This window comes from Moraxella marmotae (assembly GCF_042219885.1).
Classification (GTDB): domain Bacteria; phylum Pseudomonadota; class Gammaproteobacteria; order Pseudomonadales; family Moraxellaceae; genus Moraxella; species Moraxella marmotae.
Genome location: NZ_JBHJHR010000002.1, coordinates 1845166 through 1900831 on the forward strand (window position 1 = coordinate 1845166; position 55666 = coordinate 1900831).

The 55666-nt window shown below is 44.9% G+C and carries 66 protein-coding genes and 1 pseudogene (2 of these 67 running past the window's edge); 51 read left to right on the top strand and 16 right to left on the bottom strand.

The genetic code is table 11. The features are described from left to right. The 18 genes from ACFBZI_RS08575 to ACFBZI_RS08660 all read left to right on the top strand — a co-directional run. On the top strand, positions 1 to 1299 hold the 3' portion of the coding sequence (locus tag ACFBZI_RS08575) for a minor capsid protein (protein ID WP_375715914.1). Its footprint begins 435 nt before the window's first position; 1299 of the gene's 1734 nt are visible here — the last part of the coding sequence; its start codon lies beyond the left edge, outside the window; the stop codon is at positions 1297 to 1299. Positions 1300 to 1542: 243 nt separating this feature from the next. Beyond that, positions 1543 to 1998, top strand: a complete 456-nt coding sequence (locus ACFBZI_RS08580) for a colicin D domain-containing protein (protein ID WP_375715915.1) — start codon at positions 1543 to 1545, stop codon at positions 1996 to 1998. Further along, the gene (locus ACFBZI_RS08585; RefSeq protein ID WP_375715916.1) at positions 1995 to 2264 is read left to right on the top strand and encodes a hypothetical protein; all 270 of its coding nucleotides are present in this window, start codon (positions 1995 to 1997) and stop codon (positions 2262 to 2264) included. The genes ACFBZI_RS08580 and ACFBZI_RS08585 overlap by 4 nt, the downstream gene beginning before the upstream one ends. 86 nt (positions 2265 to 2350) lie before the next feature. After that, positions 2351 to 3082, top strand: coding sequence for a DUF6651 domain-containing protein (locus ACFBZI_RS08590; protein ID WP_375715917.1), 732 nt, complete (start codon positions 2351 to 2353; stop codon positions 3080 to 3082). A 3-nt stretch (positions 3083 to 3085) separates the two neighbouring features. Further along, positions 3086 to 4036 carry a major capsid protein gene (locus ACFBZI_RS08595; protein WP_375715918.1) on the top strand — a complete coding sequence of 317 codons (951 nt, stop codon included), beginning with the start codon at positions 3086 to 3088 and terminating at the stop codon, positions 4034 to 4036. After that, the gene (locus tag ACFBZI_RS08600) at positions 4037 to 4264 is read left to right on the top strand and encodes a hypothetical protein (protein WP_375715919.1); all 228 of its coding nucleotides are present in this window, start codon (positions 4037 to 4039) and stop codon (positions 4262 to 4264) included. Continuing rightward, positions 4248 to 4589 carry a hypothetical protein gene (locus ACFBZI_RS08605; RefSeq protein WP_375715920.1) on the top strand — a complete coding sequence of 114 codons (342 nt, stop codon included), beginning with the start codon at positions 4248 to 4250 and terminating at the stop codon, positions 4587 to 4589. Before ACFBZI_RS08600 ends, ACFBZI_RS08605 begins: the two co-directional genes overlap by 17 nt. A gap of 114 nt (positions 4590 to 4703) precedes the next feature. Continuing rightward, positions 4704 to 4829 carry a hypothetical protein gene (locus ACFBZI_RS08610; protein ID WP_375715921.1) on the top strand — a complete coding sequence of 42 codons (126 nt, stop codon included), beginning with the start codon at positions 4704 to 4706 and terminating at the stop codon, positions 4827 to 4829. 68 nt (positions 4830 to 4897) lie between these two features. After that, a complete protein-coding gene (locus ACFBZI_RS08615; protein ID WP_375715922.1) occupies positions 4898 to 5047 on the top strand; it encodes a hypothetical protein in 150 nt (49 codons plus the stop codon). A 2-nt stretch (positions 5048 to 5049) separates the two neighbouring features. Further along, on the top strand, positions 5050 to 5418 hold the full coding sequence (locus tag ACFBZI_RS08620) for a glutamate 5-kinase (RefSeq protein WP_375715923.1): 369 nt from the start codon (positions 5050 to 5052) through the stop codon (positions 5416 to 5418). Beyond that, positions 5405 to 5743, top strand: a complete 339-nt coding sequence (locus ACFBZI_RS08625) for an HK97 gp10 family phage protein (protein WP_375715924.1) — start codon at positions 5405 to 5407, stop codon at positions 5741 to 5743. Before ACFBZI_RS08620 ends, ACFBZI_RS08625 begins: the two co-directional genes overlap by 14 nt. Next, positions 5740 to 6132, top strand: coding sequence for a phage tail terminator-like protein (locus ACFBZI_RS08630; RefSeq protein WP_375715925.1), 393 nt, complete (start codon positions 5740 to 5742; stop codon positions 6130 to 6132). The genes ACFBZI_RS08625 and ACFBZI_RS08630 overlap by 4 nt, the downstream gene beginning before the upstream one ends. After that, on the top strand, positions 6122 to 6307 hold the full coding sequence (locus tag ACFBZI_RS08635) for a crAss001_48 related protein (RefSeq protein ID WP_375715926.1): 186 nt from the start codon (positions 6122 to 6124) through the stop codon (positions 6305 to 6307). The genes ACFBZI_RS08630 and ACFBZI_RS08635 overlap by 11 nt, the downstream gene beginning before the upstream one ends. Next, the gene (locus tag ACFBZI_RS08640; protein ID WP_375715927.1) at positions 6300 to 7190 is read left to right on the top strand and encodes a phage tail tube protein; all 891 of its coding nucleotides are present in this window, start codon (positions 6300 to 6302) and stop codon (positions 7188 to 7190) included. Before ACFBZI_RS08635 ends, ACFBZI_RS08640 begins: the two co-directional genes overlap by 8 nt. A 301-nt stretch (positions 7191 to 7491) precedes the next feature. Continuing rightward, positions 7492 to 7947, top strand: a complete 456-nt coding sequence (locus ACFBZI_RS08645; protein WP_375715928.1) for a hypothetical protein — start codon at positions 7492 to 7494, stop codon at positions 7945 to 7947. A gap of 80 nt (positions 7948 to 8027) precedes the next feature. Continuing rightward, positions 8028 to 8216 carry a hypothetical protein gene (locus ACFBZI_RS08650; RefSeq protein ID WP_375715929.1) on the top strand — a complete coding sequence of 63 codons (189 nt, stop codon included), beginning with the start codon at positions 8028 to 8030 and terminating at the stop codon, positions 8214 to 8216. 4 nt (positions 8217 to 8220) lie between these two features. Beyond that, positions 8221 to 11868, top strand: a complete 3648-nt coding sequence (locus tag ACFBZI_RS08655) for a tape measure protein (RefSeq protein WP_375715930.1) — start codon at positions 8221 to 8223, stop codon at positions 11866 to 11868. Between the two features lie 72 nt (positions 11869 to 11940). After that, entirely contained in the window at positions 11941 to 12093 is a 153-nt protein-coding gene (locus ACFBZI_RS08660) for a hypothetical protein (RefSeq protein WP_375715931.1), read from the top strand. On the opposite strand, the gene ACFBZI_RS08665 is transcribed toward ACFBZI_RS08660, so the two are convergent. Further along, positions 12075 to 12281, bottom strand: coding sequence for a ribbon-helix-helix domain-containing protein (locus tag ACFBZI_RS08665; protein ID WP_375715932.1), 207 nt, complete (start codon positions 12279 to 12281; stop codon positions 12075 to 12077). The two genes, ACFBZI_RS08660 and ACFBZI_RS08665, sit on opposite strands and share 19 nt — an antisense overlap. 739 nt (positions 12282 to 13020) lie before the next feature. Here ACFBZI_RS08665 and ACFBZI_RS08670 point away from each other — a divergent pair. After that, positions 13021 to 13353 (top strand): phage tail protein, encoded by a 333-nt coding sequence (locus ACFBZI_RS08670; protein ID WP_375715933.1) that lies wholly within the window; start codon positions 13021 to 13023, stop codon positions 13351 to 13353. A 92-nt stretch (positions 13354 to 13445) separates the two neighbouring features. Here the strand turns inward: ACFBZI_RS08670 and ACFBZI_RS08675 are convergent, their stop codons facing one another. After that, positions 13446 to 13850 (bottom strand): type II toxin-antitoxin system HicB family antitoxin, encoded by a 405-nt coding sequence (locus tag ACFBZI_RS08675; RefSeq protein ID WP_375715934.1) that lies wholly within the window; start codon positions 13848 to 13850, stop codon positions 13446 to 13448. A 71-nt stretch (positions 13851 to 13921) separates the two neighbouring features. Continuing rightward, positions 13922 to 14113 carry a type II toxin-antitoxin system HicA family toxin gene (locus tag ACFBZI_RS08680; protein ID WP_375715935.1) on the bottom strand — a complete coding sequence of 64 codons (192 nt, stop codon included), beginning with the start codon at positions 14111 to 14113 and terminating at the stop codon, positions 13922 to 13924. A gap of 85 nt (positions 14114 to 14198) precedes the next feature. Here ACFBZI_RS08680 and ACFBZI_RS08685 point away from each other — a divergent pair, with 85 nt between their 5' ends. Genes ACFBZI_RS08685 through ACFBZI_RS08710 form a run of 6 tightly spaced genes read left to right on the top strand, consistent with a single transcriptional unit; the run spans position 14199 to position 18004 of the window. Further along, on the top strand, positions 14199 to 14960 hold the full coding sequence (locus ACFBZI_RS08685; RefSeq protein WP_375715936.1) for a hypothetical protein: 762 nt from the start codon (positions 14199 to 14201) through the stop codon (positions 14958 to 14960). Beyond that, positions 14957 to 15361, top strand: a complete 405-nt coding sequence (locus tag ACFBZI_RS08690; protein WP_375715937.1) for a hypothetical protein — start codon at positions 14957 to 14959, stop codon at positions 15359 to 15361. Before ACFBZI_RS08685 ends, ACFBZI_RS08690 begins: the two co-directional genes overlap by 4 nt. Further along, entirely contained in the window at positions 15358 to 16002 is a 645-nt protein-coding gene (locus ACFBZI_RS08695) for a phage minor tail protein L (protein ID WP_375715938.1), read from the top strand. The genes ACFBZI_RS08690 and ACFBZI_RS08695 overlap by 4 nt, the downstream gene beginning before the upstream one ends. 55 nt (positions 16003 to 16057) lie before the next feature. Next, on the top strand, positions 16058 to 16807 hold the full coding sequence (locus tag ACFBZI_RS08700) for a hypothetical protein (RefSeq protein ID WP_375715939.1): 750 nt from the start codon (positions 16058 to 16060) through the stop codon (positions 16805 to 16807). Further along, entirely contained in the window at positions 16807 to 17193 is a 387-nt protein-coding gene (locus tag ACFBZI_RS08705; protein WP_375715940.1) for a hypothetical protein, read from the top strand. The genes ACFBZI_RS08700 and ACFBZI_RS08705 overlap by 1 nt, the downstream gene beginning before the upstream one ends. A gap of 40 nt (positions 17194 to 17233) precedes the next feature. Continuing rightward, positions 17234 to 18004 (top strand): C40 family peptidase, encoded by a 771-nt coding sequence (locus ACFBZI_RS08710; protein WP_375715941.1) that lies wholly within the window; start codon positions 17234 to 17236, stop codon positions 18002 to 18004. On the opposite strand, the gene ACFBZI_RS08715 is transcribed toward ACFBZI_RS08710, so the two are convergent. Continuing rightward, on the bottom strand, positions 17964 to 18164 hold the full coding sequence (locus ACFBZI_RS08715) for a ribbon-helix-helix domain-containing protein (protein WP_375715076.1): 201 nt from the start codon (positions 18162 to 18164) through the stop codon (positions 17964 to 17966). The genes ACFBZI_RS08710 and ACFBZI_RS08715 overlap by 41 nt on opposite strands. Positions 18165 to 18545: 381 nt before the next feature. Between ACFBZI_RS08715 and ACFBZI_RS08720 the strand changes: the two genes are divergently transcribed. The 10 genes and pseudogenes from ACFBZI_RS08720 to ACFBZI_RS08765 all read left to right on the top strand — a co-directional run. Next, a complete protein-coding gene (locus tag ACFBZI_RS08720; protein ID WP_375715942.1) occupies positions 18546 to 19166 on the top strand; it encodes a tail assembly protein in 621 nt (206 codons plus the stop codon). After that, on the top strand, positions 19163 to 24031 hold the full coding sequence (locus ACFBZI_RS08725) for a TipJ family phage tail tip protein (RefSeq protein ID WP_375715943.1): 4869 nt from the start codon (positions 19163 to 19165) through the stop codon (positions 24029 to 24031). The genes ACFBZI_RS08720 and ACFBZI_RS08725 overlap by 4 nt, the downstream gene beginning before the upstream one ends. Next, positions 24028 to 24339 (top strand): hypothetical protein, encoded by a 312-nt coding sequence (locus ACFBZI_RS08730; protein ID WP_375715944.1) that lies wholly within the window; start codon positions 24028 to 24030, stop codon positions 24337 to 24339. Before ACFBZI_RS08725 ends, ACFBZI_RS08730 begins: the two co-directional genes overlap by 4 nt. Beyond that, positions 24336 to 25055, top strand: coding sequence for a hypothetical protein (locus ACFBZI_RS08735; RefSeq protein ID WP_375715945.1), 720 nt, complete (start codon positions 24336 to 24338; stop codon positions 25053 to 25055). Before ACFBZI_RS08730 ends, ACFBZI_RS08735 begins: the two co-directional genes overlap by 4 nt. A 396-nt stretch (positions 25056 to 25451) precedes the next feature. After that, the gene (locus ACFBZI_RS08740) at positions 25452 to 25889 is read left to right on the top strand and encodes an HIT domain-containing protein (RefSeq protein WP_375715946.1); all 438 of its coding nucleotides are present in this window, start codon (positions 25452 to 25454) and stop codon (positions 25887 to 25889) included. A gap of 432 nt (positions 25890 to 26321) precedes the next feature. Then, positions 26322 to 26630, top strand: a complete 309-nt coding sequence (locus tag ACFBZI_RS08745; RefSeq protein WP_375715947.1) for a hypothetical protein — start codon at positions 26322 to 26324, stop codon at positions 26628 to 26630. A 109-nt stretch (positions 26631 to 26739) separates the two neighbouring features. Beyond that, positions 26740 to 26985, top strand: coding sequence for a hypothetical protein (locus ACFBZI_RS08750; protein WP_375715948.1), 246 nt, complete (start codon positions 26740 to 26742; stop codon positions 26983 to 26985). A 66-nt stretch (positions 26986 to 27051) separates the two neighbouring features. Then, entirely contained in the window at positions 27052 to 27945 is an 894-nt protein-coding gene (locus ACFBZI_RS08755) for a phosphoribosyltransferase (RefSeq protein WP_375715949.1), read from the top strand. Between the two features lie 176 nt (positions 27946 to 28121). After that, positions 28122 to 28538: a hypothetical protein gene (locus ACFBZI_RS08760; RefSeq protein ID WP_375715950.1), complete on the top strand. Its 417-nt coding sequence runs from the start codon at positions 28122 to 28124 to the stop codon at positions 28536 to 28538. 364 nt (positions 28539 to 28902) lie between these two features. Further along, a pseudogene (locus ACFBZI_RS08765) lies at positions 28903 to 29157 on the top strand (phage virion morphogenesis family protein); the annotation flags it as partial. A gap of 42 nt (positions 29158 to 29199) precedes the next feature. Here the strand turns inward: ACFBZI_RS08765 and ACFBZI_RS08770 are convergent. Together ACFBZI_RS08770 and ACFBZI_RS08775 are read right to left on the bottom strand one after the other, a co-directional pair. Then, positions 29200 to 29454, bottom strand: coding sequence for a BrnA antitoxin family protein (locus ACFBZI_RS08770; protein ID WP_375715951.1), 255 nt, complete (start codon positions 29452 to 29454; stop codon positions 29200 to 29202). Then, positions 29414 to 29701: a BrnT family toxin gene (locus ACFBZI_RS08775; protein ID WP_375715952.1), complete on the bottom strand. Its 288-nt coding sequence runs from the start codon at positions 29699 to 29701 to the stop codon at positions 29414 to 29416. Before ACFBZI_RS08775 ends, ACFBZI_RS08770 begins: the two co-directional genes overlap by 41 nt. A 166-nt stretch (positions 29702 to 29867) precedes the next feature. Here ACFBZI_RS08775 and ACFBZI_RS08780 point away from each other — a divergent pair, with 166 nt between their 5' ends. Then, positions 29868 to 30128, top strand: coding sequence for a phage tail assembly protein (locus ACFBZI_RS08780; protein WP_375715953.1), 261 nt, complete (start codon positions 29868 to 29870; stop codon positions 30126 to 30128). Positions 30129 to 30139: 11 nt separating this feature from the next. Then, positions 30140 to 30277: a GpE family phage tail protein gene (locus ACFBZI_RS08785; RefSeq protein ID WP_375715954.1), complete on the top strand. Its 138-nt coding sequence runs from the start codon at positions 30140 to 30142 to the stop codon at positions 30275 to 30277. 13 nt (positions 30278 to 30290) lie between these two features. Here the strand turns inward: ACFBZI_RS08785 and ACFBZI_RS08790 are convergent, their stop codons facing one another. Beyond that, a complete protein-coding gene (locus ACFBZI_RS08790; RefSeq protein WP_375715955.1) occupies positions 30291 to 30491 on the bottom strand; it encodes a hypothetical protein in 201 nt (66 codons plus the stop codon). Positions 30492 to 30536: 45 nt separating this feature from the next. Between ACFBZI_RS08790 and ACFBZI_RS08795 the strand changes: the two genes are divergently transcribed. The 8 genes from ACFBZI_RS08795 (at position 30537) to folD (ending at position 36736) form a co-directional block, all read left to right on the top strand. Continuing rightward, entirely contained in the window at positions 30537 to 30665 is a 129-nt protein-coding gene (locus ACFBZI_RS08795) for a hypothetical protein (protein ID WP_375715956.1), read from the top strand. A 238-nt stretch (positions 30666 to 30903) separates the two neighbouring features. Then, positions 30904 to 31110, top strand: coding sequence for a hypothetical protein (locus tag ACFBZI_RS08800; RefSeq protein WP_375715957.1), 207 nt, complete (start codon positions 30904 to 30906; stop codon positions 31108 to 31110). 200 nt (positions 31111 to 31310) lie between these two features. Next, positions 31311 to 31487 (top strand): hypothetical protein, encoded by a 177-nt coding sequence (locus tag ACFBZI_RS08805; RefSeq protein WP_375715958.1) that lies wholly within the window; start codon positions 31311 to 31313, stop codon positions 31485 to 31487. A 52-nt stretch (positions 31488 to 31539) separates the two neighbouring features. Next, positions 31540 to 31692, top strand: coding sequence for a hypothetical protein (locus ACFBZI_RS08810; protein ID WP_375715959.1), 153 nt, complete (start codon positions 31540 to 31542; stop codon positions 31690 to 31692). Positions 31693 to 31860: 168 nt separating this feature from the next. Continuing rightward, positions 31861 to 32616, top strand: a complete 756-nt coding sequence (locus tag ACFBZI_RS08815) for a hypothetical protein (RefSeq protein WP_375715960.1) — start codon at positions 31861 to 31863, stop codon at positions 32614 to 32616. A 272-nt stretch (positions 32617 to 32888) separates the two neighbouring features. Then, the gene (locus tag ACFBZI_RS08820; RefSeq protein WP_375715961.1) at positions 32889 to 33203 is read left to right on the top strand and encodes an ATP-dependent Clp protease adaptor ClpS; all 315 of its coding nucleotides are present in this window, start codon (positions 32889 to 32891) and stop codon (positions 33201 to 33203) included. Between the two features lie 86 nt (positions 33204 to 33289). Further along, on the top strand, positions 33290 to 35653 hold the full coding sequence (locus ACFBZI_RS08825; protein WP_375715962.1) for an AAA family ATPase: 2364 nt from the start codon (positions 33290 to 33292) through the stop codon (positions 35651 to 35653). 231 nt (positions 35654 to 35884) lie between these two features. Beyond that, positions 35885 to 36736 carry a bifunctional methylenetetrahydrofolate dehydrogenase/methenyltetrahydrofolate cyclohydrolase FolD gene (gene folD, locus ACFBZI_RS08830; protein WP_375715963.1) on the top strand — a complete coding sequence of 284 codons (852 nt, stop codon included), beginning with the start codon at positions 35885 to 35887 and terminating at the stop codon, positions 36734 to 36736. Positions 36737 to 36967: 231 nt separating this feature from the next. On the opposite strand, the gene ACFBZI_RS08835 is transcribed toward folD, so the two are convergent. Continuing rightward, complete coding sequence (locus ACFBZI_RS08835) at positions 36968 to 37753, bottom strand: hypothetical protein (protein ID WP_375715964.1); 786 nt, start codon at positions 37751 to 37753, stop codon at positions 36968 to 36970. A 277-nt stretch (positions 37754 to 38030) separates the two neighbouring features. Beyond that, on the bottom strand, positions 38031 to 38372 hold the full coding sequence (locus ACFBZI_RS08840) for a hypothetical protein (protein WP_375715965.1): 342 nt from the start codon (positions 38370 to 38372) through the stop codon (positions 38031 to 38033). A gap of 88 nt (positions 38373 to 38460) precedes the next feature. Here ACFBZI_RS08840 and ACFBZI_RS08845 point away from each other — a divergent pair, with 88 nt between their 5' ends. Beyond that, entirely contained in the window at positions 38461 to 38649 is a 189-nt protein-coding gene (locus ACFBZI_RS08845; protein WP_375715966.1) for a hypothetical protein, read from the top strand. A gap of 398 nt (positions 38650 to 39047) precedes the next feature. Here the strand turns inward: ACFBZI_RS08845 and ACFBZI_RS08850 are convergent, their stop codons facing one another. Then, on the bottom strand, positions 39048 to 41231 hold the full coding sequence (locus tag ACFBZI_RS08850) for a heavy metal translocating P-type ATPase (protein WP_375715967.1): 2184 nt from the start codon (positions 41229 to 41231) through the stop codon (positions 39048 to 39050). Positions 41232 to 41545: 314 nt separating this feature from the next. Here ACFBZI_RS08850 and ACFBZI_RS08855 point away from each other — a divergent pair, with 314 nt between their 5' ends. Then, the gene (locus tag ACFBZI_RS08855; RefSeq protein WP_375715968.1) at positions 41546 to 42319 is read left to right on the top strand and encodes a Nif3-like dinuclear metal center hexameric protein; all 774 of its coding nucleotides are present in this window, start codon (positions 41546 to 41548) and stop codon (positions 42317 to 42319) included. A 34-nt stretch (positions 42320 to 42353) separates the two neighbouring features. On the opposite strand, the gene ACFBZI_RS08860 is transcribed toward ACFBZI_RS08855, so the two are convergent. Together ACFBZI_RS08860 and ACFBZI_RS08865 are read right to left on the bottom strand one after the other, a co-directional pair. Beyond that, a complete protein-coding gene (locus tag ACFBZI_RS08860) occupies positions 42354 to 43274 on the bottom strand; it encodes a purine nucleoside phosphorylase YfiH/LACC1 family protein (RefSeq protein WP_375715969.1) in 921 nt (306 codons plus the stop codon). A 99-nt stretch (positions 43275 to 43373) separates the two neighbouring features. Further along, positions 43374 to 44534 carry an RluA family pseudouridine synthase gene (locus tag ACFBZI_RS08865; RefSeq protein WP_375715970.1) on the bottom strand — a complete coding sequence of 387 codons (1161 nt, stop codon included), beginning with the start codon at positions 44532 to 44534 and terminating at the stop codon, positions 43374 to 43376. 334 nt (positions 44535 to 44868) lie between these two features. On the opposite strand from ACFBZI_RS08865, the gene ACFBZI_RS08870 reads away from it, so the two are divergent. Together ACFBZI_RS08870 and ACFBZI_RS08875 are read left to right on the top strand one after the other, a co-directional pair. Further along, entirely contained in the window at positions 44869 to 45942 is a 1074-nt protein-coding gene (locus tag ACFBZI_RS08870) for an outer membrane protein assembly factor BamD (protein WP_375715971.1), read from the top strand. Between the two features lie 313 nt (positions 45943 to 46255). Beyond that, positions 46256 to 48406, top strand: coding sequence for a DNA primase (locus ACFBZI_RS08875; protein ID WP_375716342.1), 2151 nt, complete (start codon positions 46256 to 46258; stop codon positions 48404 to 48406). Positions 48407 to 48470: 64 nt separating this feature from the next. On the opposite strand, the gene ACFBZI_RS08880 is transcribed toward ACFBZI_RS08875, so the two are convergent. From ACFBZI_RS08880 to ACFBZI_RS08890, 3 genes are all read right to left on the bottom strand, one after another. After that, on the bottom strand, positions 48471 to 49178 hold the full coding sequence (locus tag ACFBZI_RS08880) for a glutathione S-transferase (protein WP_375715972.1): 708 nt from the start codon (positions 49176 to 49178) through the stop codon (positions 48471 to 48473). Positions 49179 to 49409: 231 nt separating this feature from the next. Next, the gene (gyrA, locus tag ACFBZI_RS08885; RefSeq protein ID WP_375715973.1) at positions 49410 to 52157 is read right to left on the bottom strand and encodes a DNA gyrase subunit A; all 2748 of its coding nucleotides are present in this window, start codon (positions 52155 to 52157) and stop codon (positions 49410 to 49412) included. A gap of 195 nt (positions 52158 to 52352) precedes the next feature. Further along, a complete protein-coding gene (locus tag ACFBZI_RS08890; protein ID WP_375715974.1) occupies positions 52353 to 53045 on the bottom strand; it encodes an NAD-dependent epimerase/dehydratase family protein in 693 nt (230 codons plus the stop codon). 288 nt (positions 53046 to 53333) lie between these two features. Between ACFBZI_RS08890 and rpsT the strand changes: the two genes are divergently transcribed. Together rpsT and ACFBZI_RS08900 are read left to right on the top strand one after the other, a co-directional pair. Beyond that, on the top strand, positions 53334 to 53600 hold the full coding sequence (rpsT, locus tag ACFBZI_RS08895) for a 30S ribosomal protein S20 (protein WP_076555746.1): 267 nt from the start codon (positions 53334 to 53336) through the stop codon (positions 53598 to 53600). 328 nt (positions 53601 to 53928) lie between these two features. Continuing rightward, entirely contained in the window at positions 53929 to 54573 is a 645-nt protein-coding gene (locus ACFBZI_RS08900; protein WP_375715975.1) for a response regulator, read from the top strand. 79 nt (positions 54574 to 54652) lie between these two features. On the opposite strand, the gene ACFBZI_RS08905 is transcribed toward ACFBZI_RS08900, so the two are convergent. Further along, positions 54653 to 55666: the 3' portion of a S41 family peptidase gene (locus ACFBZI_RS08905; protein WP_375715976.1), read on the bottom strand. It continues 240 nt past the right edge of the window; the window shows 1014 of its 1254 coding nt (coding positions 241-1254); the start codon falls outside the window, past its right edge; its stop codon occupies positions 54653 to 54655.

Below are 55666 nucleotides of genomic sequence, written 5' to 3' on the forward strand. Positions count from 1 at the left end.
ACGAGAGCCAGACGCTATCAAGATGGGATTTTGGCAACCAGTACCAAAAATGCCAAGACGCTGGCTCACACTGGCACGGCAATCATCGAAAGCCAAGCCAAACAGCAGTTTATCGCCGATAATAAAGACATTATCAAAGGCATTAAAGTGATGGCAACGCTGGATTTTCGCACCAGCACCATTTGCCGCCATTTGGACGGTGAGTTTATGCCGCTTGATAAGGCGATTTATCCGCCGTATCATTACAATTGCCGAACCAGTTTTCAGATTGTGTATGATGGCTACCAACAGCCCAATAAGCGAGCCAGTATCAACGGCGTAACGGACAATATCAGCTACTATGAATGGCTCAAACAGCAACCTGACAAATACCAAGATGAAGTATTGGGCAAGACACGAGCCAAGCTATTTCGAGATGGTGGCTTGGCGATTGAGCGGTTTAAGCAACTGCAACTAGACAGAAATTTCACCCCTTTAACGCTTGATGAGATGCGAAAGCTAGAAAGTGGGGCGTTTGAAAGAGTATCAGGCTCTGTGCTAAAATATGACCCAATTACAAATGGGAAACTTGCGATGAAGCGTACGGATTGGGGTGATTTGCCAAATGTGTTAATTGCCCATACCAAAGATACCATTACTAGCCATCAGCGGTATTTAAGTGCCAAATCGGGTAATATTGTTTCGGCTTTGATGCTTGCTGATGAAATGGTTGGCGATGAATTTTTGGTGGATATTGCCAACGCTTTGGCAGGATATGGTGATGTATGGGTATTGCCTGTTCATGCCGAAGAAATGCTTGGTCGCAATAAAATTCCATTGGCTTATGCAATGGTATTAAAAAACAACCTGTCTTTAAACATGGATTTATCCATTGTACAGGCAAGTAAAGCCAATCGAACGCAGTCCAATGGCGTAGAGCGGTTATTAAAAAGAGTATCGTTTGACGGTGAAGTGGTGCAAGGTAGAAATTATCTCATCGTTGATGATGTGATTACCCAAGGCGGTACTTTGGCGGATTTGCGAGCTTATATTGAAAATGGCGGTGGTAGGGTGGTATTGGTTAGCACCTTGAATGGTAAACCAAACTCTGCTAAACTCCCAATTACCAAAGCGACGCTTGGGCAATTGCGAAAACAAGCAGGCAAAGAACTTGAACAATGGTGGCATGAGCAATTTGGCTATGACTTCTCAAAATTTACAGAATCCGAAGCAAGATACCTTGCAAAACAAATTCATCGATACGGTCTTGACACCGTCCGAGATACACTCTTTGCGGCAAGACCTAAAAGAAGCTTATGAATACGCCAAAAACCACACCAAAAAACGAAACTTACCGCTTAGGCAAGTTTGGCGTAAAGGTGATGAAAACAAAGGCAGGTAAGATAATTGAGTAACCACCGGTGGGACTACCACTCCCCACTATTGTCCCTCTTACCCCACACAGTTAGCATTATAAGCCATACCGTGCTGTAGTTACGGCAGGTAGAATTCACCGTGTCGCAGTGGCCACTCAAGGCAAATTATAGCCAAAGATATGCCCAAATGCAACTGCAACTAGACAGAAATTTCACCCCTTTAACGCTTGATGAGATGCGAAAGCTAGAAAGTGGGGCGTTTGATGCGGCGTTTGGCGATGATTTGTACCATTTTAAGCGAAGACAACCCATTGAAGTGGTCGTAAAAGGCAAAGCGTTTGTTTTTCCGCCAAAGCAATTGGACGCCAAATTTAAGCATGCTGAAAATGTCGGTGTAAAAACTTCAAAGAAAAACCCATCAACATTATTGGCTTACCAACAGGCGATTATTGACCATTTGGAGCATGCCAAAACACGCCAATTTGGGCAATATCGAGATGACAAAGCCAGTACGGTGTATTATAATGACAAAACAGGCGTGGCGGTGGCGTTTGACGGCAAGGGCGAATTTACAACTTTGTTTAAACTTGACCCAAGCAATAAACAGCATAGCAATTTTTTAAAAAATGGAGTTCTGTTTTGACTTATTTATTAGACATGGCGTTAGATTTTTATCATGGTAAAATGCCAGCAGATGTCTTTATGCTCAGATACATTAAAGAAAGGGAAGGTAAATTTACACCCATGGTGGAAAGTGAAATTATCAGTCAAGCCGAATGTGAGATATTTTCTGCCTGTGATAGGTTCAACCCTGATTATGATGTCAACTCGCCGCATAAGTTCGATATTGACGAAGTTCAATTTAGACAAGAAGTCGAGCAAGCCCTAAGGTCGGTGGGCTTAATTTAAACTTTTTTAACCAAAGCACCCAAATGGGTGCTTTTTTATTGCCTGATGTTGGAAAACTAGGGTGCTTTTGATTAGGAAAAATCAACATGAAATTAAAACTTGATGAAAACGGCAATGTGATTGTCCAAGACGGTAAGCCTGTCTATGTCTATGATGACGGCAAAGAATTGGCGTTTGATGCCGCCGAAAGTATGGCAAAAATCAGCCAATTAAATGCCGAAGCCAAAAACCATCGTGAAGCCAAAGAACACGCCTTAGCACAGCTAAAGCAGTTTGATGGCATTGATGCGGACAAAGCAAAACAAGCGATGGCAACCGTGCAAAACTTGGACGATAAAAAGCTGATTGACGCTGGCGAAGTTGAGAAAGTCAAAGCGGAAGCAAAAAAGGCTTTTGATGAACAGCTGGCAAGTAAAGACGCTGAAATTGCTAAGATTAATACCGAGTATCGCAATGCGGTGATTGGTGGGGCGTTTGCACGCTCAAATTTCATCAAAGAAAAAACCTTATTGCCTGCCGATATTGCCCAAAATACCTTTGGTCAGTACTTTGAGATGACGGACGGTAAGATTGTTGGCAAGCTGAACGGCAACCCAATTTATTCACGCATTAACCCCGGTGAGTTGGCGGATTTTGATGAAGCGTTTGAGCAAGTCATCAATCAATACCCCAACAAGGCGGATATTTTGCGTGGTAGTAGCGGTAGCGGTGCAGGAGCTAGCCAGCCGGGCTTTGGGGCAGGTTCTATCAAATCATTTGCTGATGCCAAAACCACTGAAGAGAAAATCGCTTGGCTAAAAGCAAAAAACGGAGAATAAGTTATGGCATTTGATACCATCAAATTTAACAATGACACTTACACGGTACTTACAGAGACCGTAGCCCAGCAGGTGGATAAATTCAACCAGCAATCCAATGGGGCAATCCAACTGGTGGCACGCCCATTTCGTGGCGATTTTGACACGCAGGCGGCGTTTAAATTCATCGCCAATTTGGTGCGTCATCGTGATATTGAGAATGGACAAAATACCATCTCTAGTGCCCGCCTAACCCAACACAAAAATGTGGCGGTCAAAGTGGCAGCAGGTACGCCTGAGATGCTTTGGGAGTCTGCTCATTATCGCTGGGTACTACAAAACCCTGAAGAAGCGGCAATCATCATCGGTGAGCAGCTGGGTCGTGCGACCATCGCCGATATGCTAAACACGGCGATTAAATGCGGTGTGGCGGCAATCAAAGGCAATACCAAAGCCGTTGAAACCGCCGATAATCTAGATTTTGCTGCACTGACCAAAGGGGCTAGCCGCTTTGGCGACCGCTCAGGCTCTATTGCCGCTTGGGTGATGCACTCTGGTGCTTTGACGCAATTGCAATTAAAAGCCTTGGGCAACAATGAACGCTTGTTTAGCTATGACAATGTCAGCGTGCTAAGAGACCCACATGGACGAGTGTTTGTGGTAACTGATGCCCCTGATTTGGCGGTGGATAATAGCGGCATCAAATACAATGTGCTGGGGCTTACCGAAGGCGGTATTATCGTTAATAACCAAGCTGATTTTAATAGCGTTATCGTGCCAAAAACTGGCTTTGAGAATATCACCAACGCCTATCAAGCCGAGTGGAGCTATGCAGCATCGGTCAAGGGCTATACTTGGGATACCGCCGCTGGTGGCTCAAACCCAAATAGTGGGGCTTTGGCAACGCAATCTAACTGGAAACAAACCGCAACCAGTATCAAAGACACCGCAGGCGTACTCGTACAGGGGGCGTAAATGAAAATTCTGTACTTTACGACAGATTTTAGCGACGCCAATTTAGCCTATGCCAAACAGCATGGGCTAACGGTGCGTGATGGCTTGGCGTATCGTGAGATTGATTTTATCGAAACTTGCGATAAAGTCTGTGGCGATGTGCCAGATGCTTATCGGCATTTGCCATTGTTTGACGAAAAGTTGGACGAAAAACCCAAACGCAAGGTGAGAAATGCTCAAACGCAATGATTTGGCTGATTTTGATGATGAGACGCTGACCATTGTTAATGCTTATCTTGCCAAGCACAATTTGCCAGATTTTGGTGATGATATACCGCCTGCCATCAAACAAGCAGGCGTGTATCTTGCCAAAGCATGGCAAGCAGGCGAGCTATTTCAAGCACGAGATGAAGGCGTGATTGCCAGCAAATCGGCAAGTGCAGGCGATGTATCGATTGCCAAAACTTATGTACAAGGGACAGCTGCCATGGGGCAACATGAGCAAATCGCTTTGGCATTGCTTGAGCCATTTGTACAAAAATTTGGCTTGAATATGCCGCTGATACGCTATTAAAACAAAAATCCCAAGTTTTGGCGAACTTGGGATTTTCTATTTTTACCCTTGGGCATAAGGATAAAACTTGTGAGTAATGATAAGCGATTTTTTCTAAAATTGCTAGGTGTTTTTATGATTGAGATTCACAATGTAACGCCTGAAAAAATCATCAAAATACTTTGGCACATCGCTGCAATTATTTTGCTGGTGTGCTTCATCTGTAATTTGGCTGATATTATCACGGCAATTCGCTATTAAAACAAAAATCCCAAGTTTTGGCGAACTTGGGATTTTCTTTACCCCTTTAACACGGACTTAAAGAGATAATGAACAATTATAGCAAAATTCTTGACATCTTACTAGGAAAATTAACAACAATGCCAATGCAAAGATTTTTAATTTTGGTCGCTTTGGCGGCATTTGGCATGGTGCTGTTTGCTTTGCCTGATATTATTACGGCAATTCGATGGTGGTAACTATGGGTCTATACAGTGAAATTGATGGCGAGATTGCCAAGGCGTTCGCCAATGAGCTAAAAGACGCTGTCAAAGACTTTACAGCACAGCGTATCAGCTTATCTAACGATGATTGGACGCTAAATGGTGCTGACGTAGCAGACAGCCTTAACTATGGCGGAAAAGGCGTTTTTACAGGCTATTTGACGCATGAGATTGACAATCAAAGTATCAAACAGCACGATGTCAAGTTGATTTGTCTGCAAAGCCAAATTGACAAAACACCGCTGATTGATGATGTGATTGATGGTAAAAAAGTCATGAATGTCAAACAAGACGCCGCCAAGGTCAGCTATACCATACAGCTAAGGGGGTTTGATGACTTGGGATAAAAAACTTAGCGTTGATGATATTGCCGATGAATTGGATAAGGTGTATCGGCAATTTGCGATAAATTGCTACAATCATGTTGTCGCTTTAAGTCCTGTACGCACTGGGCGTTATCGCCAAGCTCATCATATCAGTATCGGCTCACCAAGCTATGCCCAAACAGGTGCGGACGCAGGGTTAATCATCAGCTTGCCTAAGCATACCTACCCAACCATTTATATCCAAAACAATCTGCCCTATGCCTTACGCATTGAAAACGGCTGGTCAAAGCAAGCCCCAACAGGCGTGTATAACAATGCGTTCAATTCAGCCTTAGGAGCGTTATGAACAGTCAATATATCGAACAGCTACTTTTGACGCATTTTCAAAGCTGGCAGGGTTTTGATGCCAAACGATACGCTAGGGACAATCGCAATTTTACCATTCCCAAAGATGGCGTATGGGGCAGAATTACCGTGCTTGGTGGCGTCAATCAAATTGCCAGTGTCAGTGATAAGCCGTGTATCTTGGAACAAGGCACGCTCATCATTCAACTGTTTTGTGCTGAAAATGTCGGTACAGCCGAAATCAAACAGCGTGCCGATAGCTTGGCTAGGCATTTTGGCACGAAGCAAATACAACAATTAGAAACGCTGGCGGCGAGTGTGATTTATGTCGGTTTTGACAAATTTTACCAAATCAATGTCAGCGTACCTTGGAGATATTATGTGGCATGAAAGAGTGGAAAAAGAAAAAAGCGAGCTATACGCCAAAATCATCACGCTAGAGCGTCTGCTTGATAGCCCCAAACCTGTTTATATTAGCCCTGAACAATGGCAATTACTGAAAGAGCAAATTTATTATATGCGTCAATATCACGAAGTTTTAGCAAGGAGAATACAAGATGTCTAGTGGTGCAAGAGTCGTATCGGCATTTGTCAAACAGACCGATAAAACCATTCCACAAACTGGCTGGAAAATCCTACCCAATATCAGCAACGGCTTAACGGTATCTACCGAGATGACCGAAAGCGAGATTTTGGCAGGTGGTCGCTTAATGCAAAAAGGCATGGTTACAGGTGCGTCAGTCTCTGGCGATATTGAAACCGAGCTTATGTATAGCGTCTATGATGAGCTGATTGCCGCGGCATTTTGGAGCGAGTGGCAAGCCAATAAGCTTACCATCGGCACAACCAAGTCCGAATTTGCCATCACCAAAGATTTTACCGACATTAATGTCAATCATATCTTTGAGCGGTGCGTGGTATCCAATTTTAGCCTAAATATCGATACTTCAAGTTTGGTCAAAATCAAATTTGGCTTTACTGGCTTGGGCTATCAGCAAAGCAAAGATGCATCATTTGCCAAATCGCCGACGCCTGCCGCCGATGGCATCAAGGCAAGTAGCCTATCCATTGGCGATATTTTGATTGATGGGCAAAAAATCGATGTGTGTGTTGAGAGCCTAAGTTTTGAGCTGGATAACCAAACCGAAGTACAAAAATGCCTAGGCGATAATATCTATGGCGGTAATGTGCTGGCAATGCTTGCCAATATCACAGGCTCTATGACCATCGCTTATAGCCCCAAAGCTCATGATATTATTAGTAATCAGATGACAGGGGCAACGCTAAGTTTGGAATTTCCGATTATGTTTGGCGATAACAAATACATTTTAAAATTGCCAAAAATCCAAGTGACAGGCGAAATCCCTAGCCCATCAGGCAAGGATTTGGTGGCGGTTGATGTCAGTTATACCGTCGTTGATGAGACGCCAGTGCTTGAGCGTGTTTAGACAATTTTAGATAACGGTTGTCTAAAGTTGTCTAAAATTTTGTCTAAGCGATAAAAACACCCCTGATTTTAGACAATGACAAAAAATCCCAAGTTCGCCAAAACTTGGGATTTTTCTATTTTTACCCCTTAGACCAAGTAAGGAATAAAACATAGGTGAATTTTAACATAGATTTGGTGAAATTGGGAGAATTACCCATGACCAATTTGATTATTATTGGTAGTTTTGCCGTGCTAATTGCTCTGATTTGGAAATTGCCCGAAATTATCAAAGCATGGCACCATTTAAACGGAGATGACTAATGTTTAATTTAAATATTTTAAAAAAAGACCATCAGTTGAGCGTTGAGCGAACCATTGAATATCAAGGCTTGCAAATCACTTTTGAAGTCAAAACCGACGCCGAATTTGAGCGAGCATTTGCAGAGTTGCAACGCTTGGATAAGTCGCAAACAGTAACCAAAGACAGCCTAAAGCGTGGGGCAAAAACGCAGATTGATGAAGCCAGTGCTTGGCTGTTTTTGACTGGGGAGTATTTGGTCAAAGACTGGAATGTAACGGTTGATGATGAGCCATTTGCCATTAACGGCGATAATTTTATCATCGTGCTGGGTAATGCGTTTGATGACGCTAGAGAATTTGTCCAGCTTATCACCGATACCGTGGTTGAGATGCTAAAAGAATACGCCGAAAAAGCCAAGGCACTGAAAAAAAAGTCAATGACGAATACCAATGGCAAAAAATCAAAACAAGCCTAAGCGAAAAACGGCTAGAGATTTATAAACGGCTGGGCGAAACCGTACCCACGCCGCATCAATCGGATAGGTATGTTGATTGCGTGTTCCATGTCTTTATCATCGCAAGCCGTGCTAGGCGTTATGTCGATGGCGTGGCATTGCCTTTGTCGCTACAAGATATTGACAGTGTCTGCCGTCATTATTCTGTTTGTTTGCCACGCCCTTTGCTGCATGAATTGGTGTTTTATTTGGACGATTTATGGCTAGCAGATACCAACAAAAAAGGATAAAACCATGACACAAACTTATCGCTTGGATATTCAGGTATCAGCAGATAGTGCGATACAAGCCATGACAAGGCTTGAGCAGTCTTTTGATAAAGCTGGTGATGCCAGTAAAAAAGCAGAAAAGGCGTTATCTGATGCCGAACGCCATATGTCTAAAACTGGGCAAAGTGCTTATAAAACCAGCCAAGATTTGGACAAAGCAGGCAGTGGGTTTAAAAAAGTTGGTAAAGATGCCCATGATGCAGGCGATGGTATCAAAAAAGCCGATAAAGATATGAGCGGTATGAATGCAACCGTGAATAAGCTGAATAATACGCTGGGTGCATTCAAAACCGCCATGTTAGGTGCAATGGCATTTGTAGGTATCGGCTCGGTGGTACAAACCGCTGATGCGATGAAAACGCTTGATGGTCAAATCAGGATTGCGACCAATTCGGCAGAGCAGCACGCTAAGGCTATGTCAGAAGTTGAGCGTATTGCAATGGCAAACCATGTTAGCTTGCAATCTGTGGGCGAAATGTATGTGTCCAACGCACGCTCATTAAAACAGCTGGGAAAAGACCAAAACGATGTGATTAAATTCACCGAACAAGTTACTATGGCAATGCGTCTGGGTGGCGGTTCGGCGGAGGCTCAAGCTGCTGCATTAACACAGTTGGGGCAAGCAATGGCATCTGGCGTGTTGCGTGGTGATGAGTTTAACTCTATTGCTGAACAAGCCCCAGTGATTATGGAGCTGATGGCAGACAGTTTGGGCGTTACCACTGGTGAATTGCGAAAATTGGCAGGCGAGGGTAAGCTTACCGCCGAAGCTGTTTATCAAGCCCTAACCAGTGCATCGGCAACTGATAAATTGGCGAGCATGGCATCGCAAACCAGCACCACCATTGGGGGTGCATTAGAAGATGTGCGTACACAATGGGATTTGGCGGTACACAATCTGTTAAATTCTGATGGTGGTATTAGCAGTCTTATTGCTGATGGTATTGGTCTAATCGGTCAAGGATTGCAACAATTTGGTGATTATTTACCGCAGGTGAATGAAGTTATCACCAATACCATTACTAAGGCAAAAGAGCTTGGTTCAGCCTTTGTAGAGTCTGATATAGGGCAGGCAACCATTGAAGCGTTAAAAACCGCTTTTGATGGATTAAAAACGGCGATTGAAGCTGTGGTAGATGTTGGGGCTGACATCACCCAATTTTTTCAAGAAAATCCTGAGTTGGCTATCGCTTTAGCCAGTGGTATCGGTGCAGCAACAATAGCCTTTGGTGCGTATCAAATTGCATTGTGGGGTGTTACTGCGGCAACGACAGCATGGGCAACAATAACCAGTGTGGCAGCTGGAGCATTTGCGATTTTAACCAGTCCAATTACCTTAACTGTTGCCGCTATCGCAGGCTTGGTGGCAGTGGGTGTGTACCTATACCGCAACTGGGATACCATCAAAGCCAAAGCTAGCGAAGTTTGGACAAATATCAAACAAGCCATCAGCGATAAAATCAACGAAATCAAGAAGGCGTTTAGTGAATGGCTAAGTAATGCACCCGAACCTGTCAAAAAAATGGTTGAGAACATTACCAGTATTTTTGATGGCTTGACAAAGGTATGGGACACGGTCAAAAACGCAGCAAAGCAAGCTTGGGAAGGTTTAAAAACTTCTGCAAAAGACACTTGGAATCAAATCAAAGAAGTATGGAGTGGCGTAAAACCCTATTTTCAAGAGATTTGGAATGGTGTCAAAGCCATATTTCAAATTGCTTGGCAAGCCTTGACCTTACCGCCCAAAATTGCCTTTGAAACCATCAAAGCGGCGGTAAAATTTGGTATTGATAGCATCAAAGCGGTGATTAGTGCAGGCGTTAGCATCTTTGCCAGCTATTTTAACTTGGGCTTTGGGCTGATTAAAACGACCGTTACCACTGCTTTTAATGTTATCAAAGCGTTAATGCGTGGCGATATGCAGGGCGTCAAAGATGCGATTAATAATGGCGTCAAGCAAGCGGTGCAATTGTTCAAAAACTTTAGTAATGATGCCCGTGCCACCATCAAAAAGCTAGGCTCGGACTTGCTACAAGTGGGGCGTGATGCGGTGCAAGGCTTGATTAACGGCATCGGCGAAAAAATCGGTGCGGCGGTACAAAAAGCTCGTGAATTGGCTAGCCAAGTCAAAAACGCCGTTACTGGATTTTTAGACATTCACTCACCATCTCGAGTGATGAAACAGCTGGGCGAGTGGACGGCGGAAGGTTTTGCTTTGGGTATTGCTTACAAAGCACCCATGGCGGTCAAAGAAGCCCAAAAGCTGGCTGAAGATGCCAAAAATGCCCTGCAAAATGATATGGAGCAGGCGGCAAAAAACATCTACAAATTGCAATTGCAACAGCAAGAAAATCCCTTTGCCGATGCCATCACTGAAATTAAGTTTGGCAAATACGGCAACGAAAACACCGACAGACTGCTGCAGCTTAAGCAGGAAGAATTGGCACAACAAAACATCTTAGATGTAACCAATCAAATTCGACAAAACCATGCGGCAATCAAAACGCTGGGCATGGATCGCATTGGGCAGCTAAGATGGGAGTATGACAATACCAATAAATTTATCGGTGTCAGTCGCAAGATGTTTGATGCACATCTGGACTATATCCAAAAGCTGGAGCAAGCACAAAAGCAGCTTGCCGCCACGGCTGATTTTGACAAAGAGATTGCCGATATTGATAAGCAATTGGCACTGCTTGGCAATGATGACCCATTGGCGGAATTTCGCTACAATTTGGAACATACCAAAAAACAAATGGGCTATACCGCAGAGCAGCTTGATAAGCTCAATCAAAAAATGATGGCGCTACAAGACAGCAAAGATAAATTGGCACGCAAGGAGAAAACAGACAAACAGAAAAAAGATTCTGCTGATAGTTTTGATAAGCTAAAAAGTGAAATTTATCAAGTTTCACCAGCCGAAAAACTGCGAGCCGAGTATCAAGACAAGCTTAAAGTGATTGCTGAATATGAAGATTTGCACACAGACAAACTTGCCGAAGCACTGCAAGCCAGACATCAATTAAAACAACAGTATGAGCAGGCACAGACAGACTTGCAATTAGCCAGCTATGAGATGCAGTTGAGCGGTGTCGCTGGCTTGATGAAAGATATTTTGGGTGAGTCTAGCCGTGGTTATAAAGCCATCTTTGCGATGGAAAAAGGCATGGCGTTGGCACGCATTTTACTAGCCAATAAAGAAGCTTTGGCAAAAGCATGGGCATCTGCCCCATTCCCTGCCAATTTGGGAGCGGTTGCCAAGGTTGCCTTGGAAAGTGGGGCGTTGGTTGCCGCTGTCAATGCCATTAAGCCTGTGGTTGGTCAAGCCCACGATGGCATTATGTCAGTTCCCAAATCAGGCACTTGGAATCTAGAAAAAGGCGAGCGAGTATTGCCCAAGCACACCGCCAAAGCCCTAGATAAAAAGCTGGACAGTATCGGTGGCAGTGGTGGCACAGCAATCAATATCAGCGTAACGGTCAATAGCAATGGCAGTAGCGATGTACAAAGCGATGCCCAAACTGGCAAGAGCTTTGGCAACGCCATCAAAGCGGCGGTACAAAACGAGCTGATGCGACAACGCCGTCAGGGCGGTATGCTGTATGGCGTATAAGCAAAAACCCAACTGTTTGCCGCAGTTGGGTTTTTTATTATCCATTTAACCGATACTTAAAAGGATAACTGTGTGAATTTTAACATAAATTTTGATAAGTGGCTAACAACGATGCTTGAAAAATACGAAAAATCGCCAAAAGTGCGTTATTTGATTAATTTTTTGGCATTTACTTTATTTTTGTATGTGCTGGGCGGTTTTATCGCTCAGGTCAAATGGTGGTGAGCTTGCCAAAGCTCCACCGCTTCCATGATGATGATATTTTTGGTTTTGCCTGTGCTTTTGGCAAGTTCGTCCAGTCGCTCGGCAAACTCAATCGGCACTTTAAAGCCAATATGTTTGACGCCACGGCGAGCATCGCTTTCTTTTTGGATTTGGCTGCGGGTTTTGGGGTTGGCAACAATCTTTGGCATTTGACATATCCTTAAAATCTTGGTAAGATAATCCTAAGTTTTAGGAGTGAAGCGGTGGTGTTACCCACCGCCCCAGCCTTTTTAGGCTTTCTTACTCTTAGTAAGCGTTACCGCTCAATAGTAGTAAGATTACAACAATGATGATTTTAACTAGGTTCATTGTCTTATCTCCTAGGATAGCCACCACTTGACTTAGGTCGGTGGCGGTAACCTATCAAGACAGGGTGTGCTACCACCTTGTCTTGATAAAACATATTATAGTTATAACTACTCTAAAAGTCAAGTAATTTCTACACTTTTTTATAAAAAGTTGTGAATTATTTGGCTTTTTTTGTTGTCTAAATTTCACCGCTTTTGCATTGTGCAAAGGCGGTTTTTTATTGGGCATTTGACTTTTTCCTGTGTTATGGTATGATAGGGGTTAAGTAAGGGGGTGAGCGGTGTTTCCTGTTGTCCGCTCCGCCGTATCATAGCTTTTGGCTATGACTTAGGCGTTTATCTTAGTAAGCTGCTAAGCTATACAAGATAAAGACCAAAACGATGATGATTTTAACGGTATTCATCGTATGCTCCTTACATCGGTTGGCGGTTATTTCCCTTAGGTAAACCGTTTAACCTAGCAAGGCAAGGCTCCTACCCCTTGCCTTGTTGTGTATATTATAGTTGTAACTACTTTAAAAGTCAAGTATTTTTTTTAAATCACCGCCTTAAAAGGGCGGTTTTTTATTGGGTAAATCTCATGAAAACTTTTATTTGGGACATCTCCAAAGACAGTAGCGAAAGCGTCAGCCATGCGGTTACACGCACGCAATTTGGCGATGGTTACGAGCAGGTGGTCAGTCATGGCATCAATAACGCTTGCAAATCATGGTCATGCACCAAAACGGATACTAAAGCGGTTATCGATGCCATTTACCGCTTTTTGCACGATACCAAAGGCGTGGAAGTGTTCAATTTTACGCCAATTCCGAACGAACCCACCCTAAAAGTTCGGCTCGATGGCGAAATTGCACGCACTTATCAAGGCGGCAATGTTTGGACAATCAATTTTACGCTAAAACAGACTTTTTAAACCGCCGAGCATTTCTCGGCAGTTGAACCATTTCCACAATGGAAACACTTAACCATTTTCCTAAAGTCAGGAAAATGGTTTTTTATTGGAATTTAAGCCAAATCACGGCTGGCAAGCTGGGCTAAATAATTGCTACGGCTTTTGTATAACTGCTTATGACTGGCGACTTTTTCATCAATTTTGGTGATTAAAAATTGCGGTAAAGTGATATTGATTTTGTGCGATTTGGTATCGTATTTGCTCAAATCAACATCAATCCACGCCCAAATAAAGCCGTTGTAATCAGGGTTTTGTTGATGAATGCTGAATTTGCTTGGCATGGGGATTGGCTCACCATCTTCTGCCAAGCCGCTAAAATGCAAATCAAGGCATTCAGTAGCACAGCTTAACACATCGTCCAGCTCATCACAGGCTGATACCAGATTTTCAATATCTGGAAAAAAGATACTGTGGGCAATCTTATCATTGCCAAGTTTTACTGCGATTGGGTATAGCATAAACATTCCTTAATTGTTTGAGCTGATGGCGGTTAGAGCGTGCAGGGGCGGTATTACCCCTGCTTATGTGACTAGTTATCCAAACCTGCTTGTCTCATAATGCTCTTGACTGTGATGTTATCCAAATCCTTCTTGGGGTCAGGGACGGTAACTCGTCCTTTTTTGGTTGGGTGCTTGAATTGAGCATGGCTACCAGCATTGGCTTTAATTCGCTTCCAACCATCTGCTTCGATGATTTTGATAACATCTTTACTACTTGCCATATTAGCTCCTAGTGTGTTGATGTTGGGTATATTATACTTCCAGAGTTATAAAAAGTCAAGCATTTTATCAAAAATAGATGAATTTATGAAAACAAGTCAAGAATACTACAACTGGCTACAAAAATTTGAAAAACGGCAAACTTCGGACGATACGTTTACACCGCCCAAGATTTATGATGCGGTGATTGATTATGTGCATGAGCATCTGATAAATCTGAACGGCTTACAGGTGGTGCGTCCGTTTTTCCCAGATGGCGATTATACCGATTTGTCGCAATATGGCAAAAATGCGATTGTGATTGACAATCCGCCATTTTCAATCATGACAAAAATTTGCAGGTTTTACCAAGAGCATCAGATTCGGTTTTTCTTATTTGCCCCAAGCTTAACTAACTTTAGCTCAAGCCGTACGGTGGCAGGCTTAACCCATGTGATTGTCGGTGAAAGCATCACTTATGATAATGGGGCTAATGTTAAGACTGGATTTATTCACAATTTAACACCGAATATCAAAGTACAAACCGCACCTACTTTAGCTTGGGCAATTTGTCGGTTGGCACCAGACAAAAAACAACTGACCAAACATCAATACCCAAGCCATGTTGTCAATGTTGCAAGGCTTGAAAAACTAAAACATATTGATGTCAAAATCCCAAGCGATGAGTGCGTATTTATCAATGCGTTAGATGCCCAAAAAGAGCATAACAAAACCATCTTTGGCGGTGGGTTTTTAATCAGCGACAAGCAAGCCCAAGCGTTAAAAGCCCACGATGCACAAATCACAACCCAAGTTCACGCATGGCAATTATCAAGCCGTGAGTTGGATATTTTTAAGGAGCAACCATGAACGAACTTACAACTCTATCACGCCTAGAAGCCAACACCATTCAAAGTTTTATCTCTCAAGTCGATTTTTGGCTAGGGCAATATGGCGAAAAAGCCGATAAAATCGAAATCACTTATTACCCTGATGATGATGGCTTTGAAGTCGTGAATAACGAGCAAAACAACGGCGTACTTAAGCGTAACCGTGCCACTCGTTTTCGCACCGAAATTTTGGCATGGGCGATGAACATGCTCAATCAGCTAACCAATTATGACCCAACCAAGGAAGTCAAAGCCTTTGCTTGCGTGTATAAAAATGGCGAATTTGGCGTGTTGGCAGAAGTTGGTGATGCGTCTGAAGAAGACAGCGAAGAGCAAGATAGCAAAACAGTGGACAGCGAACATCAAGCAGAAACAGAATGACTTTTAACGCACAAGTACAGCAAACCAGCGTCAGTAATTTTCTGACGCTGTATGAGCTGGATTTACGAAAATTGGGCGGTGAAATCTACCGCTTTCACGGTCATAATGACGGCGTGATTACTTGGCAAAACAAGCAATACACGCCCATTGCCATCACATCAGATGGGCTAGAAATGCGTGGCGATGGCAAAGCCAGCACGCCCAAGCTCACCATTGCCGATACCTTAAATGGCGTCAATGGGGCGATTGGGGCGTTATGCCGCATGTATGACGATTTTGCTGGAGCAAAACTTGTCATCACCCACGCCATTGGTGATGAGTACAAACAGCAGATTTGGTTTGTCGAACAAAAAACCACTGAAAACCCATCATCAGGCGTGCTTGAATTTGAATTATCAAACCCTGTGGACTTTGAAAATCGCAAAATTCCTGTGCGTACCATCACCAACTTTTGCCATTGGGCGGTAATGGGGCAGTATCGTGGCGAAACCTGCGGCTATACTGGCACGGCACGCTACACCATCGATGGCAAGCCTACCGATAATCCGCTTCTAGATAAGTGCGGTGGCTGTATGTCGGATTGTCAAATCAGGGACAATGTCGCACGCTTTGGCGGTTTTCCAGCGGCAGGGTTGGTGTAACGCATTGACAAAATGGTTAAATGTGCTAGTATAAAATGCCCAAGCGGAGATTAACATGCAGCCAAAAACCAAAACCCATGAAGCCTACGAGTATCTGGAGCGTTATCAAGGATTGACCAATCCTGATAATCTAAGATTCATTCGCTGGCTACGAGATGCCAAAAGCCTGCTTAAGACCAATGCGATCGATGCTTATGTCTTACAGGGTTTTGCACACATGGCTTTGGGAGATGCAGATTTGGCAGTACAAAGCCTGAAAAAAGCCCACCTGCTCAATCATGATTTGGCAAGCTACAATTACGCCGTGGCTTTGCATAGAATTGGTAATTTTGCACAAAGCCATGAAGTTTGTTTGGGGTTATTAAAAAAAGACCCCTACAATCACAAGGTTATCGCTGTGGCAATCGGTAACGCTGGCAGGCAGTCGGATATTGGCATGCTTGATGAAATCTTTGATTTGCTTGATGGCTCTTTGGCTTGCCGACAAGACGCCAAGCAATTTATCAACAAAGTGCTTGATAACCTTAAGCAAGCCAACATCTCTCGTGAAAATTTTGCTCGTATTAATCAGTTGGTGGTCAAATTCTTAACAAAACGCTATTTTGGCAATTCGCACATTGAGACAACCGTTACCCAAACAGAAATTGGCAATATGCTTGATGTCAATATTTATCTGAATAATGTCAGTATTGACGATTGTTTAAGATGGAATGATGCCTTTTTGGACGTCTTGATTGATGATGACAAACTGCACTTTGATGATTATAAAAATATCTTAGTGCATTTTATCCCTAAGGGGGCATAATGTCTGTTGATATTGACGATTTGCACCGCTGTATTGATGCGTTATTTGCCGATATTGACGAACAATCGGCAGAAAGCCTGTTTAGGGCTTATATCAATCGCAGTTATTACGCCGTATTTCATGAGTTGCGGTTCACCATGCAACAAGCCAATTGTGGCATCAACCGTTACCACACTGGCACGCATAACAACCTGTGCCAAACGCTGGACGATATGGCAAAAGACAATAAAGCCATACAAAAGCTGGCGATGCAATTTAGGGATTTTTTGACAAAACGCCATCATGCCGATTATGAACTACAAACAACGGTTACTTGGTATGATGTCAAGCAAGCCCAACAATACAGGCAAAATTTGCCAAAAATCATTCAAGAACACATCAAATAACCGCTCACATTTGGGCGGTTTTTTATTGGGTAAATGTTAAATGAATTACCAAATATTTAACCACGCTTGGCAATGCTACCCCAGTGAGTGCTGCGGACTTGTCATCAACGGCAAATACCACCCTTGCACCAACGCCCATCATGACCCCAAAAATCATTTTGAAATCTCAGCAGATGAGTATTTGACGCTTGAGAGCTTGGGCGAAATTACCGCCATCGTACACAGCCACCCAGACGGCGAGCCATTGCCCAGTGAGTTTGACCGTGTGCAAATGGGGCTACATGGCGTGGATTGGTGGATTGTGGGACTGGGCTTTTCGCCAACTGGACAAAAGTATCAAGCGATACAAAAGCACAAGCCTACAGCCTACCAAAGTCCGCTCATCGGCAGGGATTATATCCACGGCGTGCAAGACTGCTATACCTTGGTGCGTGATTATTACGCCCGTGAGCTTGCTATTGACCTGCCAGACTTTGAGCGAGCAGATGGCTGGTGGGAAGATGAAAATCATGAACCGCTGTATCAAGCCAACTTTGCTAAAGCTGGCTTTGTTGAAGCACAGACGCTACAAAAGCACGATGTGATTTTATGCCGTGTCGGACGCACGCAGCACATTAACCACGCCTTAATTTACTTAGGCGATGGCAAATTGACGAGCGAAAACGCCAGCGAGATTATCGGTGATAATATCATCTTGCACCACCCCCATAGTCGTCTATCCGTGCGTGAGATTTATGGCGAAAATTGGCAACGGCGGACGGCGATGGTGGTTAGGCATACCGCTCACATAACAGCTCAATCGCTTCAGTAATCAGTTGGGTTTGTGATTTGCCTGTGGTCTCTGATAATTGCTTAATCATCTGCACGCTCGTCTCTGGCATTTTAAATGACTTGGTGACGATGCCACGGCGTGCCATGGACGCTTCGTTAATTTCACGGCGAGTTTTGGGGGTTTTGACAATCTTTGGCATGGTTAAATCTCAAAAGTTTTAGCAGTCGCAAGCCCCACGATACCGCTGTGAGACTTGCGTTGTGTTAATTAGAGCTTGACTTAACTACTAGATTTAAGTAAGATAATCAACACAAGGATTATTGCGATTCTAATGAAAGTTTTCATCGCTTTCTTCCTTCTGCTAGTGGATTTAAGTAGCTTGGTTGGTTCCAGCAACCTTGCTACCACCTCCAAGGCGGTACTGCTTGCCTTGTTGGGTATATTATATGTAATCCTACAACAAAAGTCAAGTAATTTCTACACTTTTTTTATAAAAGTTGTGAATTATTTGGCTTTTTTTGTTGTCTAAATTTCACCGCTTTTGCATTGTGCAAGGGCGGTTTTTTATTGGGTAAATCTCATGAAAACAATCCAACTGCACGGCATTTTAGCCAAAAAATTCGGTAAATTTTTTCGGCTCAAAGTACAGACGGCACGAGAAGCCACCCACGCTTTGGCGTGTCAAATCCCTGCGTTTCGTCAATTTATGCTAGACAGCGAAAAGCACGGCTACCGCTTTGCCGTCTTTACTGGCAAGGTCAGCAAGGCTAATAACATTGGCGAAAACCGCCTAGATTTTATCACTGATAAAAACACCATTCATATCGTACCAAAAGTTATCGGCAGTGGTGGCAAGGCAATGGCATGGCTACAAGTGGTGGCTGGGGTGGCGTTAATTGGCGTGGGGCTTTTTAATAGTAATCCTGCCCTAATCGGTGCTGGCGTTGGCTTGCTGTTAGGCGGTGTATCAACGCTACTTATGCCCACGCCGCCACTTGGCACGCAGGACGAAGACGGCAATAGGGCAAATAACGGCTTTGGTGGGGCAGTTACCACGGTGGCACAAGGCAACCCTGTGCCTGTGCTGTATGGCGAGCGAGAAGTGGGCGGATTTGTAGCGTCCGCCAGCATCATAGCGGAAGATAAAGTGGTGGCTGGCGTCGATGCCCCAAGAGCCAGATTAGGAGTGTTTAGACGATGATTATCGGTGCAAAAAAACAAAAAAACCAAGCCCAAAAGCCCAACATTCAAAAAGACACCACCGCCAGCACCGAATTTGTGCAGGCGTTGTATGGCTTGGCAGAAGGGGAGATTTTGGGCTTGGTGGACGGTGGCAAGTCAATTAAGCTAGACGGCACGCCACTGATTAATGACAACGGACAGCCCAATTTTGACAATGTATCGTGGGATTTTCGAGCTGGCACGCTCAATCAAGACTACATCAAAGGCTTTAGTAGTGTCAATAATGAGAGCAATGTGGGCGTTGAGCTAAGACACGATAAACCCTATATCAAAGCCATCAATAACACCGCCCTTGATGCTGTGATTATCCGCCTAGGTTGGGGGAGCCTGCGAGAGCAAAAAGACAACGGCGATATTGTTGGCTATCGTATCGCTTATGCCGTCGATGTGCAGACCGATGGCGGTGCGTGGAGCGAAGTGCTGAACACTTTTATCAATGACAAAGCCAGCCAAGGCTATAAACGCAGCCACCGCATCGAGCTACCTAAGGCACGCCGTGGCTGGACAATCCGAGTTCGCCGCACGACGCCCAATCGTGATAGCGAGCTGATTGGCGATAGCATGAGCGTGGTTGCGATAACTGAAGTCATCGACGCCAAACTGTGTTATCCCTTGACCGCTTTATTGGCGGTGAAATATGACGCTGAAAGCTTTAGTAATATCGCCAAATTATCCGTGCGTCTGCGTGGCAAGCTAATCCAAGTTCCCAGCAATTACAACCCAACGACACGCACTTATAACGGCATGTGGGACGGCACTTTTAAGCTGGCGTATTCCAATAACCCAGCTTGGGTGTATTATGACATTTGCACGCACAAGCGGTATGGGCTGGGCTTAACGGTGGACAAATGGCAACTGTATCAAATCGCCCAGTACTGCGATGAGATGGTCGATGACGGCAAAGGCGGTAAAGAGCCACGCTTTACTTGTAATGTGTACTTACAAAAAGCCGAAGACGCTTATCAAGTATTACAAAGCCTAGCCAGCGTATTTCGTGGCTTGACATTTTGGGACGGTACGCAGATTGTGGTTGATAGCGATGTGCCAAAAGACCCTGTTTATACCTTTAGCCGCTCAAATGTGGCTGGCGGTGAGTTTATTTATTCAGGCACACGACGCCGAGACCGCCATACCGTCTTTAAAGTCGGTTGGGATAACCCAGATAACGACTATAAGACCGAGTATGAGATGATACGAGATGATTATGCCATCGCCAAATATGGCATTAATATCTTAGACATTAACGCCTTTGGCTGCACCAGTCAAGCCCAAGCCCAGCGAGTGGGACAATGGGCGTTAAAGACCGAACAGCTAGAAACGCAAAGCGTGTCTTTCAAAACTGGCTTGGACGGCTTTATCCCCAAGGTTGGCGATGTGATTAATGTTGCCGATAATGTACGAGCAGGGCGAGCCATCAGCGGACGCATTGTGTCGGTAAACGGCAATAAAATCACGCTGGATAGAAACGCTGGCAGCGTGGGCAATACGATTGTCATCGGTGAGCATACCGCCAAAATTACCGCCATCGCTGGCACTGTCATTACGCTAGATAAGCCAATCAATGCCAAGGCAAATGAAATTTGGGCGATGACAGCTACCGATTTGCACTTAGCTCAATATCGAGTGATGAGCATTGCTTATGATGATGCGTCGTTTAATGTTACCGCCATCGAGTACCGCCCAGAGAAATACAGCGATGCGGTGCGGATTGAGCCACGCCCCATCAGTGTGATTAAGCCAACCATTCTATCCGCACCAAGCCAAGTATTGCTAACTTCGCACTCACGCACGCACCAAGGGCAATCGGTTACCACCTTAAGCATCAACTGGGAGCAGGTCAATGGAGCGGTGGGCTACATTGTCGAGTGGAAAAAAGACGATAACGCATGGCAAAAAAGCAAAATCGCCAGCCAAAGTATCGACATTGACGGCGTGTACTCTGGCAATTACACGGCACGAGTGGCGGCGGTGGACGCATTCGATAATCAAAGTAGCTTTGCTACTAGCGTATTGACTACCGTTACAGGTAAGACTGGCAAGCCCAAAAAGCCAATTGGCTTGACCGCCAAAGGGGGCTTGTTTAGTATGATGATTGCTTGGGCGTTTGACACAGGCAGTGAAGATACCAACTTTACCGAAATTCAAGTTAGCCCTGATGGACGCACGAACATTAGCACGCTGGCTACTTTTGCTTATCCAACCAATAAGCATGAAATCACAGGCTTGCAGGGCAATTTGACCCAGTTTTATCGTGCCAGAATTGTTGATAAATTGGGCAATGCGTCGGACTGGACAGCGTGGGCAAGCGGCACAACCGAAGCCCAAGCCGAAAAAGTGCTAAACTTAATCAGCGGACAAATCAACCAAAGCCACTTGCATCAAAGCCTAAGTACACCGATTGCTAAGATTGCACCGCTTGAAACCAGCATTAACAGCACACGAAACGAGCTAAACGCCAGCAAAACCACGCTCAATCAAGCCGTGGCAAATATCAGCACGCACCGCCAGCAAATCACGCAGGCAGTGGCAAATATCACTAGCTTAATGAGCGATAAAAACACCAAAACCCAGCAGATTACTAATCTTACGCAGTCGGTGAATAATCATGCTTCATCAATTCGTGAATTGTCGGTAACGACTGGTACGCTCAATCAAAAATACGGCGAGCTAAAAACGCAGGCGGACAATGCCACCAGCCAAATCACGCAGATTGCCCAAACACAGCAAGGGCAGGCGGCAAGTATTGAGCGAATGGGGGCGAGATTTGACCACGGCAATTTGTTCAAAGCAAATATCGCCACGCAAGGTCATTATCTTGACAATCAAGACAGTGGGGCGTTAAAGCCGTGGAACAGCCATCGTGCTAGTGATTTTATTGCTGTCAAAAGCAATACAAACTATGAAATACGAGCATTTGGCGGTGATTTTAACAATTTGCGTACAATTTGGTATGATGAAAATAAAAACTTTATCAAAGGTCAAATTGTGGCTAAAAATGGCGATTATGCGACTTTTAATAGCGATAATGCCAGCTTTATTCGCATCTCAAGCTACTGGACACGTCAAGCTGATAACATTTGGCAGATGCAACAAGTGGGCTTGGCTGGCGATGTGCAAGCAAATCTTGATGTCATACAGCGAACGCTAGCCAATGCCGATATAGCGTTAAGCCAGCAAATCACCGCTATGGACGCTGCATACAAGCAAGCAGACAGCCAAGCCAACGCCAAGATTGACAGTGAAATCACGGCACGCAGTAACGCAGATAGTGCGTTATCCAGTCGGATTGATAGCTTGCAAAGTGATTACAACGGCAATAAAGCAAATATCGCCAATCAGCTTAAGACATTAAGCGATAACGACAAAGCAAAAGCCAGCCAAATCACTAGCTTGAACGCCAATTTTACGACGGTGCAAAATATGGCAAATAACGCCCAACGCACAGCAGACACAGCAAACAGCAAAGCGGACAACGCCCAACGCACCGCCAATGCCGCCAATGCCGCCATCACCGCCGAGCAGACCGCACGGGCGGACGCTGATAGCAGTTTGGCAAGTCGTATCAGTGCTTTGGATACTGCTTACAAATCCGCTGATAGCACACTGACCAGCCGTATCGCCAGCGAAGAAACCGCACGAGCCAATGGCGATAACGCCAACGCCCAAGCCATTCGCACGCTAAACAGCACGGTACAAGGCATCAATGGGCGTGTCGGTACAGCAGAGAGCAAAATTACCACGCTTGAGCGAACCACAAGCAACACGACGCAAGCACTGGCAACGGCTCAAAGCCAGCTCAATGCTCGGTTTGATAATTTGGCGGTGGGCGGACGCAATTTATTGCTTGGCAGTGCTGTCAGTCGCACCACGCATGGCACAACCAGCCTACAACTCAGCCAAAATATCAATCATGCCGATATTACCAACTTAGTCATCTCGTGCGATGTGGCTTATACCAATGCCAGACGAGCCACCACACAGGGGGCGAAATGGTTCCGTGTTGGTGTGGAAGTGCGGATTGTCTATACGGACAATAGCAGCGTTTGGTACGCCGCTTGGCATAACGCCACCGCCACGCCAAGCAGCTTTAATGGGCGGATTGTTCGTAAGCTGGCTGTGCCGCAGGGCAAAACGGTGCGTACTATTGACAGTGCCAAAATCCAAATTTGGGATATTACCGCCGATAGCATTACGGTCAAAAATCCCAAATTAGAACTTGGCACCATCGCCACCGACTGGACGCCTGCTCCTGAAGATACGCCGTCCGATGCTGTAACTACGGCAATGCTTGATGAGTACAAATCGGCTCAAGCGACCAAAGACACCGCCAATGCCCAAAAAATCACCACTTTGCAAACGCAGGTGAATGGGCAAACCGCCAGCATTCAACAGCATGCGACAAGTATCGATGGCTTAAAAGCCCAGTACACGGTCAAGATTGATACTGGCGGACGAGTGTCAGGCTTTGGCTTGGCAAGCGGTGGCGGTGTGTCGGATTTTGCAGTAAACGCCGATAAATTCTACATCGCACCGCCCACAGGCAGGGGCAAGGGCATCACGCCATTTGTTGTGCAGACCACCACACAGACGATTAACGGCGTGCGAGTGCCAGCAGGGACTTATATTAACGATGCGTTTATCCGCCATGGGTCTATTGGCATTGCTCATATCGACAAAGCCAGTATTAAGAGCTTATCGGCATTATCTGCAGACATCGGAACTCTTACAACCAAAGACGCTAGGGGTAGTTTTACTTATACTGGCTCAAAAATTGAGCTTAGAGACCCGCAAGGCAGATTATTAATGGAGATGGGCTTATTATGAGTGCCAATGTGAAATGTTACGACCCTGCCACTGGTGGGGTTTTGTTTGATTTGTCGCATCACACCACAAGATTTTTGGGTGTGATTGATGATGACAGCACAAGCGGAACCAGATATGTAGATTTTGGCGGTGCAAACTTTTTCTACTTAGTTGGTGTTGAAGGGGTTAATAACAATATCATCTTTCAAGACTGGGGGGAGTTTAGACGATTGGGCAAAACCAGCCCAATCACTATCACTGTCGGACAGAACCAATTTAGTTATCAAAAACCTGCCGATGTGCCGATTATTTATGGGGTGTTTGTATGAGTGCAGGCATAAAAATCTATAATCACAATCAGCAAGTGAGCATTAACAGTAACGACTTAATGTTTTGTTTAGCGATTAAAGACACAATTCAGTCACCAAAAGGTCGCCCACAAATTAACACAACCCTTGCAGTTAGCAATTACATAGATGCTAGCAGGGGTTACAGCGGTCTGCGTATGCCGCTACTAGTTCACGAGATTGGTGGCTGGGACAAAAGAATACAATTGACAAACTATCAGAAAAAAGATGGCATTGTCAAAATCGCTTTTTGGACGCCTGAAGAAATGCCTGTTAATGTGTTTTTCTTTGATTTATCAAGCAATTTTACCGCACCAAGCGGCGGTGCTGGCTTGAAAATGTACACACAAAATGGTGAATTGTCATTCGACAGTCGCATGAAGCATTTAAAAATTATTGGCGTGGCGAATGATGGAATGTCTTTAGAGCCAAACAAAAAATATGGCATTCTCGTGCGTTCCTTGCCTGATACCGTTGAAGAAGAACAATGGAGTCAAGACAAAAGAAAAATATATCACACTCAAATTTACAAAAGAAAGCTTTTTTGGATTGAGAATAACACCTTAAGAGCTTCAATGATTGAAACTGGCAGAGAAGAAAACTGGTATTGGCGTTCAACAGGCAGACCATACAGCAACGGTGGCACAGGCAAAAAAGAGATGGTTCCGCCATTATTGGTAGATATTACAGATTTATGAAACGATTGATTTTAATTATTTTTATATTTTTGACTTCGTGCAGTTTTTACTTGATGAAAGACTGCACAGAATACAAATCAGATGAATTGAAGCGTAATTGTCGCTGGGAGAACGAAAAATGATAATCGAAGGGCTGCAAGCCCCTTTTTTAACTTCTTGGCTTGGCTTTTGGCTGTTTAGCATGATGGGCGGTCTTGCCAGTGGCTTTGTCAAGATTGATGATATTATAAGCCGACTTCTCGTTAATTTTTAATAATTAACCCTTATGAAAATTCTAAATATTTAACCAAATTGAGCAAAACGCAATAAAATCTACCAGTAACCGCCAATCTGCCTTTTTAGCCGTCCAAATTTATGCTACAATAGTGCAATTTATAAACACAACAAGAGCCAATTATGTTTCAACTACATCCAACACTTGCAAAAGACACTTTTTTGGTTGGGGATTTTCCATTATCAACCGTGCGATTGATGAATGATTGCCAATTTCCTTGGCTGATTTTAGTACCCCGTGTTTCGGGCATCAAAGAGCTTTATGAGTTATCAGCTGCCGATCAAGTGCAGTTTTTGCGTGAATCTAGCTGGGTTTCTAGCCAAATGGCAAAGATTTTTGGTGCCGATAAGATGAATGTCGCTGCCTTGGGCAATCAAGTGCCGCAGCTGCATTTTCACCACATTGTCCGCTACCAAAACGATGTAGCGTGGCCAAATCCTGTCTGGGGTCGTCCTGCCATCGCCTACACCCAAGAAGTGCTAAACCACATGCAGCAGACGCTGATGATGGCGTTGCGTGGACACCATCAAATGCCGTTTGACTGGAAGATGGATGTATAAGCCATAAGCTATTGATTTTAAAAGGTTTTTATACTCTGATTAGCTGTTTGTACTGCTTTGCGTGCTGCTAAAATAAAAGGCTGCACTAGGTAGAACTTCTAGAATGTTAAATAATCACATCAATTTCATTGGCTGATGAGAGTATCTAACCAAAGCAATTAATCAGGTAAAGCCTAGAGCAATAAGAAATCGCCCATTGTTCCGACTGGGGTTTTTGCTATTATTTTAAGACCGATGATATTATTCATGCAGCCGTCTAATAGGACGGCTTTTTCATTGGAGAATGTTATGGCTGACAAATACAGACATAAAAAATTGGGGCAACAGATTTACGGTATTTAACGGCAGAAAATTACACCAAGCTGATTGCTTTTGTGCTATCATTGACCAAAGAGCAACAAAAACAGATTATTTTGATTGGGAAAGATATTAATGGCTGACGGCAAAGGGTATTTGTATGTAGGCAAAGACAGTGAGCCTTTGTATTTAGCTTACTACTTGACCACATATTTTGAAAAAGTAATTGTACCGCTTAGTGAGATAATAGGTGGTGATTTTCGTGATGAAAAAGAGTATGGTCAGCTGATGGTGGGTTTTTTAAGTATTAAACACTTGAATGCCGAACATTTTAACTACGCCTATCATCTAACCATGCAAGCTTGCCAAGATGATGAGAATTTGGCAAAGTATAAAGATGAGCTGGATAAATTGTTCAAATCCGACCCAAGATTTGCCAATTAACAACTTTTTAACCAAAGCACCCAATTTGTGTTATCATTACCTAAAGAGCAGCAAGAAAAAATCGTCTTTATTTGGAATGAATAATGATTTTTATTGATAACATACCACCATGGGATCAAAGCAGTTTACACAGTGGCTGGCTGATAAAATCAGACTGTTATTACATCAGTTACTTGATGATGATGGCTTTGATGATTTTGAATTAAATCTAACACAAGACATGGTACATTTTGGCGATTTGCCGCATGATGTTTTCTTGCGTGTTGCTAATTTTATCACGGATATTGATGATAACCATGATGAATTAAATACTTTAATGGTTAAATTAAAGAGCGACCCAAGATTTGCCAATTAACAACTTTTTTATTGCCTGACCAAGAAATGGCTCAAACAACAGCCTGACAAATACCAAGACGAAGTATTGGGCAAGACACGAGCCAAGCTATTTCGAGATGGTGGCTTGGCGATTGAGCAGTTTAAGCAGTTGCAGCTAGATAAAAATTTCACCCCTTTAACGCTTGATGAGATGCGAAAGCTAGAAAGTGGGGCGTTTGAAAGAGTATCAGGCTCTGTGCTAAAATATGACTCAATTACAAATGGGAAGCTTGTGATGAAGCGTACGGATTGGGGTGATTTGCCGAATACTATCATTGATAAGCGATTGGGCGATGCAACAGGGCATAAGCTGTATGAAAAAGCCAAATCAGGCGATATTTTTAGTGCTTATCATCTTGCTAAGGATTTGATTGGCTCTGATGCCATTGAGCAGCTAAAACAAATCATTGGCGATAAATCGGTTGTATTTGCTCCTGTACACGCTGAAGAAAGTGCAGGCAGAAACATGATACCTACGGCGGTGGCAACCATTTTATCAAAGCTGGTTCGTGGTAAAATTGATTTGAATGTCGTGCAAGCCGTCAAAGTATCTCGCACAGGTAGTAATGGCTGGCATCGTTTGGCAAATCCGCCGTTTTTTGATGGTAGCATTAAAGATGGTGCTTATGTTATCATGGTTGATGATACCCAAACGCAGGGCGGTACTTTTGCTGCTTTTAAAGGTCATATTGAGCAAAGCGGTGCAAAAGTCATTGGTGCATATGCTCTAACTGGCAAGCAATATTCGGCACAACTTCGCCTAAGTGCTAAAACTTTACAGCAATTGAGAGAAAATTATGGACAACTTGAAACATTCTGGACGCAAACATTCGGCTACGACTTCTCAAAACTCACCGAATGGGAAGCAAAATTCATCATCAATTCAGGTAAAAGTCCTGACGAAGTCCGAGATACAGTCCTTGCGTCAAAGCAAAATTGACGCTTATCATCAAATGATGAAAATGGATTAACTTTACCAAAGCACCCAAATGGGTGCTTTTTTATTGCCTGATGTTGGAAAACTAGGGTGCTTTTGATTAGGAAAAATCAACATGAAATTAAAACTTGATGAAAACGGCAATGTGATTGTCCAAGACGGTAAGCCAGTCTATGTGTATGATGACGGCAAAGAATTGGCGTTTGATGCTGCCTGTGGTGATTGACAAACTTGAGCAGATGGGCAAAGCCCCCAATACGGCGGTTATCGCCATGCGTGATAGCGATGTGCTGCACGCCCTGCGTGATACCAAACAAGCCAAAGGCATCAATTTGCCTGTGGAATTTTGGCGGCAGTTGCCAGAAAAGCTACGCTATCCCACTGCGATTTTATTGGAAACGCAACAAAAACAGCCGACTTTGTTATTTATCTACAAAACCGAGCAAGGCAAAGTGGCAGTAAAAATGGATTATGAAATCAAAATTAAAGATGTGCTAAGTAAGAAAACAGTTAAGCTCAATATGGTAAGGACAGCGAGTTTATTTAAAGATAAAACAGCTTTGTATGATTTTGAAGTGTTATATGGTTCTCTGTAATAGTTTGCCTGATTCGAACAGGATAATGCACCCAATAATGACTGCGACCCTTTCCAGTTGGTAACCCCTATTACAGAGAAGTTTGGATTAAGCGATGGTTTGCCTGATTCGAACAGGATAATACCCCTTTTACAGCGTAACCTTTCCAGTAGGAAACCCCCATCGCTAGGCATACTATACACCCAAATACTTTTTTAATCAATGGAAAATTTGAAAAAGATTATCCAAAACTGTATTGCAGTAGTTCGCCTGATTCGAACAGGATAATGACGGATGAAACATTGCCGCCAACCTTTCCAGTAGGAAACCCCTACTGCAATGGTTTTATTATAACAGTGTTTATTAATTTGTGCTAGGAAAAAAAATGATTCAGGTTACTATCAATACCGATCAGGTCAATCTTAAGCTGCGGCAAATCACTCGTGAACTGCAGCAGTTACGCCCCTTATATGCCACGCTGGGCGAAACCTTGCTCAACTTGCATAAAGACCGCTTCAATGCTCAAATCTCGCCAGATGGTGTGCCTTGGGCGGCACTTAGCCCAAAATACGCCGCCAAAAAGCGGTTCGGTGGCATCTTATACCGCTCAGGCGACCTTAAAAATACGCTACGCTTTAAAGCGACCCCAAATTTTAGACACTTTTTAGGGGTGTTTTGGGATTTAAGAATGTGCAGCGATATACTCAAGCAAGGCTTGGTTAATGCGTGTTTGGTAGCCTTTGCCGTCCGCCTTAAAATAATCAATGACCTTTTGGTCAAGGCGGAGTGTGGTGGATATTTTGTGCTTATCTTTGCGTGGTCTGCCTTTTTTGATAAGGCGACTGCCATGATACACATCTGCCGTGGCAAAAAAGGCATCGTCTAGCTCTGGGGCATCATCTAAGGGCGGCATAAAAGCGGTTAATTTCTCGTTCATTGGCTTTTCTCATTGAAATAATACGGCGGTGCGTGGGGTGGACTTCGTCAGGGTGATATGTCCAAACAACAACAATCAAACGGGCGTTTATGTAACCAATGCTGATGTAGCGAACTTCACCATAGTCATAACGCTTATCAATGCCTGTCATATGCACGCCATCAAAAATTTGGTTGGCATCGGCAAAATCCAAACCACGCTCATTTAGGGTGCGTTGTCGTTTGTTTTCGTCAAATTCTATCAACATGGGCATCACTCAAGTTTTTATTAATTGTAATAACAAATAATAAGATTGTCAATACAAAAAAGATTTATGATGCAAACACCCAAGTTGTTTTATAAATCTATCCTAAAAGACAAAACAGCGATATCGTGGCAAACTGGAGCTAACCCAACCCAATTTAGGAGCAATTATGTCAATCACCATCAAACTACAATTCCCCATCACCGATGGCAACGGCAACGAAGTTGGCGAAGTTATCCTGCGTCGCCCCAAGGTAAAAGATTTACGCCAAGTGGCAAACCAAAGCAAGGACAATCAGCCATCTGTTGAGCTGGAAGTGCAGATGATTTCACGCCTGACAGGGCTTTTGCCTGAAGATGTCGATGCACTGGATATGGCAGACTACACCAAAATCCAAGAGCAAGCACAGGCGATGATGTCGGGAAACTAGATGAAATTGATGTGGCGATAGCAGAGCTGGCTTGGTGGTTCGGCTTTGCACCATCGGAGCTTGAGAATATGAGCTTGTTAGATATTGAACGCTGGCTAAAACAAGCCAATCGCCAAATCAAAGCCAAATACACCAAAGCCGCCTTTTAGGGCGGTTTTGTCTTTAATCGTGAAAGAAAATATCCAGCATGCCAGCGATAAGCAAAATACCAAAGACAACGATAAGAGAAACCGGCAAACAAAACAGCAAAGCAACCGACAAAGGGGCATCATAAAACAGCATCAAGCCTAAAATGCTAATAACGATGGACAGCAGCCACAGCTTGGCAGCACTCAAATCCAGCAGCCATTTGACAAGTTGCATCATTCCCCCTTTGTTTTATTTTAACTATAACATTTGAGAAAATATATGGCAAGCAGTTTTCAGATCAGTTTGGTGTTTGGGGCGGTGATGTCAGGTTCACTGTCTGCCACCACCAGCAATGTACAAAAAATGCTCGATCGGCTAAAAGCCAGCAGTAATGAGCTGATGGACTAGAATGCATTGGCTGTGGAGCGATGCGAATACAAAGCATAAAAAAAGCCTAAGCTGGCGAAGGCTTAGGCTTTTTTGGTAGTCAGTTAAAGACCGTCAAGAAAACAGCTATAAAAAATGGTGCTAACAAACAAAAAGCGATGATGGCAATTATTGCCCAGACACAGCTGAGAAAAAAATTCAATAAACTAAATATGAAGTCAGTCATAAGCACACCACCAAAAAATGGATACTATTTATTATGAGTGTTTTAACCTTAAATGTCAAGTTTAAAGTCAAAGCCCTGCAAGGCTTAATGGCAAAAGGTGGCGGCTCAAAAGCAATAAGCAAACAACTCGCCGATGCCCAAAAAGAAGGTGAAAAACTTGCCAATACGGTAGAACAAAGCAAAAAGTCGCTGATGGACTGGAATGCGTTGACTGTGGAGCGATGCGAATATAAAGCATGAAAAAAGCCTAAGCTGGCGAAGGCTTAGGCTTTTTTTAATAGGGTGGGTTATGCGATGGCAATAAAAATGTTAATCAAAACGATTAATACACCGATAAGAATGGCAACAACAATGGAGCCAACAAAAAATTTGACCAAGCCTTCCATAATTTCTAGTACAAGTAACATATACGCATACCCAATTTAGTAACAGGTGTTTTTATGATGCGAATACAAAGCATAAAAAAGCCTAAGCTGGCGAAGGCTTGGGCTTTTTTGGTAGGCAGTTATATAATTGCCCAAAAAGCACCTATAAAAAATGCCGCCAATAGGCAAAGGATAATGGTGGCAATTATTGCACACACAGTTGACAAAAAATTCCATCAAATTAAATATTAAGCCAAGCATAAGCATACCGCAGCATACCACCAAAAAACGGATATTATTTATTATGAGTGTTTTAACCTTAAATGTCAAGTTCAAAGTCAAAGCCCTGCAAGGCTTAATGGCAAAAGGTGGCGGCTCAATGCTGTCAATTCTGCCAAACTGGCGATTGATGGCAAGAAAACCTTTGCCGATGTCGCCAAAGTTGTCGATGGGCTAAAAATTGGCGATAAATTAACAATACATCACTGGCAAGCTTGCTCAAGAATTGCCCTAAATGAGAATTATTTGTATAAATTTCGTAGTTGGCTAAAATATTCGTGTTTACTTTTGATAATGTTTGCTATAATAGCCGTATTTTGATTTGGGATAATTTTAGGGTGTTATGGTGAAGCGACTTTCTTTATCAATCACAAAAAACCAACACGGCTCAACCAACCAACTGTTGGCACTGTTTTTGGTGGCGTTCATTTTCTCATCGCTCATCGTGGTGGTGATTGGCTATAAATTTGGCTATCGCCAAGGGCTGCACAGTGTCGAAAGCACGGTCAGCTCAAATACCGAAGCCATCGCCAATGTCAGCGAATTGACCGCCGAAAATACACAGCTTAAGCAGGACATTGCCACTGCAATCCAAGAGCGAGACATCAGCCGCTCAACACTGGACAGCTTGCGAGCCGATCTTGAAAATCTAAAAACCACCAATTTGCAGCTTGAGCAAGTCAATGAACTGCTAAAAACTTCGGTGGCAGAACAGGGCGGCGTGGCACTGAACATCATGGCATCAGAGATTATTTCACTGCCTGAAAATATCTTTGAATACCGCTTCGATGTGTCGATGTTGGACATTTCGGGCAAGGCGGTAAAAATGGTTCCCAAGCTGACCTTGCTGAACGAAACCAGTATGGTGGAGATTCCGCTTGATCCTGCCAGCTATGATGTGCGTGGCGTGGCAAATATCCGTGGCCGCTTTGTGATGCCTGAAGGCTTTGTACCAAAACAAATGAAAATCGAGCTTGCCGCTGGCACCCAAAAAGTCCAACAGCTGTATAATTGGCAAATCGGCAAAATCATCAGCGATGCCCCATCATCGGTGGACGGTATGCCAAACACCAGTAACCGCCCAATTGTCAAAAGCGAGTAAGTAAGTCTTGACCATTAAGACAATCACAATAAAAACAATCAAAAACAGGTAAAGGCAATTGGCTTTTGCCTGTTTTCTTTGGCATCTGTGGTCAAAAATGTTATGATAATATAGCGATAAAAGGGCGGCAAATCAAATACCCAAAATGGCTAAGATTGTGTCTAAGGTTGGCGATAACAATTTACCGAGCGATTAGACAGACCATTCACAAAATTTTACTTTGCCAAAGCAATAAGTAACAAGCAATGAGCAATCATGGTATTAAGACAACGATGACAGATTTTAATCAAGACACCGACAGCGATGTGGCAGTACAGACCGAGCCACTCACCAAGCACCCCAAGCTGTATGCCGTGGTGATGCACAATGACGACTACACGACGATGGAATTTGTGGTTTTTGCTTTGGTGGAGATTTTTGGGCATTCGGTCGAAAAAGCCTATCAGCTGATGATGCAAATTCACCAAACAGGACGGTCGGCGGTGGCGGCACTGCCGTATGAGATTGCCGAAATGAAGGTTGAAGAAGTGACTTTACTTGCCGAACAAGAATCCTATCCGCTATTGACCACCATTGAGCCGCTTTAGTTTGATTTATCAATATATGTATTAAATGTATCAAAATATACATAAAAACACACCCCAAAACATTGACAAAAATTACAAGGACAATCATGTTAAGCCCTGATTTTATTGACATTCAAGATTTTATGCACGAATTTGCCAGACGCCACCAGCACCAGTTTGTGACGGTGGAGCATTTGCTGTTGGGCTTATTAAAAGACGCTTTTACCGTCAAAGTGCTGGAGCTGTGTGGGGCGGACACAGGGCATATTTTAACAAGCATTAAGCAATATCTGGCGGACTTTATCCCCAAGCGTGAAGATGTCGAGCCGATGCCGACCAAAAGCCTAAACCGTGTGATGCAGCGAGCCATTTGGCAGGTGCAGGCCAGTCAAACAGGCAAATTGGTTGAGCCAGTGGACGCTTTGGTAGCGATTTTTAAAGAAGAACGCAGCTACGCTAATGAGCTGATACAGTCGTGCGGCGTGGATATTTTGGCGGTAACTCGCACAATTTCAACCGCCAAACGCACAGACGACGACAGCAGTGATGTCGCTGACGACAAAGAAAGACCTAGCCAAGTTGCCAAAAATCCTTTGGCGGCCTATACGCTAAATCTGAACGAGCAAGCCTTGTTGGGCAATATCGATGCACTGATTGGCCGTATTGATGAAATTGAGCGGACAGCCCAAATTTTGTGCCGCCGCCGCAAAAACAATCCACTCTTAGTTGGCGACCCGGGTGTGGGCAAGACCGCCATTGCCGAAGGTTTGGCGTGGCTGATTGTCCACCAAAAAGCCCCAAAACCACTGGCAAATGCGACCATTTATAGCTTAGATACAGGGGCGTTAATTGCAGGAACGAAATTTCGTGGCGAGTTTGAAGCTCGCATGAAGGCACTACTTGCAGAGCTAAAAGACTTGCCTGATGCGGTTTTATTTATCGATGAAATTCACATGATTATCGGTGCTGGATCATCGATGGATAGCAGCATGGATATTTCCAATTTGCTAAAACCTGCCCTTGCCAAGGGACAAATTCGCTGTATTGGCTCGACCACTTTTGTTGAATATCGCCAAGTTTTTGAAAAAGATCACGCTTTATCACGCCGATTTCAAAAAATCGATGTCAAAGAGCCGTCCATTGCCGACACCATCGCCATCTTGCAAGGGCTAAAGCGTTATTATGAAGACTTTCATCAAGTCAGCTATACCGATGCTGCCATCGATGCGGCGGTGCGGTTATCGGTCAAGCATTTGCATGAGCGGTTTTTGCCAGATAAGGCGATTGATGTCATTGATGAAGCAGGTTCGTGGTCTCGCTTGGTAAGTAATAATACGCCAAAATCAGCGTCCAGTGATGCCAAAAATGGCAATGCTCAAAACGCCAAAAACCCAAACGATGGCAATTTAAGCGATGGCAATTCAAACGATAGCAACTTAAACAATGGCAATTCAAACAGCGAGTCCAGCGATGATAAGCCTGTGATTGGCGTTGATGTCATCGAGCAGGTGATTGCCAAAATTGCACGCATTCCCCCAAAATCGGTCTCAAGCGACGACAAACACACCCTAAAAACACTCAAAACCAATCTAAAACAAGTGATTTTTGGGCAAGATAGGGCGATTGAGACGCTCAGCGATGCGATTTTATTGGCACGAGCAGGGCTTAGTAATGGGAGCAAACCCATTGGTTCGTTTTTATTTTCTGGACCAACAGGCGTGGGTAAAACCGAAATCAGCAAGCAGCTGGCTTATCTTTTGGGCGTGGAGCTGGTGCGTTTTGATATGAGCGAATACATGGAAGCCCATACCGCATCACGGCTGATTGGTGCGCCGCCGGGTTATGTGGGCTATGACCAAGGCGGTTTATTGACCGAAAAAATCCAACAATATCCGCATTGTGTGTTGCTGCTTGATGAGCTTGAAAAGGCACACAGCGATGTGTTTAATCTGCTACTACAAGTGATGGATCATGGCACTTTGACGGACAATAATGGGCGTTCGGTGTCGTTTCGGCAAGTGATTATTATCATGACCACCAATGTTGGTGCTGACAGCATCAGCCGCAATTCCATGGGCTTTACCGAACAAAGCCACCACGATGACAATCATGAAGCCATCAAACGCACCTTCAGCCCAGAGTTTCGTAACCGCTTGGACGCCATCATCAACTTTGAGCCGCTGCCAGTGGCGGTGATTGGCCATGTGGTGGACAAATTCATCACCGAATTGCAATCGCTGCTGCTTGACAAAAACATCACACTCACCGTAAGCGATGAAGTGCGTGAATATCTGGGCAAAAAGGGCTATGATCGGCTGATGGGAGCCAGACCGATGGCAAGGCTGGTGCAAGATACGCTCAAAAAACCGCTGTCACAGATGATTTTATTTGGTGAATTGATCAATGGTGGCAAGGTGCGAGCGGTACTGACGGCTGATGAGACGGTGGATTTTGAGATAAATGCCGAATAACGCCCAAAGCCACCAATTTGGCTGAATCATTTTAAAAATTTGGAGCCATTTGGTCATTAGACCATTTAGCAATTTGGAGTAATTTGAGTAATTTACTGGTAAAATGCCGCCAAATTGACTATAATTTCACTTGGTTTTGAGTTTTGATTAGACACGGCATTTAAACAAACAGCAACAAACAGCAAAAGACGCATTGAATAAATGCTTAACAGTGATTAAAGGTGAATGAATATGGCAACGGTATTAGACGGCAAAGCATTGGCAGCAAGTGTGGAAGGTGAGCTAAGTCAGCGAGTCGCCGCCCTAAAAGCAAAAACAGGACGCACGCCCATTTTGGCGACTATCTTGGTTGGTGATGACCCAGCGTCAGCAACTTATGTCCGCATGAAGGGCAATGCCTGCAAGCGTGTGGGCATGGACAGTATCCGTGTTGAGATGCCAGAGCAGACCACGACCGATGAGCTGCTTGCCAAGATTGATGAGCTAAATACCAATCCTGATGTGCATGGCATTTTACTCCAGCACCCTGTGCCAGCACAGATTGACGAGCGAGCATGTTTTGATCGCATCAGTCTGGCAAAAGATGTGGACGGCGTAACTTGTCTGGGCTTTGGGCGTATGTCAATGGGCGAGCCTGCCTATGGTTCATGCACGCCGCAGGGCATTATGCACCTGCTAAACCACTACAATATCGAGCTAGAAGGCAAGCGTGCTGTCGTCGTGGGTCGCAGTGCCATCTTGGGTAAGCCAATGGCGATGATGCTGCTTAACGCCAACTGCACCGTAACCATTTGCCATTCACGCACCCAAAATCTGGCGGCACACATTGGTGATGCTGATATCGTCATTGGGGCGGTCGGCGTGCCTGAGCTGATCAAAAAAGACTGGATTAAGCCAGGTGCGGTTGTTGTTGATGCAGGTTTTCACCCAACGGATACAGGCGGCTGCGGTGATATTGAGCTGGGCGGCATTGAGTCGGTGGCATCGGCTTATACGCCAGTGCCGGGCGGTGTCGGTCCGATGACGATTAATACTTTGATTCGTCAAACTGTCGAAGCTGCCGAAAAAGAAGCAGGCTTATGATATTTGCCCAGTTGTGATTAAAAATCAACAAATCTAGCAAATCTGCTAACATCTACCAATAAAACACCAAGTCGCTAAGTTTGGCTTGGTGTTTTTATGTTGCTTGGTAAAATGGCACAATAAAAGATAGCCGACTGGGTGGGCTTAATTAAAATCTGCGAAGTTGTTGGTCCAGTAAGTATTACATTAAACTGCCTTTAACATAATATATATTATGCGAAGTATAAGCAATCAGTTTGGGTTATTAAATTGTAAATGCTCTAAGCATTGTTCAGCGGTTAAATTCAAATCATAAGCTGCTTTATTTTTGGCAATGCATTCTTGGGCATCGTCATTATAAAATACCATGGCGGGCTTGTTGTCGTAGCTGTACGGCTGCAACTGATAAGTATTGGTTGGGGTTTGAGCATCAACCACTGGGTTTATGGGTATTGATGGCGGCACATAAGGCACGCTACTAACCTGTACTGGCTTTGTTGGTTCTGGCTTTGATGATGCTTCCTGCTTTGTGGGTTCTGTATCGTCTTTTTGGTCTTGGTCTTGGCTTTTGCTGTCATCGTCGTTGGTTGGTTCAATTTCAATTGCCCTGTCTTTGATTTGTAAATCATCAGCAATGGGCATAGCTTGATTGTCTGTATCATCGCTGGTTAAGCCGTTGTTATCGGTGATGGCATGAGCGGCTTTGTCTGTGTTGGCAATATCGTCAGTGTTGGCACTGGTATAAAATTTTAAGCCTTGAGAAACAAAATAAGCGATAATTAAGATAACGCCAACAAAGGTAATGAGCGAAGTAACCAGTTTTCTACTGGTGCGAGCATTGGCATCGGTAACTTGACTGGTTGATTTGTAATAATCAAACATCGCTGGATTTAATCGCCAAACTTGCATATCATCGGCATCTTTAAACGCTGATTTTGTTAGGCTTTTTTGGACATAAGACCACCAATAAACGGTAACACTTTTTCGCTTTCTTGGGCGGTATAAATGCACATGTTCGCCAACATTATCAGCAATCACGAAATTTTGTTTAGTAATCTTTGAAATCTCTTTTGTAAAGCTTTTTAAATCAACCTTTTCTACTTCAACAACCCAATTATCAGCATGGGCAAACAATGGTAAAAGGATAAGCACTAGAGATAAAAACAAAGCTTTCATCATTCAATCCTTAAAAAGTATGTAAAATGCAATCGTTACAACAATAAGAACATATAAAACCATAAACAAAGCTTAAATTTAAAAGTTTAAAAAGGGCAGAACAAAGCCGCCCCACCCTTTTTTGCAAAATGCAAATCAATTAACGCTGAGCAACACGAGTAAGCAGCGACCACACCCACGACAATGCCGCAGGTGCCATCTTAGCTGCACCCAAAGCAGCAACAGCAGCCAAAGCCAGTGTTAATTGCCCTGTTGCTGATGACATATCTAGACCATCAGCAAATGCAGCCGTTGAAGCAATACCAAGTGTAACAACAGAGCCTTCATCGTTATACTTAACAATGCAAGAAGCACAACTAAGACCCAAAGACAACAAATCACCTTCAAAGTAAAAATGTCCCGTTCCACGCTCAACAGCGTAGATTTTAAAAACTGGGATTGATAAACGAAGATGATCAAGCATGATTGTAGAAATGTTCACAAATTAACTTTGGCTAAAAATAACACAAATATACAAGCAACACTTGAACATATCGCAAGCTTTAATGTAAAATTACGGAGGTGGATTCATGACAACATCGGTAAGACTTACAGAGCGCGAAAAAGAATTGATTCGTAAAAAAAGCGTTGAAATTAACCAAGCACTGATAAAAATGGGTAAGCAGCCATTAAGAGATAGCCAAATCGTACATCTAATCCTTGAAATTGCCTTACCAAGAATTGAAGTCGGTGAAAGCGGTCAACTAAAAATTTGGTGAAATATGGACGAAAAACAAATCAAAGAACAATTGGCACAATCGGAAGCCTATATGCAAAAAGGCATACAAGAAGCACAAAACATCTTTTTGTAAGAAAGCCAAAAAGCGAAAGAGCAACAAGCCCAATTTGAGAGTGATTAAATAAAAATTCCGAAATTTCGGACTCAGGCACACCATTAGATAGCGGTGTGCGTGCATGTGTCGCTGTTGCCTTCATTCTCAATGTCTCTTTATCGATTGTTCTTCACGGGCATACAGTTCGTATAGCACCTTATTTTTTATATAATCTTTTGCTTTGGCAAGCTCATCTAATTTAAAGTTATATTCAGGCTTATTGCTTTCTTGTATCTACCCCCTTCCATCAAACCCAATTTAACAATGGGTTAAAAACACTTAATTTAACGATTCAGCCGCACACGCTTCAGCCTTAGGGCGTTGAGCAGTACCGAAATTGAGCTTAACGCCATCGCTGCCGCCGCCATCATCGGATTTAGCACGCCCAGCACCGCCAGTGGAATACCGATGCAATTATAAATCAGGGCAAAAAAGAAGTTTTGTTTGATGTTGGTTAGGGTCATTTGGGCGATTTTGTAGGCGTAATGCACATGCACCAGCGACTCACCCAAAAGCTGTGCCGATGCGGTATGGCGTGCGACATCGGTGGCATTACCGACGGCAAAACTGGCAGACGCTGCCGCCATCGCTGGGGCGTCATTGACCCCATCACCGACCATGGCAACCATTCGCCCTGCATCTTTGAGCTGCTCGATGGCGGTCAGCTTGTCTCGTGGCGACATTTGCCCAGTTCGATTATCGATTGCCAGAGCATCTGCCACGCCATCGACCACCGACTGCCGATCGCCGCTCATTAAGATGGTCTCAATACCGTCTTGGCGGATTTGCTCCAGCACGCTGGCCGATTCGTCTTTAATAGTGTCAGCCAAGCCAAATATCGCCATAGGCTCGCCATCAATGCTGACAGCGACCACGCTGACATCTTGCCATGTGTCATCAGCTTGCCAGTCTAAGCCGATAAAATCTGGCGTGCCGACTTTGATAACGCCAACACCATCAACGCAGCCTGTCAAGCCCTGCCCTGTACTGTGGGTAATTTGTGTCACAGGCAACAGTGCGATTTGTTGGGATTTGGCATACTCCACCAAAGCCTGTGCCAATGGGTGGCTGGCGTGCTGCTCAAGACTTGCAGTCAGCTGTACGGCTTGTTTTTCATCAATCGCTGCTGTTAGGCATTTGATTTGGCGAATGCTGGGCTTGCCAGTTGTCAGCGTGCCAGTTTTGTCAAAGACAATGGTGTCAATGCTGCCTGCCATCTCTAGGCTTACGGCATCACGAAACCAAACGCCATGCCGTGCCGCTGCCCCCATGCCTGTCATAATCGCCGCTGGTGTCGCCAGTCCCAACGCACAAGGGCAAGCAATCACCAGCACCGCCACGCCACGCATCAACGCCACATCAAACGCCGCCCCAAGCCAAAAATTCACCAAAAACCCCAGCACCGCAATCGCCACAACGAGCGGCACAAACACCGCCGCCACTTTATCGGCAAAGCGTGCGATATTTGCCTTCGTGCCTTGGGCTTGTGCCAGAGCAGCCATCATATCGCCCAGCCGTGTCGCTTCGCCTGTCGCCACCGCTTGATATTGTAGTGAGCCATCAGACAGCGTACTGCCAGCAAATACCCTATCGCCGACATTTTTGGTCAAAAGTAAGCTCTCGCCAGTCAGATGCGACTCATCGCACACGCCAGAGCCTGCCAGCACCACGCCATCGACAGCGATTTTATCGCCAGTATTGGCAAGCAGGACATTGCCCACCTTGATGCTGTCTGCTTTGACTTTGGTAAATTGCCCATCAACCAAGCGATTGACTTCATCAGGAATCAGCTGGGTCAATAGACCCAAACTGTTTAGGCTTTGGGTTTTGGTGCGGTGTTCCAAATATTTGCCCAGTCGCACAAAGGCAATCACCATCACCGACGCTTCAAAATACACATGGGCAGCCGCCTGTGGGTGCGTCAGCCACAAATAGGCAGAATACGCCCAAATCGCCGTCGTCCCCAATGCCACCAGCGTATCCATATTGGCAAGTCCGCCACGAATGCTCGCCCACGCCCCTTGATAGAACTTAGCACCAAAAAACAGCTGCACCACGCTCGCCAGCACAAACTGCAACCAAACAGGCATCATCAAATCATGCGTCCCTGCCATCATGCCCAGCATACCGACCCAAAACGGCAACGACAACCCCCAAAGCAGCAGCAAATCCCACGGCACAGCTTGGCTTGGTGGTGTGTTGTCGGCGGCGGCAAGTGCTTCAAATCCTGTTTTTTTTACCCAATCTATAATCAAAGCATCGTCCACCGCCGCATCGTATTCTAGCACCAAAGTTTCGTTGGCAAAATTCACCGTGGCACGCTTGATTTGGCTTTTTTTGTTCAGCACTTTTTCAAGGCGGCTGGCACAAGACTGGCAAGTCATGCCACGAATGGCAAATTGCTTGGTGATGTAGTCGGTTGTACTTGCGTCTGTCGTTTTGGTTGCAGTTGTGGCTTTATCGGACATATTGGCTCACTTATGGGCAAATGGCGGATTTGGTATCAGATTAATACAAATGGCAGTATCAATGGCGGTGCGTCGTGGCGTAACTGTGGCATAACTTTGGCGTGATGAGTTTATCAATTGAACTTATCAATTGGGCTTTAGATATGACAGCCAGCATTTGCACAATAAACAAAAACCCACTACAATAACGCTTATTTTAATTGTACCATACCACAGCATTTGTTGATGATGATTTTATTGGACGAATTGGTTTGTTAAATTTGGTTTATTAAATTGTCATTATCAAATATTATCAAATTACAAAAGGAAAAGCCGTGTCAGCCGTCGCCATCAGCCCCAAGCAGTTAAGCCAGTTTTGTGATGAGTTTTTGCTTGCCAATGAATTTCATGATTATTGCCCCAATGGTCTGCAAGTCGATGCAGGCGTGCCGATTTCACGCATCATCACAGGCGTAACCGCTTGCCAAGCCCTGATTGAGCGAGCGATTGCCGCCGATGCTCAGGCGATTTTGGTGCATCATGGTTATTTTTGGAAAGGTGAGCCTGCACCGCTGACTGGCATGAAAGGCAAGCGTATCCAGAGCCTATTTCGGCATAATATTTCACTGCTTGCCTACCATTTGCCACTGGACGCTCACCCTGCTATCGGTAATAACCGTGCTTTGGCGGATATGCTGGATTTGACCATCACCGCCCCTTTGTATCCGCACGAAAAGCACCCTGTGGGCAATATCGCCAGCACCACACCCATCGCCGCCGATGCTTTTGCTGATAAAATCCATCAAGCCCTAGGGCGGCAGCCTTTGCACATCTGTGCAGGCGAGCGGCATCGGACACTGACCAAAATCGCCCTATGTACAGGCGGTGCGCAGGATATGATTGAGCAGGCGGCACTGTGCGGCTGTGATGCGTTTATTTCTGGAGAAATCTCCGAACGCACCACCCACATGGCACGAGAGCTGGGGCTAGATTATTTTGCCGCAGGGCATCACGCCACCGAGCGTGGCGGCATCATGCGACTGGGCGAAGTGGTCGCCCAGCAGTTCGGCGTTGATGTGCAGTTTGTGGATATTGATAATCCTGCTTAGGTTGGCGAGTTTAATTTAATTAATTAATTTAATATCAATCACCCAACGCCATCATCACCAGCATCGCCATTCTGCCTGTGGCGGCTTTATTGGCGTGGGTTTGGGCTCGATACGAATAATAATTGGGCGACAGATAACTGCACGGCATCGGTGAATTGACCACCGAAAATCCCGAATGCTCAAGCTCAAGGCGAGCCAATTTGGCAATGTCAATCCGCACTTTATCTGGTGTGTCGCTGACGATGATGATTTGCTCAAATAGGGCTTGGGCATCGCCTGCCACCAGATTTTGTGCCGCCACCGTCTGCACGATACGCTGTGCCAATGCCAAATCAATCTCATAAGCCGCCTGCGAAATACAAGCACCGATAACCGCTTTGGGCTGTGTCAGTGGCGGCATTTGCTGGGCGGTTTTGGCGATAATGCCATTGGTCAAGCCCTGCCAGCCAGCATGTATGCAAGCAATCGCCGACCCTTTATCATCAAATAACGCCACAGGTACACAGTCGGCAGTCATAATCGCCAGAGCAATATGCCGCTGGCTGCTTATCAAAGCATCGGCGGACTTGAGCGACTGCACCTGTGGGCGATCGGCATCGACCACCGCATCGCCATGCACTTGGTTGAGCCAATGAATGCGATCAATCTTAGCACCTTGATTTTGTAAATTTGCCAAAAGTTCAGCACGGCGAATCAGCACCGCATTGGGGTCATCTTTGACATGTAAGCCCAAATTAAACTCGCCATACAGTTGTGATGATTGCGATTGCTGTGGCGGCTGTGATTGTGGCAATTTGGCAAATTTATCAAAATTGCCTGCGTGCGTCTGCACCACCCAAATTTTATCGTCCTTATACAAAGTGTCCAATGGCAGCGTCTTTGGGCGATTGCCTGTTAAGCTGTTACTTGTCAAATTGCTGTTTGCTAAGTTGTTATCCGTGCTATTGTCCGTCATTTGCGATGCTCGCCATTTTGTTTGTTAATCTACTGATTTTGCTAATTTATCGGTTGTGCCAGTTTTGCCAGTTTTTTATTTGACCAATTTTTGTTGTCATCAGCCATTTTGTAAAATCTCAATCAACGCCAGCATATCATCAGGCAATGGTGCATGAAACTGCATCTGCTCGCCTGTGGCAGGGTGAATAAAGCCCAAAGTATGAGCGTGCAAGGCTTGGCGACCAAAGTCCTGTACGGCTTGCCGCTGCGACTGGCTTAAGCCTGCACGGGGCGAAGTACCATAAACAGGATCGCCCACCAAAGGGTGTCCGATGTGCGACAGATGCACACGGATTTGGTGCGTGCGGCCAGTTTGTAGCTGTACATCAAGCAGACTGTAACGCTCATGTATGTTCTTTGCACTGACAATGTGCGTAACAGCAGGCTTACCTGTGGCTCGCACTGCCATCTTGGTGCGATGCGTGGCGTGCCTGCCAATCGGTGCATCAATGCAGGCGTGGCGTAAAATCTCATGAGCCGACCCCAAAGCGACACATTGGTAGTGCCGATAGACGCTTTTGTCCTTGAGCTGCTCGACCAAAGCCAGCTGCGTGGCTTTATCACGAGCCACGACCAAAAGCCCTGTTGTGTCTTTATCAATGCGATGCACCAGCCCCGCTCTGGGCAGATGCGACTGGTTGGGATAATGATACAGCAAGGCATTGACCAAAGTGCCTGTCTGATTGCCTGCCCCCGGGTGTACCACCATGCCAGCAGGTTTATTGATGACCAACAAATAATCGTCTTGATAAACGACATCGATGGCGATATTTTCGGGCAAATCTTCAGAATGTGCCTGCACTGCGATGGTCAATTGTAGCGTGTCGCCTGCTTTGACGGCGTATTTTGGCTTGACGGTGTCGCCATTGACGCTCAAGTCGCCAGATTCGATGAATTTTTGCAAATTACCACGAGAAAAGTCGGTAAAAATCGTGGCAGCCAGCTTATCCAAACGCATACCAACATCGGCATCTTGCACCACATAAGTGGCATTGATGGCATTTTGTGCGGTTTTTTTGGCAGTTTCGTCCAGATTGTCCGCCAGATTATCGGTTAAATTGTCCGTTAAATTATCCGCCAAATCATCTACCAAACCGTCAATCAAATCGTCCGCCAATTCGTTCAATTCATTGGCAAAATATTCATCAAAATCTGCAGACGACGCATCATTGTTCTTAGTCGCCTGTCCAAAAGTCGCCTGCTCAAAAACTGACTGCATGATGTTACCCAAATGTAAAATGATGGGCAACTTTAGCACATTTTGGCGACACTTGCCATAGCGATTTGTTGATTTGCCAAGTCAAGCGTGGACAAAGTGGGTATGTTGCTGCGGTCAAAATTGCCAGCGACTTTATCACAAGTTTTATCACAAGTTTATTACTGCTTTTATTAGTGATTATATCAATGATTGTGCCATAGGTTTATCGCTGCTTTTATCAATAGCTTTGTCAATGGTTTTATAAAGCGGCGGTGGTTTTGAATCATTGTTCAATGCCAAAAAATATGCTACACTAACCGCCAATCTGTCTTTTTAGCATCGCACGAGAATATTTATGAAATCATCGCCTACCAAATTTGCTGCCGCCATTGCCATCAGCACGCTGGCAATCAGTGGTTGTGCAAGCGTTAATAAACTGTTTGACAAAGAAAGAGATGTCGTTGTCAGTGCCGAAAAGAGCGACAGTGCCTATTATCAAGACGCCAGTCAAGCCTTGGACAAAGGTCAAAACCGTGAAGCCATCACCGCTTTGAATAACATTCGCACCTTTTATCCGACTGGTCAATATGCCCAACAAGCTTTGTTGGATTTGATTTATGCCCAATATCGTGCTAATGACTTTGAAGCGGTGCTAAACAGTACTGCCGAATTTATCCGCTTATACCCAAACAGCCGTTCGGTGGATTATGCCCTATATGTCCAAGGCGTAACCAATATGGGCGGTGCACCAAAAGCATCTCGCTTATTCAACCTAAATCAATCACAGCGAGATGTTACTTATCTGCGTTTGGCATTTCAAGATTTTCAAACTTTGGTAAATAATTATCCAAACAGCCCTTATGCCGCCGATGCCGCACAACGCATGTTGGCGATTTATAATGACTTTGCCGAAAATGAACTGGTGGCGGCTCGCTGGTATCTGAAGCGAGATACCATGGTCGCTGCGGCGAACCGTGCCAAGTGGGTTTTTCAATACTATCCACAATCCAACGCCGTGCCTGAAGCGACTGCCATTTTAGCATATGCCAATGAGCGATTGGGTCTGAGCGATACCGCCAATCAATACAAAACACTATTGCAAATCAACTATCCGCAATATCTTAACCGTGATGGCTCGGTACGCCTAAACACCACCAACGCCAAAACCACCACCCAAAAAGTACTATCAGCCATCAGCTTTGGTAAACTTGGTCGTGCCAGCGAAAATCTGGACAGCTACCAAGGTCAGTACAACGGCCAGACACGCACACAGGTTATCCACTCTGCCAGTGGCATCGCCCTACCGACAACAGACACGCCAACGGTTGCACCATCGTCTGACAGCAAGCCAAGCCGCCGCCCAAATTTGAGCTTGGATTTGCCAACTGCCGAATCTCAGGCAGGTCATATGAACGATGTGCCACGCTAATGGCTAAGTGAAGCGGTCAGGTGATTGGTGCGTGATTGGTTTTGCCAATGACTTGCCAATCATTTACCGATTATCTGCCAATCGGCTTGTTGGCGAATTGGTGGATATTGATAAATTGATGAATGGTTGAATTGGTAAATTTGACAAATCATCAACGACAACAAGCAACGCCATTGAAATGACAACAGACGGCATCGTTATGCCGTTTTGTTATTTTATCTAAATTATTGATAAATGATTGATAAGTGATTGATTTGATTTTTCATTGAACTTTATCCATCAAAATCTGAACAAGATTGGGGCAATCATCGCCATGCGTATTCCAGAATCGGTACTTGAAGCACTCAACAGCCAAGCGGATTTGGTTGCTATGATTGGCAAGCACACCACGCTAAAACCAGCTGGGCGTGAGTTCAAAGGCTGCTGCCCTTTTCATGGCGAAAAAACGCCGTCTTTTTATGTCAATCCTGAGACCAATTTGTACTATTGCTTTGGCTGCCACGCCAAGGGCAATCCGATTACTTTTTTAAAAGAATACGAACGCTTGAGTTTTGTTGAAGCGGTCAAATATTTATCCGAGCAGACAGGCGTTGAGCTGCCCAAAGACGATGCTTATCAGCAAAAATTTAAGTACAAAAAAACCAACAAACCAACCAAGCCAAATCAAACCGTCGTCAAACCAGCACCGACCGAGCGGCCAAGCAGTCAGCCACAAGCCACCAATCCGCCAGTTGGCTCAAATGGCTCAAATGTTGTCAGCGACAATCCAAGCCATCAGCCCAACCACCTCAATCAGCCTGTTTATCATGGTCAAATGCCAATGCCTGCCATGGCAAATTCTGACCATGTGATGCCGCCAGTGCAGATTGAGCCGATGCCGCTGCATGAACCGCTTAACGAACCGCAAGGCGATTTGTACAGCTTGCTTGATAGCGTGTATCATTATTACCGTTTTATGCTTGAAAATACGCCCATCGCCAAGCAGTATTTTATTAACCGTGGGCTGACTGATGCCACCATTGCTACTTTTGGGCTGGGTTATGCCCCCGAAGGCTGGCAACATCTGGAAGAGGTTTTTCCCCAAGACATCGAAGGGCTAAAAATCTTAGGTCTGGTGCGAGATTCGTCCAAGACACAAGGCAGAACCTTTGATTTGCTGCGAAATCGGATTATTTTTCCCATTCGTGATAATCAAGGGCGTGTGGTCGGTTTTGCTGGTCGTAGTCTGGGCGATGAGCTGCCAAAATACATCAACTCCAGCGAATCGCCAGTTTTTCAAAAACAGCATATTTTATACGGCTTATACGAAGCACGCCAACAAAAAGCCAGCAACTATCTGATGGTCGAAGGCTACATGGACGTTATCGCTCTGCATCAAGCAGGCATCTGTGGTGCGGTGGCTCCGATGGGAACTGCCGCCAATGAAAAACAAATCGACCGCTTACTTCGCTATCATAACAAATTGACACTGTGTTTTGATGGTGATGAAGCTGGTCAGCGGGCGGCATGGCGGACTTTGGAAATTGCCACGCCAGTGCTGCATGATGGGCGAGAATTGTATTTTTTGACTTTGCCAGACAATCACGACCCCGACACTTACCTAAAAACCTACGGCACAAACGCCATGCAAGATGCCATTGATAATGCCATGAGTATTTCTGATTATCTGTATGGCGTGCTGTCTGCCAAATACGATCTGAGCCGCCCTGAACAAAAGGCACACGCCATGGCGACACTTCGGCAGCTGACCGACCTATTTCCAAAAGGCTCTAGCCTAAAATGGTGGCTCAATAGCGACATTTACCAAAAGCTCAAAACCGCCGATAAAGCTGGCTACGCTCGCCCAGCGGTTAGTCATATTGACTACACCAACAACAACGACATTCAGGTGCTAACCGAGATTGCCCTACACCTTATCCACACGCCAAGTTTGCTTACGCCTGACCCTTTGGCGTATATCATTGAGCAGTCAGGCATGGACAAGGCACATTTGCCATTTGCCACACACCTTGAGCGGCAGTCTTTGGGCGTGCCAGATTTGCCATCATGGGCAAGTTTTGACAGCGGTTTATTGGGTGAAATCATTGATATTATCCGCTCTCTGCCCACGGATTTATTAGCCGATGGCTTGGCAAATGATGCGTCAAACGCTAGCCACCGCCATGATTGGGCGTATTTTATTATCGCTGCCATGAGCGATACCGCCAAGCGTGAAATTCAGACGCATTGGCAGGCATTTGCCCAAAATATGCTGGCTCATCAAGCACAAATTGGGCAAATTGACGACCGTCAGTTGCGGTTTTTTGAACTGCTCTGCACTGCACTTAAAGATGTGCTACAAAAACAGCAAGCTGGCAGCAAAAATCTTATCTTAAGCGAAATCTACAAGCACCGCCTACAATTTTTGACAGCGTGGGATAATACCAACAATAAAGCCAAATTGGCAGAAATTTTGACCAAATGATTGTTAACTGATACTTACCAATGTTTGATTGCTAAGCGGTCATGATTGCTGTTGGTGTTGCTATTTATAATGCCGTACCAGCGAGTTTTTCGGCATTTTTATAGGCTTGCTGACTTTCGCAGCGTGCCAGCCACGCCAAAGTGTGCTGATGCGTTGCTGGCAACACGCCACGCACTTTTGCTCCTTTTACCGCAAAATACATCTGAATGTCCGCACCGCTAAACTGCCCTGCTAGCCAGTCTTGATTTGCCAGTGCTGATTCCACCATTTGCAAGGCATTGGCAAGGTTTTTGTCCAAAATCAGCTGATGAATGCTGCTGTTTAGCTTATTGGCGATTGGTCTGGCAAACCACGGCGATTTGGCAGCGACCTTATCCAAAATCAGCCCCATCACCAAAGGCGGCATTAGGCTACCTTCGGCAAAATGCAACCAAAAAGTATAATCACGCCACGCCTTGCCAGCGGTTTTTGGTGATTGGGCATCGACGGTGGGATAAAACTTAGCATCTGTGTCATAGGTTTTTAATAAATACTCAATAATCACCGCCGATTCAGCAAGGCTATTTTCGCCAGCAGGCAAGCTGTCATCAACCAAAATCGGTGCTTTGCCCATTGGGTGAATCTGTGTCAAATGCTCTGGAGCCAGTGCCGTGCGTGCATCACGCTCTATCTGGTGCAGCTGATAGTCAATGCCATAAGCAAGTTTTAGTTCTTCAAGCAGCCAGACAATACGAAACGAACGAGATTTATTCAGATGATATAAATGAAGCATAAAAAATTACTCAAAACCGCCGTTGATTGGCAGTTAGTTTATAAAATTTATTAAAAGAAGTTGTTAAAAATTTATTAAAAAAAATTCATCGCCAAAAGCCAATTGCAAAACTTGCCAATGATTGAACCAATGATTTAATAAGCGATTGATAGTTCATCAATGATGACCAATCAAAACAAACCAAGCACACAAGGCTTGGTTTGTTGTTATGTTGGCTGTATTTGGCTTGGTTTATTCGGTTGGCTCAATGGTGTCTGCAGCGTTTGAACCATCGGCAGCATCAGCGGCACCAGTATCAGCGGTACTATCAGCCACAGCAGCGGTAACATCGCCATTGTCATCATCGGTATCACTGTCTTCTTCGTGTTCAACGCACGCCATGCCGACCAGTACTTCTTCATCAGCGATGCGAATCAGCTTGACGCCTTGAGCATTACGCCCAGCGGTGGCAATCTGTGCCACTGGCGTGCGCACCAAAGTGCCTTTGTCCGAAATCAAAATCACATCTTCTTCGCCAGTAACAGCGACCGCCTTAACCAGCTGACCATTACGCTCGGAAGTCTTGATGGCAATGATACCTTTACCGCCACGCCCTTTGGTTGGGTAGTCGTCAATTGGCGTGCGTTTGCCAAAGCCATTTTCGCAAGCACACAAAATCTCGCCGCCTTTTGGCACGACCACCAGCGACACCACACGACTGACGGCAAAGCCATCGCCGCTATCTTCGCCATCGTCTTCGATGATTTCTTCATCATCGGCGGTTGCCAACAGATTGACTCGCATACCACGCACGCCCTTGGCGGCACGGCTCATCGCACGAATGCTGTCTTCTTTGAAACGAATCGCCTTGCCTTCGTTACTAAACAGCATAATCTGCTGCTCGCCGTCTGTGATGGCAACACCAATCAGCATATCACCGTCCGCCAAATCGATGGCACGCAAACCATTGGCTCGCAAATTGGCAAATTGCGACAACGCCACACGCTTCACCGTACCAGACGCTGTGGCAAAAAAGACAAAGCTGTTTTCGTCTTTTAAATCGGCCACTGGTAAAATTGCCGTAACCGCTTCATCAGGCTCAAGGTTAATCAAATTGACCAATGGGCGGCCTTTTGAGCCACGAGATGCCAGCGGAATCTCAAAGCCACGCAAGCCAAACACTCGCCCTGTATTGGTAAAACACATAATATGTGCGTGCGTGCTAGTTACCAACAGATGTTCAATCACATCATCTTCTTTCATGGCGGTGGCAGAACGCCCTTTGCCACCACGCTTTTGGGCTTGATAATCGCTGATTGGCTGCGTTTTGGCATAACCAGTATGCGACACGGTCAAAACCACCGTCTGCTCTGGAATCAGATCTTCACGGCTAAAGTCATGTCGTCCGTCCACAATGTCGGTTTTGCGTTCGTCGCCAAATTCATCACGAATCTCAATCAGCTCGGCACGCACCACGCCCATCAGCACATCAAAATCATTCAAAATCAGATTTAGGCGGGCAATTTCACCCAAAATCTCTTGATATTCGCCAGTCAGCTTGTCCTGCTCAAGCCCTGTCAAGCGGTGCAGCTGCATGTCTAAGATGGCATTAACTTGCTCAGGTGATAAGCGATAGCGTGTTTTGTTGTCAATGAGTCCATAAGGGGCGTTCAAATCTTCGCCATCGATAATCTCAGGACGAATAGAGTCCGCCCCTGCCGCTTCAAGCATCGCCACCACACCAGCCGATTGCCAAGTGCGTGCCAATAAGTTATCTCGTGCCGCACTGCGGTTGGCGGATTGTTTGATGGTTTCTAGCACTTCATCAATGTTAGCCAGAGCAATGGTCAAGCCTTCTAACAAATGCCCACGAGCCAAGGCTTTATTTAGCTCAAAAATCGTGCGGCGTGTTACCACTTCTTGGCGATGGCGAATGAATGCCGCCACCAAATCTCGCAAGGTCATCAGCTTAGGCTGGCCATTGTCCAAGGCGACCATGTTAATGCTAAAGCTGGTCTCAAGTGGCGTCTGGCTAAACAGATTATTCACCATCACTTCTGCATTTTCGCCACGACGCAGGTCAATCGCCACACGCACACCTTCTTTGTCCGATTCATCACGAATCTCGCTGATGCCTTCGATTTTTTTGGCATTGACTAGATCGGCAATGTGCTTGATAAGATTGGCTTTATTGACTTGGTAGGGAATTTCGGTAAAGACGATGCGTTCACGCTCTTTATTCGCCCCGTGATCGCTCATTGGCTCAATGTGATAGCGGCCACGAATGTGCAAGCGACCCTTGCCAGTGCGATAAGCATCGATGATGCCACTTCTGCCATAAATGATGCCGCCCGTTGGGAAATCTGGGCCAGTGATGTGGGTAATCAGCTCATCGGTTGAGATATTGGGATTGTCGGCATATGCCAAGCAAGCGTTTAGCACTTCGGTTAAATTGTGCGGTGCCATGTTGGTCGCCATACCGACAGCGATGCCTGTTGCGCCATTGACCAACAAGTTTGGAATGCGAGCAGGCAACACGCTTGGCATTTTCATTGAGCCATCGTAGTTGTCTTCCCAATCAACCGTATCTTTGTCCAAATCCGCCAGCATCTTATGCGTCAGCTTCTGCATTTTCATTTCGGTATAACGCATCGCCGCTGGTGGATCGCCGTCCATCGAGCCAAAGTTACCTTGACCATTGACCAGCATATAACGCAAGCTAAAATCCTGTGCCATGCGGACAATCGCATCATAAACTGCCGTGTCGCCGTGCGGGTGGTATTTACCGATGACATCACCGACCACACGGGCAGATTTTAGGTATTTTTTATTATAATCATTACCCAGCTCGTGCATGGCGTACAGGATACGGCGATGTACAGGCTTAAGTCCATCACGCACATCAGGCAAAGCACGAGACACAATGACACTCATTGCGTAGTCCAGATACGACCGTTTCAATTCATCGACAATGCCAATAGGACTGACCGAATCACTCATAAAAATTCCTTGAAATCACTGGGCAAATACCCGAAAATTTAACGAGTCATTATAGCATAAATTGGTAAAATTTTATATAAATATCTGTATTTTTGGCAAATTGCACGGCATTTTATCGGCACAGCCAAGCAATAACCGCTATGATTGCATAGGGGCTGATAAAAAGACTTTATTTATTTAATGATAACAAATTGATTATTTAAATTTATTAATCATCTGCTCATGCGTGATGATGGTTGCTTGGTTTGGCGTGCGTAATTGTGGCTTGTGATTGTGTTCATAGGCACACAAAGCCATGCAAGCAGCGACTTGCTTTGGGCTAAGTGGGTGTTTTTTGCTTTGAAATCTTACCGCCGACAGCACGCCTTGAATGGCTTTTTGGCTGGCTCTTAGGGCGGTTTTTAGGCCAAAAGTTTGTTTTAGTGGTGTTAATTGATTGAGCCGAAAAATCGCCAAAGTATCAAAGCTCAATGTCCGCAAATAATACTCAACATCTGCTTTGGCGGTCAATTCGTCATCGTGATTGGGAGCATCGGCACCGTCTTTTGACAAAAAATAAAACTGCTGCACGCCCTTTTTCTTACAGGCTTTGGCAAATTCTAGGTTATAAAGCACATTGACCTGATAAAACTCATCACGGCTTGCCACTTGCGACTGTGCCACACCAAGACAGCTGAATGCATCGGTATCTGCACCGATGGCGATGGATTCGATGGTTGATGATAACGCCTGAAAATCCGCCACATGATACACTTGCATGTTAGGGCTGATTGCCCGTGGCTGCTTACGAGTGATTAAAATCACCGTTTCATAAATCAATGCCAACTCACGAGCCAACGCCTGCCCGACACGACTTGAGCTACCGATTACAATGGCTTTAGATTTCATTAATATTGTCTCAATTTACTAAATTTGCTCATGGCTTGATGACTGGCATCACTTTGCTTATTTTAGCACAAATTTTAACACAAAATTCCAGCAATCTGACACAAAAACCGACAAAATCAGCAAAAAGCGTGCCAATTTCACAAATTTATCAAGAAAAATTTCATTTATATATTGTGAGATGCCGCAGATTTTGGTAATATATTGGGCATATTGTCCAAGCGATGCGTTACCTCAAGCGTGTTGCACCCACTTTTACATTGATTTTGATTATTATTAAGGATTTATCCTATGGCAAACTCTGCACAAGCTCGCAAACGCGCTCGTCAAAACACCAAGCGTCGTCAGCACAACGCTTCTCAGCGTTCAATGGTACGCACTTTCATCAAGCGTGTAAACGCTGCTATCGAAGCCAAATCTTATGAATTGGCAACTGAAGCCTATAACAAAGCAGTACCTGTCATTGACCGTATGGCTGACAAAGGCATCATTCACAAAAATAAAGCTGCTCGCCATAAGAGCCGCCTAAATGCTGCCATCAAAGCACTAAAAGGCTAATTAAAGCCGATGTATTGATGATTCGGTTTTGCCGATAAAGTCAATAAAAATAAAGGGTTCAAGTTTTGCTTGGACTCTTTTTTTGGCAATTGATTTGGGTGGTTTGTTTAGATAAAGTGTTATGCAACTAAACGGCATTTGCCCTTTTGTTATGATAGCCTTTTTACCAATTTGCCATTTTATAAATTTGGTGGCTTGCCTTGCCGTGATTTTGGCGTGTTTATTGTCATGAATTTTTGGTAAATTTTACACAAATTGCCCAAAAACAAGCGACATCTTGGCGTTTTACTGCTACAATACCCATGCAACCCATAAAATAAGGCGAGCGATGAGTATTAAAGTTTTGGTCGCAGACGATCACGATTTGGTCAGAATGGGCATCACACGCATGTTAGATGATGACCCTGATATTGAAGTTGTTGGCGAAGCCATTGATGGCGACAGTGCGGTGCTGCAAGTGCGTGCATTGCACCCTGATGTGGTGCTGCTCGATGTCAATATGCCCAATATCGATGGCGTCGAAGCGACTCGCCGCATCAAACAGTTCAACTCGGCGGTCAAAGTGCTGGCGGTCTCTGGTCTGTCGGCACAGCCTTATCCGTCGATGCTGCTAAAGGCAGGCGTGAATGGCTATATCACCAAAGGCACACCGCTTGATGAGATGATTCGTGCCATCAAAAAAGTACACGCAGGCTCCAAATATTTTAGCCACGATGTCGCCGAACAGCTTGCCGAGTCTGTCCTTGGTGAGCAAGCCGATTCGCCCTTTGACAGCCTGTCTGAGCGTGAAAAACAAGTGGCGATGATGGTGGTGAATTGCCAAAGTACACAGCAGATTGCCGATCAGCTGTTTGTCAGCACTAAGACGGTAAACACCTACCGCTATCGCATTTTTGAAAAATTGGGCGTGGACAGCGATGTCAAACTTACCCACCTTGCCATTCGTCATGGCTTGGCACAAACCAATGCTTAATTATTGAAAAGTAAAACACCCTAAATGCTCAAATTTGGGGTGTTTTTTTAAGCATTAATACAAAAAAAATTTTAACATTTTATTTGACAGCGTCTTCACTATGCTGGCTGGCTGCTCGTGATTTGGCTTGCTCTACCAGCCCTAGGCTTAATTTTAGCCAAGTGTCATCGCCTACCGTCAATTCTCGCTCAAAGCTGACATCTGGCACGACACCGATTTTGTCAATCTCCGCCCCTGTTGGCGTCAGATAATGTGCCGTTGTCAGCTTGATGCCTTGATGGATACCGATGGGAATCACCGACTGCACCGAACCTTTGCCGTAGCTGGTTTCGCCGACGATTAAGGCACGCTCGTGCGTCTGCAAGGCACTTGCCAGCACTTCGGCAGCAGACGCTGAATAGCGGTTTTGTAAGATGACCACTGGCACAGATTCTAAAATTGGCGAACCTTGGGTTTCTAACACTCGCTCAATGCCTGTGCGATTTTGCACTTGTGTTACCACTTGCTTACGCATAAACAGCGATGCCACATCAACCGCAGCGTCCAAAACACCGCCCGGATTATTTCGCAAATCCAGCACCACGCCCTGTACTGGCGTGGTAATTGCCGACAGGTGATTTAGGATTTCTTGGCGAGTGTTGTTTTGAAAAATGGGCAATTTGATGATGGCAATGTTATTTTGAACCAAAACTTCAATGCTGCTTTTTTCAAGCTGATTGCGAATCAGGTTGACCGTCCGCTTAGAACGACCCGCCTTAGAATAAGTAACATCGACACTGCTGCCTGAAATGCCGTTTAACAGCTGCACAATGTCATTTTCACTTTGGGATTGATTGAGCTTAATGTCGCCAATTTGATGCAGATAATCGCCTGCTGTGATGCCGACAATCTTAGCAGGTGAATCCGTCAGCACTTCAGTTACCACCCAATGAGCATCAGACGCTCGCCAGACGGCCTTTAGCCCCACACTGGCGACATTGCCTTCGGTGAATGAGTTGAGATTGGCAAAAGCGTTGGCGTCCAAAAACTCAGCATTGCGATCCACACGGTTAAGCATGCCGTTAATCGCATAATAAAACAAGGCTTCATCATC

What these genes read in the sequence shown, in the direction of transcription:
- ACFBZI_RS08790 (WP_375715955.1), bottom strand. Translation starts at nt 30,491, where the DNA reads ATGCAACTTGTCAAATGGCTGCTGGATTTGAGTGCTGCCAAGCTGTGG.
- ACFBZI_RS08795 (WP_375715956.1), top strand. Translation starts at nt 30,537, where the DNA reads ATGGCAAGCAGTTTTCAGATCAGTTTGGTGTTTGGGGCGGTGATGTCA.
- ACFBZI_RS08780 (WP_375715953.1), top strand. Translation starts at nt 29,868, where the DNA reads ATGTCAATCACCATCAAACTACAATTCCCCATCACCGATGGCAACGGC.
- ACFBZI_RS08595 (WP_375715918.1), top strand. Translation starts at nt 3,086, where the DNA reads ATGGCATTTGATACCATCAAATTTAACAATGACACTTACACGGTACTT.
- ACFBZI_RS08800 (WP_375715957.1), top strand. Translation starts at nt 30,904, where the DNA reads ATGAGTGTTTTAACCTTAAATGTCAAGTTTAAAGTCAAAGCCCTGCAA.
- gyrA (WP_375715973.1), bottom strand. Translation starts at nt 52,157, where the DNA reads ATGAGTGATTCGGTCAGTCCTATTGGCATTGTCGATGAATTGAAACGG.
- ACFBZI_RS08870 (WP_375715971.1), top strand. Translation starts at nt 44,869, where the DNA reads ATGAAATCATCGCCTACCAAATTTGCTGCCGCCATTGCCATCAGCACG.
- ACFBZI_RS08690 (WP_375715937.1), top strand. Translation starts at nt 14,957, where the DNA reads ATGAACGAACTTACAACTCTATCACGCCTAGAAGCCAACACCATTCAA.
- ACFBZI_RS08810 (WP_375715959.1), top strand. Translation starts at nt 31,540, where the DNA reads ATGAGTGTTTTAACCTTAAATGTCAAGTTCAAAGTCAAAGCCCTGCAA.
- ACFBZI_RS08805 (WP_375715958.1), top strand. Translation starts at nt 31,311, where the DNA reads ATGATGCGAATACAAAGCATAAAAAAGCCTAAGCTGGCGAAGGCTTGG.
- ACFBZI_RS08845 (WP_375715966.1), top strand. Translation starts at nt 38,461, where the DNA reads ATGACAACATCGGTAAGACTTACAGAGCGCGAAAAAGAATTGATTCGT.
- ACFBZI_RS08620 (WP_375715923.1), top strand. Translation starts at nt 5,050, where the DNA reads ATGGGTCTATACAGTGAAATTGATGGCGAGATTGCCAAGGCGTTCGCC.
- ACFBZI_RS08820 (WP_375715961.1), top strand. Translation starts at nt 32,889, where the DNA reads ATGACAGATTTTAATCAAGACACCGACAGCGATGTGGCAGTACAGACC.
- ACFBZI_RS08760 (WP_375715950.1), top strand. Translation starts at nt 28,122, where the DNA reads ATGATGACGGCAAAGAATTGGCGTTTGATGCTGCCTGTGGTGATTGAC.
- ACFBZI_RS08655 (WP_375715930.1), top strand. Translation starts at nt 8,221, where the DNA reads ATGACACAAACTTATCGCTTGGATATTCAGGTATCAGCAGATAGTGCG.
- ACFBZI_RS08880 (WP_375715972.1), bottom strand. Translation starts at nt 49,178, where the DNA reads ATGCTTCATTTATATCATCTGAATAAATCTCGTTCGTTTCGTATTGTC.
- ACFBZI_RS08645 (WP_375715928.1), top strand. Translation starts at nt 7,492, where the DNA reads ATGTTTAATTTAAATATTTTAAAAAAAGACCATCAGTTGAGCGTTGAG.
- ACFBZI_RS08735 (WP_375715945.1), top strand. Translation starts at nt 24,336, where the DNA reads ATGAGTGCAGGCATAAAAATCTATAATCACAATCAGCAAGTGAGCATT.
- ACFBZI_RS08745 (WP_375715947.1), top strand. Translation starts at nt 26,322, where the DNA reads ATGGCTGACGGCAAAGGGTATTTGTATGTAGGCAAAGACAGTGAGCCT.
- ACFBZI_RS08605 (WP_375715920.1), top strand. Translation starts at nt 4,248, where the DNA reads ATGCTCAAACGCAATGATTTGGCTGATTTTGATGATGAGACGCTGACC.
- ACFBZI_RS08625 (WP_375715924.1), top strand. Translation starts at nt 5,405, where the DNA reads ATGACTTGGGATAAAAAACTTAGCGTTGATGATATTGCCGATGAATTG.
- ACFBZI_RS08770 (WP_375715951.1), bottom strand. Translation starts at nt 29,454, where the DNA reads ATGAACGAGAAATTAACCGCTTTTATGCCGCCCTTAGATGATGCCCCA.
- ACFBZI_RS08705 (WP_375715940.1), top strand. Translation starts at nt 16,807, where the DNA reads ATGTCTGTTGATATTGACGATTTGCACCGCTGTATTGATGCGTTATTT.
- ACFBZI_RS08590 (WP_375715917.1), top strand. Translation starts at nt 2,351, where the DNA reads ATGAAATTAAAACTTGATGAAAACGGCAATGTGATTGTCCAAGACGGT.
- ACFBZI_RS08630 (WP_375715925.1), top strand. Translation starts at nt 5,740, where the DNA reads ATGAACAGTCAATATATCGAACAGCTACTTTTGACGCATTTTCAAAGC.
- ACFBZI_RS08695 (WP_375715938.1), top strand. Translation starts at nt 15,358, where the DNA reads ATGACTTTTAACGCACAAGTACAGCAAACCAGCGTCAGTAATTTTCTG.
- ACFBZI_RS08720 (WP_375715942.1), top strand. Translation starts at nt 18,546, where the DNA reads ATGAAAACAATCCAACTGCACGGCATTTTAGCCAAAAAATTCGGTAAA.
- ACFBZI_RS08685 (WP_375715936.1), top strand. Translation starts at nt 14,199, where the DNA reads ATGAAAACAAGTCAAGAATACTACAACTGGCTACAAAAATTTGAAAAA.
- ACFBZI_RS08600 (WP_375715919.1), top strand. Translation starts at nt 4,037, where the DNA reads ATGAAAATTCTGTACTTTACGACAGATTTTAGCGACGCCAATTTAGCC.
- ACFBZI_RS08900 (WP_375715975.1), top strand. Translation starts at nt 53,929, where the DNA reads ATGAGTATTAAAGTTTTGGTCGCAGACGATCACGATTTGGTCAGAATG.
- ACFBZI_RS08675 (WP_375715934.1), bottom strand. Translation starts at nt 13,850, where the DNA reads ATGCTATACCCAATCGCAGTAAAACTTGGCAATGATAAGATTGCCCAC.
- ACFBZI_RS08710 (WP_375715941.1), top strand. Translation starts at nt 17,234, where the DNA reads ATGAATTACCAAATATTTAACCACGCTTGGCAATGCTACCCCAGTGAG.
- ACFBZI_RS08670 (WP_375715933.1), top strand. Translation starts at nt 13,021, where the DNA reads ATGAAAACTTTTATTTGGGACATCTCCAAAGACAGTAGCGAAAGCGTC.
- ACFBZI_RS08700 (WP_375715939.1), top strand. Translation starts at nt 16,058, where the DNA reads ATGCAGCCAAAAACCAAAACCCATGAAGCCTACGAGTATCTGGAGCGT.
- ACFBZI_RS08615 (WP_375715922.1), top strand. Translation starts at nt 4,898, where the DNA reads ATGAACAATTATAGCAAAATTCTTGACATCTTACTAGGAAAATTAACA.
- ACFBZI_RS08740 (WP_375715946.1), top strand. Translation starts at nt 25,452, where the DNA reads ATGTTTCAACTACATCCAACACTTGCAAAAGACACTTTTTTGGTTGGG.
- ACFBZI_RS08875 (WP_375716342.1), top strand. Translation starts at nt 46,256, where the DNA reads ATGCGTATTCCAGAATCGGTACTTGAAGCACTCAACAGCCAAGCGGAT.
- ACFBZI_RS08640 (WP_375715927.1), top strand. Translation starts at nt 6,300, where the DNA reads ATGTCTAGTGGTGCAAGAGTCGTATCGGCATTTGTCAAACAGACCGAT.
- ACFBZI_RS08750 (WP_375715948.1), top strand. Translation starts at nt 26,740, where the DNA reads ATGGGATCAAAGCAGTTTACACAGTGGCTGGCTGATAAAATCAGACTG.
- folD (WP_375715963.1), top strand. Translation starts at nt 35,885, where the DNA reads ATGGCAACGGTATTAGACGGCAAAGCATTGGCAGCAAGTGTGGAAGGT.
- ACFBZI_RS08715 (WP_375715076.1), bottom strand. Translation starts at nt 18,164, where the DNA reads ATGCCAAAGATTGTCAAAACCCCCAAAACTCGCCGTGAAATTAACGAA.
- ACFBZI_RS08865 (WP_375715970.1), bottom strand. Translation starts at nt 44,534, where the DNA reads ATGCAGTCAGTTTTTGAGCAGGCGACTTTTGGACAGGCGACTAAGAAC.
- ACFBZI_RS08730 (WP_375715944.1), top strand. Translation starts at nt 24,028, where the DNA reads ATGAGTGCCAATGTGAAATGTTACGACCCTGCCACTGGTGGGGTTTTG.
- rpsT (WP_076555746.1), top strand. Translation starts at nt 53,334, where the DNA reads ATGGCAAACTCTGCACAAGCTCGCAAACGCGCTCGTCAAAACACCAAG.
- ACFBZI_RS08725 (WP_375715943.1), top strand. Translation starts at nt 19,163, where the DNA reads ATGATTATCGGTGCAAAAAAACAAAAAAACCAAGCCCAAAAGCCCAAC.
- ACFBZI_RS08860 (WP_375715969.1), bottom strand. Translation starts at nt 43,274, where the DNA reads ATGACGGACAATAGCACGGATAACAACTTAGCAAACAGCAATTTGACA.
- ACFBZI_RS08890 (WP_375715974.1), bottom strand. Translation starts at nt 53,045, where the DNA reads ATGAAATCTAAAGCCATTGTAATCGGTAGCTCAAGTCGTGTCGGGCAG.
- ACFBZI_RS08665 (WP_375715932.1), bottom strand. Translation starts at nt 12,281, where the DNA reads ATGCCAAAGATTGTTGCCAACCCCAAAACCCGCAGCCAAATCCAAAAA.
- ACFBZI_RS08610 (WP_375715921.1), top strand. Translation starts at nt 4,704, where the DNA reads ATGATTGAGATTCACAATGTAACGCCTGAAAAAATCATCAAAATACTT.
- ACFBZI_RS08580 (WP_375715915.1), top strand. Translation starts at nt 1,543, where the DNA reads ATGCAACTGCAACTAGACAGAAATTTCACCCCTTTAACGCTTGATGAG.
- ACFBZI_RS08635 (WP_375715926.1), top strand. Translation starts at nt 6,122, where the DNA reads ATGTGGCATGAAAGAGTGGAAAAAGAAAAAAGCGAGCTATACGCCAAA.
- ACFBZI_RS08825 (WP_375715962.1), top strand. Translation starts at nt 33,290, where the DNA reads ATGTTAAGCCCTGATTTTATTGACATTCAAGATTTTATGCACGAATTT.
- ACFBZI_RS08680 (WP_375715935.1), bottom strand. Translation starts at nt 14,113, where the DNA reads ATGGCAAGTAGTAAAGATGTTATCAAAATCATCGAAGCAGATGGTTGG.
- ACFBZI_RS08775 (WP_375715952.1), bottom strand. Translation starts at nt 29,701, where the DNA reads ATGTTGATAGAATTTGACGAAAACAAACGACAACGCACCCTAAATGAG.
- ACFBZI_RS08850 (WP_375715967.1), bottom strand. Translation starts at nt 41,231, where the DNA reads ATGTCCGATAAAGCCACAACTGCAACCAAAACGACAGACGCAAGTACA.